Raw genomic sequence first — 52,490 nt, 5'->3', positions numbered from 1 at the left:
TCCGGGTACCGCAGTGACTGGATTCCCGCCGGGACTCGTGAGCGGGACTACTCATGCAGCCGATGGTGTGGCGGCGCAAGCCCAGGCCGACTTGATCACTGCGTTTAACGACGCTGCTGGACGGTCTGGTGCTTCCAGCGTCTCCGGAGACCTGGGTGGACTAACCCTCAGCCCGGGAGTTTATAAATCCACATCGGGAATTGGGATCACGGGAGACGTCACACTTGACGCTCACGGCAATCCGGATGCTGTGTTCATCTTCCAAATATCCTCGACGCTCATCACAGGCAGCGGCAGCCACGTTGTCCTCACTAACAGCGCCAAGGCTTGCAATGTGTTTTGGCAGGTGGGCAGTTCGGCCACTCTGGGAACGAATTCCGTCTTTGCAGGAAACATACTGGCACTAACATCGATCGCAGTCACAACCGGCGCAAAGTTTGACGGTAGAGCCCTGGCCCGGAATGGAGCGGTGACGTTAGACACCAACACCATTAACGGTTGCACTTGTCTACCTTGAAGCTATCGGCGTGGAGACAGAAGAGGAGCACGACCGGAACGCGGAATTACTCTGATGCTCAAGAAACGCAAACAAGAGCGAAGAATCACGCCCCAGCGGTCACCGGATACGGAACCACACTTACTGCGACCGCCCAGATTGGAACCGTTGAGCTCAGATAGTAGTTCAATGAAGAAAACATTAGCGCACCTCACGACGGAAGAAGAACGTGCGAGAGAGAGGGCGCTGGATTTCTATCGCTACGTCGGCAAGAGCGAAGTAGACGCAGACCGATTGGCGTGGGCGGACATCCAGAAAGGATTCCCCCGGCTCAACGGCTACGACGGCGCAGAGCAGTGATTGGAAGGAACGCCAAGGCCTGTTTACCGGTGCCGTATTTGGCGTTAAAGGTGAGTATCCGGCACTGTGGAAAGGTTTAAGTTCGCGCGGTTTTCAACGTAGTTTCGCAATGTAGTAAGGAGGTCTTATGTCCAACACTCCCAAAAGAAAGGTCCTGATCGTCGATGACGATCATAGTATTCGCGCCACAGTGACTATGTTACTGATCGCTAATGGATACGAAGCCTCGAGCGCAGAGAATGGATTCGATGCGCTCTTGCACATGAAGAGCACAGTGCCCGAACTCGTCATTTCAGACCTGAACATGCCGCAGATGTCGGGATTCGAGTTTCTCTCCGTGATTCGCCGCCGCTTCCCGCAGATGCTGGTTGTCGCCATGAGTGGCGCCTATGAGGCTGGCGATGCCGTGCCCGGAGGGGTAATTGCCGATGCGTTTTACGCCAAGGGTACCGACACCCCAGGCACTCTGCTGAAACTCGTCGCCGACTTATTTCGAACTTCCGCTTCGCGGACTATCGCCCACACACGGCAGTCCGCTCCGATATGGGTTCCTCGAAACGGCAAAGACTCCAGAGGAATACCCTATATCGTGCTGACATGCACGGAGTGTTTGCGATCCTTTCCGCTGACCGTTTCATCGGAAGTGAACGCTGCCGTGATGCAAACACCTTGCATCTTCTGCCTTAATGAAGTGCGCTACATCATCGATTTTTCTCTTTCAGTAGCATCTCCTAAAAAGGGAACGCGGGCCCTGGCTTCCCTTGCCGGGAAAGCGGGCGCCTAGTCGGTGGAGAAAGGCAATGCAGCTTTCGGGGAAAACGCCATCATTGCCCGAATTGCTGCAGGACGAATTGATGAAGGGCTCTGAAGATTGGGATACCGCGGTCACCCTTGCGTTTGCCGGCGAACAGTCAACTGCCGCGGCACAACTGCTTACTAGTGACAAGATCGCGCCGCTGGATGCGTTGCGGCTCGCTTACGACACGTACATATCCTCCTTGCTGGAAAATACGCACTTCCTGCCAATCGGGATTACCGCGAAGCTCCTCAGCGCTCAATCAAAGTATGTGCATGCTAAGGAAAGAGGGATCAGCACAGAACATGCACGTCGGCTGGCTTCAGAACTGATGGTCATACTGCGCCAAATGGCACCTCTATTTAGCGCAGAACCACACGGGGACATGCGTCGTATCGCTTGATGCGCCACGCTGCCCCAGAGCCCGTGCTCCACCAGTTTCCCTGAAGCACTTCCGCTGCTCAACAAACAGCTCTAGTCGAGAGTAGGTCAATTGTCACCAGTACATACTGGCACTAACATCAAGCGCAATCACAACCGGCGCAAAGTTTGATAGCGCTGGCCCGGAATGGAGCCGTGACTTTAGACACCAACACCATTAACGGTTGCACGTGTCTACTTTGAGCTATCGGCGTGGAAACAACTTAGCAGGAATCGGCACCGCTCGCCTGAGCAAGGCAAGGCCGATCCCTGCATAGTTTTAACGGCGACGGTAGGAAGCTCCGCCGTTATACCCCTCTTGATAACCCTGCTGGTATGCCTGGCGGTACATGTCCTTGTACTGCTGCCTGTCGCCGTAAGCGGGACTGTAGTTGTGATCGGCGTGTTTGTAAGCCTGCTGCTGCGTTGCCCGAGAACCGTGCCCTGCTCGGCGATCGGCGCTGCCGTCATTTACGCCATCCTGATAGCCGACCTGTTGCGCCTGATTGCCCTGGCGGTTGTAAGCTCCATTTTGGGAACCGTAAGTGTCGCGATTGTAGGTGTCACGTCCTTGTCCGTCGCGTCTGTACTGGTTGTTTCCAACGTAGCCCTGATCGTATCCCGCCTGATAATCCGCTCGATCATTGTTGTTATCGTATTGTCCTCGATAGTGACGGTCGCGGTTATCGTTCCGATCTTGTTGGCCGTGCTGCACACCTTGCTGGTAGGCAGGGCTGCCTGATCTGTCGTTATGAGCCCTGTTTTGATCCTGGCCTTGCTCCTGGTCGTGGCCTCTGTCCTGCGCAGTGGCCCGCATGACGCCGACTGTGGTGCTGCCTAGAGCAAGAGCAAAAGTCAGCAAATGCGTTTGAAGTGCTTTCATTAGGTCCTCCCTTGGGACGTGTTGCAGTGCTTTCCGTAGAGAACCCGAGAGAAGCAAGGTCATTGAGGTTAGCTTCGTCTGGGGGCTCTCAGCTAGAACTACTATGCGCTGTCGTGGTGTTGCGCACTGGTCAAGAGTGAACACCGGTCACTTCTGGCGCGAGGCAAGGCAAGATCCCACAGTGTGCACTCTTGCTCAGATTCCTGCCCTGACCGCGTGCGCGCCCCGCTTATTGTCGGATTGTTTTGACCTATTCGCTGCTGTCGATCCTTTCCCAGACAAAGAAACGGTTCTAGCCTGAGACTTGTCTGTTCAATATTGACCGTGGCAAGAATTAAATATTGTGAGACTCAGTTCGTGCCACCATGCACTCGCCCGGCATCAGAATAAAGGTAATGCATGAGAGTATTGTCGGCGATTACATCCCGCAACTAACGATCTGTGCCAGTGCCCTGGTACCGGCAAATGAATATCGCATCGTGGACTCTTCGATTGAGTTCCGAATTGGTACAGAAACCTGGCGTATTCTTACGGACGACGAACTACGCAAGCATTTTCGCCTCCACGCGGAGGTCGCTGCCTGGTTAGAACGTGAATGCAGAAACGCGTGGGTCTGGAGCTAATTTGTGACTCAATCGCCACATCACGCGGGATCTTGGGATTGGGATTGCAGTGTTGCACTGGAATATGCCGCAGAAGAATTGTCTAACATATCTCAACTCCTAACCTGTGACATTGCGCCGTCCAACGAAGTGCTGAGCATCTCCTATCTGAAGTGCGTTTCTTCCCTCCTGCCACACGAAGGTCTTCTTCCCAAGGGAGTGGCGATCCGTCTGCACGATGCGCAGCAGGAATGTCTGCAGATGCAACAACCGAATATCAGCAAACCTCAATGCGATTACCTGGCGTCACGGTTGCTGACGACGCTGCGGGATGTCTCAAATCTGTTGGCTGCCGCGAAACTCAGGATCGCGGCTTAGCCGGCATTCTGGAATCAACAGAGTTGCTCCATATTGCTCAGATTCCCAATCGTGAAAAGCCTACATTTAGAGCTGGCACGAAGGACGCCGCTGTGACACACTCAAAAATCACCGCCCCCCCAACTCAGAAGGCCGCTCCACCTAGAATCCTCCTCGTACAATCCGATTCGTCTGGTCCAAGTGCTCTGGACAGTGCATTCAAAAGGAGCAGTTTCGAAGTGGTTGCGACATCCACTGTCAAGCAAGCCGTAATTCTTCTCACCGCCCAAAACTTTTCCGCGCTGGTTTGTGATCTTCACATTCCCGCACCCGGCGATGGATTCACATTGGTAAACACAATGCGGCACTTTCATCCGGACGCTATCACCGTGATCATGAGCCAGTATCCAGCCTTGAGGGAGTCTATTTCCGCGCTTCTTCCGCAAGCCGACGAGATCCTCATGACTCCGGTCGCGCCTGAACACGTTGTCACATTGCTGAAGAACAGACTCCGCGAACCGAAACATCATGATGTGAGAGTTCCTGAACCGGTGGCGACCGTCTTAGAACGGTATTCATCGAACACCATCTCGGACTGGATGGCTCGCGTCAACGGCAGCAAAGACCTGGTGAGCATCCCACTCAGTAATGAAGGACGAACCGGCCATCTACCGACTTTACTCAGGGAACTCGTTCAAAGACTGCGAGCGCCTCACGTGGATGAAGGTAAGGCAAAGGTTTCCCTGGCCGCTCTTGCTCATGGAAGGGTGCGTAGTGAACAGGGCTACACTGCGACGATGCTCGTAGAGGAGTCGCGAATCCTTCAAGTCTGCATATTCAAAACCCTGCGCACTAATCTGAGCTCTCTGGATTTGTCCCTCGTGCTCACGGATGTGATGACCATCGCAGACGAAGTGGACTCGCAACTCAAGCAGACGATGGCCAGCTTTTCCGATCAATTAGCCCACGCACATGCCGTCAGGCCGATGAGCGCAGCTGGGTAGAGGCGGATGGCCCAGCCTGTTCTTGCCTGTTTCACTTTGGAACTTCAAGGGAATCGGGCGCCCCATCCTTGCGGTTTTCAAACGTCTCAATTTCGTGATTTTGTTTCCAAGAAACAGATTGATTCCTGGTTCGGGAATCGTTCTCTCCGACAGGCTCTCTGTCTGGGCCTTGAAGCTTTTGCCGCTGGTCGCGAACCGTGTCCGCGGTCAAGGGAAGTTTATTTTGTCGGTCCAGCACCGAAGAGGTTTGTTGTGCGCGCGCATCGAATCTGAGTCAAATCAAAGCTGCGCCTATCATGCGGATCGAAAGAGACCACGCCGATCACTCCCGAGATGGAGTCGAAACTAGAGCGGTTTTGACCAGACTACAACCACTGCTGCTGTTAGCGTTGTTGTCGTCGCGCTATGGTCACGCCTGAAACTCTACTCGAAGTTAAGCGCGTTATGGAGGCTGTAATCGTGAAGAAACTTTTGTTGCTCGCAGTAGTGTTGGGCTTTGCTAACTTATCGTGGGCTGGATCGGCGCGAAAAGATGCCGTCGATCGAATGGACAACGCAGCCCAGGTGCTGCATGAAATTCTTGCTGCTCCCGATCAGGGAATTCCCGAAGAAGTACTTGAAAGCGCCCGTTGCGTTGCGGTTGTCCCCCACATGATGAAGGGTGGTTTTATCGTCGGCGCCAAACAGGGCAAGGGAGTGGCTACTTGCCGTACTGCTAAGGGCTGGAGCGCGCCCGCATTCTTTACCGTGGGTGGTGGGAGCTTTGGCGCACAAATTGGAGTCGAGGCAGTGGATCTGGTCATGATCCTGAACGAAAAGGGCATGCAGCGCCTGATTGCGAGTAAGTTCGAGATCGGCGGCGATGCCTCGGCTGCTGCCGGACCTGTGGGACGGCATGCATCCGCCAATACAGACTGGAAGCTGGATACCGAGATCCTGACCTACTCCCGCGCAAAAGGTGCATTCGCTGGAGCTACCTTGGAAGGCGCATCGGTGCGGCGCGACGACGATTCCACACGCGCCATTTACGGGAGCAAAGCTAACACCGAGGCAGTACTGACAGGCCGAGTGCGTGTGCCCGCGTCAGCCCACATTTTCTTGACCGCAGTGGGCGGCGCCCAAGCTCAAGCCAAACGCAAGTCATAACCAATACCCGTCGGGTGCGCCTTGCGAGCACCCGACAGCATCCCAGGCTTTTCGACATACGCACTGGAGACACCACAATGCTTTGGACCATTTTCGTCATTCTTCTCATCCTCTGGCTCCTGGGCTTCAGCTTCCATGTAGCCGGGGGATTGATTCATTTGCTGCTGATTGTTGCGTTGGTAGTCCTGGTCGTCAACCTGCTGAGCGGTCGACGCGCATAAATTCGGACTCCCGAGAGCGAGTCTGTTTTACCGGGAATTGCCGGCATAGGACGACCCGATTGGGGAAAGTTCTGGTCTGGTCGATAAGGATTGGAGGGCTGATGCGCCCTGAAATTACAAGTACCGTGACAATTTATGAGATGAACGGCGTGAAGTACACGGGCGCGCGGAAGATTGAGATCAAGACGCATCCGAGGTTTTTGAGCTTTGTAAGACTGCGCATTGATAATCAGGAGTACTCGCTTGCATCCGACGATCTGATGCGCGCAGTCGACCGCGCCATAGGCCAGCTTCCGGCGCCGGAAGATGATGTGCTCATTGCAGGCCAGGCCAACTTGATAAATCAATTTGCTAATGAACTGGCAACCCAAAAGCAGGAACAGGGCGCGGAATTGCCGCCCAGGTGAGGCCCGCTCGCCATCCTGCCGCAGGGCGATCAGTTATCGCCGACTGCCACGACGAAGTGTGCGCAGGGGAACGTATCTAATTCCTACTAAACTACTCGCCCTCAGTGGATTGCTCCCAAAGAGTGTGCGTGGAGTACGCTCCGTCAGGAATACCGACTGCGCTCGCAGTTCTATGGTCATCTCTGGATCTTCCGTCTTAAGGGCCGAATCTTCCAAACTGCGGGGGATCTGTTGCATTGTCATGTCTGAAGACTACTAAGTACGAAGCAGCAGTTCTGGCCTGTTCTGCTCATTTTCGACAAAAACGTCGGAGTGCGCGGGCTATGGATGCGCACTACAGGCTGTGATCCAGGCTTCCACCTGCGGCAATAGGGCCGGTGGGCTCGCTCCTGAGCCGCGTGTCCTCTTCGCGGCCGGCCGACTCTTCACATCATTGTGTTCCCGCAGCGATGCGGCCGATCGTTTCCGAGAACTCTCCAACCCTCGTCGTTCCAGTGCTGCCGGCCGGGCAGCCACTCTGCTGCGTGTCTTCATTGATTTTGCCCCTTGCAACAAACTTCCCTACGGCTGCGCAAAATACCGCCCTCCACAAGGCAAAGATCTCGAGCAGTGTTTCTTTTATAAGGCGCGCCCGAACAGTTTGCTGAGCAGTTGTGAACAGTGCGCGCCTCCGAATCAGCGTGTGATGGATCCATAGGGAAATCGGGGGGTAGAATGACGGCAAGATATAAGAGCTCCACGAGTCAGAGAGCTCATGAGTCGCGATTCAGAGGTTCATTCAACAGTGCACGACAACACTTTCGAGTATCCCTCGAAACTCGCGTCCGTAGGACAGCACGAAACTGGAGCGTGCCTGACGCGCACTACCTGGACCTTGCTGACCAGATTCTCAATGAGCAGCAGAGCAGGAAACCTTGAGGAAGTAGTCGCCGGATGTAGGTGCACACTCTGCCTCAGCGACCAGATCGGGAACCATGAGCTTAGATAGGAATCCTAATGAATAAAAAGCTGGCACAACTCACCGTTGAGGAAGAGCGAGCGAAACAGAAGGCAATCGACTTCTACCGCTATGTCGGCAAGAGCGAAGCGGAGACGATCCGCCTAGCCTGGACAGATGTCCAGAAAGCATTCCCGCGGCTCAAGGAATACAAGATCACAGAAGTGGCTGAATAGGGGTTGAAAGTGCGAGGGTCGCGTAACCCTAATCCCTCAGGGCGAAATGCAAATGGGCTCTCCGGAGGATGCGAAAGTATTCCGCCGGCGGCATGCGCGCCGCTAGTCACAGTTAATTAATAACGTTCCAAACGTAGAGAAACTGCGCATCCGCAGCGGTCGCTACATGCCTATTCAGTTTGCGGGTTGCGCGGTTCAGCGCGGAACGGACATTCTCTTTGGTGTCGTCCAGTTCCAACAGCGCTACCTTGAGCGCGGCGCCATCTTCCAAACGGTCAAGCTCGGCAATAATCGCTGTGACAATCTCTTTGTGCTTACCGTTTCGTCCCTTAGGCACATCTGTCTGCGCCATCGTGGCGAAGCGACGTTTTGATTTCCTTGCGTTCACGGCAATTCCAATCGCGATGTTCGAATCGCTAACCTGACACTAACCTAACGAATCATACCAAAACCTAACCATAACCTGTAGAGCGTTTCGCAAACATACCGCTAAAGCGCCTCACCCCCTAGTTATCGTCAAGCTAAGTGCTATATAAATGACGCATTTGCAAACGCTGCCGAAACAACGCGCCAAGTTAAAGAGTCTCCCCGTATGCAGCAATCGCTGTTAACTTTTGAACAGAGGCAGAAAACAATGACCGATCCAAAGATCCGGTTTGAGAAGGTGAAGCTAGAAGAATTAAAGAAGATCCTTCCCGAGCAGGTAGTGGATGGAAATGAAAATCATAGAGGCCGTCAGAAAGACAAGAAGAAAACCAAACAACGAGTGGCAGAGACGAGCACGCCCAAATCAAAAGTCTGAACCCAATGATCCGCGAACGGTTGCGCGACTCTTCCAAAAACCCTTGCGTCTTCCGTTCGTAAAGGGCATTCGAAGAAAAGAGAACCAAATATGCAATCAGCTGGGCTAAAACGATTTCGCCCCGAGGTCTTTCTTTCCCATTCCGGGATGGGCCGGACGATCGTTGAAATCGCGAGAAAAAAGAGGATCTTTTCCCAGGGCGATGCAGGAGACGCGGTCTTTTACATACAGACGGGCAGGGCCAAGCTCTCGGTAGTTTCGCGAGAAGGCAAAGAAGCAACCATCTCACTGTTTGGTCCCGGAGACTTCATTGGCGAGGACTGCATTGCAGGCGTTCAATCGCTGCGTATGGCATCCGCCACGGCGATGACCAACTGTGCCGTGCTGCGGATCGAACGGAAAGAGATGATGCGCGTGATTCACGAGGAGCACGTCTTTTCTGACGTCTTTGTCGCTTACCTGCTTGCCCGGAACACCAGGATCCAGGAAGACCTGATCGACCAGCTCTTCAATTCCAGCGAAAAACGGTTAGCCCGGGCGCTTCTCCTGCTGGCCAACTTCGGCAAGGAAGGCAAGCCGGAGGCAGTGATCCCAAAGATCAGCCAGGAAATGTTAGCGGAGATGATTGGCGCCACCCGGTCCCGAGTCAGCTTCTTTATGAACCGCTTCCGCAAGCTGGGATTCATTGAGTACAACGGCTCTCTGCGAATTCACAGTTCCCTCTTGAATGTTGTTCTTCATGACTAGAGGTCAAGAGCGCTTGCAAGATGAACATTCCTGAATGTCAAAGTTGACAGATTGCAAGACTACAAAATATGAACATTCCTGAATGTCATATTTGACAGATCGCCAAGACTACACAAAATGACATTCCTGAATGTCATATTTGACAGATTTCCAAGACTACACAATATGAGACTCTCTTTTTGTTGCCACTGTCGCGCGCTTGTGTAGTGAGGATTGACTTATGTCTGACGCTTCAAAACGCCGCATCCTGGTCGTCGATGACGACCCGAGTATTCGCACGACCGTCGCGATGCTGCTGGCGGATAAAGGATACGAAGTTTCTACCGCGGAAGACGGTTTCGATGCGCTTTTAGAAATGAAAAGTAGGGTTCCTGCACTCATCGTTTCCGATCTGAACCTGCCGCAAATGTCGGGATTCGAGTTTCTCTCCGTGGTTCGCCGTCGCTTTCCCCAAGTGTTGGTTGTCGCCATGAGTGGCGCGTATCAGGCTGGGGATGCAGTGCCCGGAGGAGTGATCGCCGATGCTTTCTACGCTAAAGGCACCAACAGTCCGCACACACTGCCGCAACTGGTTGCCGGCTTACTTCGAACTTCGGCTGCGCGGGCCATCGCGCATAGCAGGGAGTCCGCTCCCGTGTGGGTTCCTCAAAACGGCAAGGACGCCAGAGGCATACCGTATATCGTGCTGACGTGCACCGAGTGTTTGCGCTCATTTCCGCTAAACGTGTCGTCAGAGGTTAACGGGACCGTGATGGAAACGCCCTGCATCTTCTGCCTCACTGGAGTGCGATACATCATTGATTTTTCGCTTTCAGTAGCTTCCCCTAAGAAAAAGACGGAGATACTGGTGGAAAAGGCGGCAGGATCGTCTACGCGTCGTGGGGAGGGCAGTGCGCTACATCATTGACTTTTCGCTTTCAGTAGCTTCCCCTAAGAATTAAAGACGGGGATACTGGTGGAAAAGGCGGCAGGATAGTCTACGCGTCGTGGGCAGGAATGCTCTCAGCACCGCTGCGGTAGCCGATGCTAGCTCCCCGAATGCCCATGTGTGAAATTCGTTTTGGAAAGCCGAGTGGTCTCCAATACCATCCAGGCGTCTTCTCCGACGCCTCTCCCATCGTAGCCAGGATTGCTCTCGCACCGGGGAAACTCCGACTTTCCTTTGTTTGATCCCTTTTAACCAGTGTTCAGATTTGACCAGTGTTAAGACGCCTGAAGCTTGATACTGGCCTGGGAGACGAGACAAGAGTTGCATCGCCTACTACTACACCCAGTGTTCTGAATCTCGCTAAAACCAGCAGTTATTAGCCCACCAGGGGTTTTCGCTCTGGCTGTTTCCAAATCGCTAGACCGGTATCTCTCGGCAGGACAAGATGAGGCCTGGCGTCGTGTCTGCAGCATTTAGGGGAATGGTTGAGAGGGCTCGGGCCTGAAAGGCTATGACGAGGTAAGCCATGCAGGAAGAGACGGAACTCAAGCACTCCGAAGAGGGGTTACGAGCTTCGGAGCTGAGATATCGTCGACTGTTCGAAGCCGCCCAAGATGGCATCCTGATTCTCGATGCGCAGACAGGACGGATAACAGACGTTAACCCATTCCTGATTAATTTGCTGGGCTACTCTTATGACGAGTTTGTTGGGATGCCGCTTTGGGAGATTGGGCCGTTCAAAGACACGAAGGAAAGCAAGCTGGCTTTTCTGGAGTTGCAAGAAAAAGAATATATCCGCTATGAGTCTCTCCCGCTTGAAACCAAAGACGGCCGCTCCGTTGCCGTGGAATTTGTCAGCAATGTCTATGGATCGAATGGCACGAGGGTTATCCAATGCAACATTCGTGACATCACCAAGCGCAAGCAAGCGGAGGATGCGCGGCGCCGAAGCGACGAGAAAACCCGGCGCTTTTTTGAGGCGAATCCGGCGGGCAGCTACGTCGCAAGCCCCGATGGAAAGTTGACCACATGCAATTCAGCCTTCGCGCGCATGCTCGGTTTTGCCTCGGTGGAAGAGGCGATGAAAGTTGATCTGGTCTCGCTCTATCCCGACCACGCGTCGCGAGAGGCATTCCTGGAGCTCCTCAGGGAGAAGGGGCGGCTCGAATACAACGAGGCTGAACTCCGGCGCCAGGACGGAACCTTGGTCCACGCGGTGGAGGGCGCCGCCGGAACCTTCGACGAACGCGGCGAGCTGGCCGAGATCTATGGCTGCCTCATGGACGCCAGCGAGCGGAGGCAGACAGAGGAGTTGCGCAAGGCTCAGAAGAAAAAACCGCTCTTTCACCTCAAGACTTATCTCTCCAAAGCCGGCCCGGGCAGGACGATTGTGTATGCCCCGGAAAAACAGGTGCTCTTTGAGCAAGGCAAACGGATTAATGCTGTCTTCTATATCCAGGCGGGCGCGGTGAAGCTCACCGTAGACTCTCAGGGCAAAGAAAGCACAATTGCCCTGCTCGGCCCGGGGAATTTTGCAGGCAAGGAATGCATAGCGGCAGATCGGCCCCGGAGCACTGCGTCAGCCAGGACGCTTACAGATTGCACAATACTCAAGATTGAGCGAAACGAGATGTTGCGTGCGATCCAAAATGAAAAGACTTTTGCGGGATTCTTTCTCGACTACTTACTGGCCCGCATCACGGGATACCAAGAAGTCATAATGGATCACCTTCTCAGTTCCACTGAAAAACGGCTGGCCCGAACCCTTCTGTTACTAGGTACTTTCGGCAACGGAGGCAAACCCGAGGCAGTGATCCCCAAGATCAGTCAGGAGATTTTGGCGGAAATGGTTGGCGCAACCCGATCCCGAATCAACTTTTTTATGAATCGCTTCCGGAAACTGGGCTTCGTTGCCTACAAAGGGCAAAGCTCTATCACCATCCGTACCGCAAAGTTGTCGAGGTTCGTAATGGCTTGATTCATCACGAGATCCAACATTCAGAGGGCAGCAAAAACGCTAACAACTTATAAGGAAGATTGCTCACGGATGCCTGGTGCCGTTAACTGGGCAGTGAACGCGAAGCAGTGCTTCTCGAAAAATTCGTTCAGGCGGAGAGCACTTCGTTCGCTGATTTCGTCTCATACGCGGCTTTGCGTAGGTGGCTGCCGTTGGTTACCCCGTGGGTGAACCAGGACGCAAACTGCTTCATCTTGTCGACACCTACGGGGCAGAAAGTCACGGACCCGAATTGAGAACTGGCCAAGGATCCAACGGCTGGGACGAGATGAATGAGTGCTACACTGCCTTTCCCATCTGAGGAGACATGGCAACGTCAGCGAGTCACGAACTTGCGGTGGTCCGCTTCGGTGTGTTCGAGGTGGATCTCCGTGCGGGGGAGCTGCGCCGCAACGGCTCGAAGGTGAGGCTGCAGGAGCAGCCTTTTCAGATTTTGGCCATGTTGTTGGAACGCCCCGGAAAGATCGTCACTCGGGAGGAACTGCGGGAGAGGCTCTGGCCGGCGGATACTTTTGTGGACTTCGACCACAGTATCAACGCTGCCACAAAGAGGTTGCGGGACGCGCTACAGGATTCCGCCGAGAACCCCCGTTTTGTGGAAACGCTGTCGCGGCGCGGCTACCGGTTTATTGCGCCGGTCAACAGTTGCGTCGCCACAAGCGAAATCGCAATCGCTGTCGTCCCACATCGAGACAAATCATTCTTCCTGCGGCCGCGGACCGCCATCGCGTTCGTCTCGTTGATCGCGATTGCTGTTCTTATCTGGATGCTATCGCCATTTCTTGCGCGGCCCGCCGAACTCATCGAACGCCAACTGACCGCAAACTCGTCGGAAAACAGCGTAAACAGTGCAGCCATCTCTCCCGATGGTAAGTATCTCGCTTACAGCGATAACACAGGCGTTTTCCTGAAAGTGATTCGCACCGGCGAGGTCCATCCTGTGCCATTACCACCCAGCTTTTCGGCACGCGTACATGACTGGTTTGCTGACGGAACGCATTTGCTCGTCTCTCGCGAGAACCAAAATGGGAAAGCCGGCCTCTGGAGTCTCTCGGTTTTCGAAGGCGCTCCTCGCCTTCTCGTCGACGACGCTACCGGAGGGTCCGTCTCGCCAGACGGGGCCCACATTGCATTCCGCCGTGGCGACCTCGCGTACTGGGGTATGTATGGTCGAGAAGTGTGGGTGATGCGTTCCGACGGAACCGAGCTGGTCAAGGTTGCGGGCGATAACGGCGATGGCTCCGACGTGGGAGCGCCAACGTGGTCCCCAGACGGTGAGCGCATCGCCTACATCAGGACCAAGTGGGCGTTCAACGCACGCACCAGTTCCGTCGAGATCAATGAATGGCAAAAGGCAAGGGCCGAGACCCTGTTTTCCGAATCGGCTTTAAGTCCTGCGCTGCATTGGTTGAAAGATGGCCGCTTGCTCTACGCGCGCGGATCCATTGACCGTCAACAAGGCTCAGACTTATGGGTGGTCTCGCTGAAGCAATCCAGGCGACTTGCCTCAAGCCCAAAGCGGGTCGCTGGGGCACACGGCTGGATTTCTCAAGTTACTGCGAGTGCCGATGGCAAAGCCGTGATCTTCCTGAGAGGCGATCAGCAGCCGAGCGTTTACATCGGCAAGCTGTCGGCAGATGGTACGCACCTGCTTGAGACCAGGCGCCTGACTCTCCACCAGAGCGAGAACCTTCCTTGGTCGTGGACACCGGATGGCAAGGCAGTCTTGTTTAGTTCGGACCGAAACGGAATGCGAGAGCTCTTCAAACAGGCGATCAATCGGTCTCTACCGGAAAGCCTGGCTGCCGGTTCAGGGCATCTCGTCGAAGCCAGATTGTCGCCCGACGGTACCGAGATCCTGTATCTCTCCACTCCTAAGCCGGCTAATCCTGAAGCTCCGTCGTCGATTTTTGCGATTCCCATAACCGGAGGAACGCCGCGCCTGGTACTGAAAGACCTGGGAATCTGGAACCTGCAGTGTGCGCAGTCTCCGTCGACGATCTGTTTGTACAGCGTGATGAAGGGACAAGCCTCGGCAACGTTTCGCTTCGATGCGAGGAGCGGGAGAACTGAAGACCCACCTCAAATCGATCCCGACTGTAATTGGAGCTTGTCTCCAGACGGTTCGCAACGAGCCATCGTTCTGTTTGGCCCCAACACAGAAACAATCCGATTCCGTTCCACAACCACAGGCGAAGCGCGTGACTTGACGATAAAAGGATGGAGCGGATTGATGGGGGCCGATTGGTTCCCAGACGGAAAGAGCCTGCTGGTCGGTTGGCACAAGTTTGATCGCGACAGCGCATTGTTGAGGATCACCCTGGATGGCAGAGCGACTGTTCTGCTCCGTTCCAGCAATCCCGAAATCTGGGGCGCGATTCCATCGCCCGATGGACAGATGCTGGCAATTGCACAGGCAGGCGGCACGAAAAATGTGTGGCAGCTAGAGAATTTCTGATTGTCCCTCGCCGGCTCAGACTGTCTAATTTGCGCTTCCCAATACGAAACTTACGGCGCCGCCACCAAACGGCTTTCAGTAGCAGCATCCGCCACTCAGCTTGGGCATTCTCCGCGCTTCTGCGGTTAAGAAACCAGGCGGGTGACCCAGCCTGTTCTTGTCTGTTTCACTTTGGAACTTCAAGGAAGTCGGGTGCCGCATCCTTGCGGTTTTCAAGGGCGGGGTCATGACGTCTCGATTTCGAGATTTCGTTTCCAAGAAACAGGACAGACAGAACTGTAGCACTCGTCGCCCGAATCAGCGTGTTCCCGACATAGGAAGCATCCTGTCTGTCCTGCAAATTGTCTTAAGCGCATACATACATCCGCTGTGGCCGGGAAATTCGATCAATACAGATTGGCCGAGCTCCGAGCCGGCCGCGGGGCAACAACGTGCATTTCCAGTCCCTTCGGAGGCACCAAGCTGTCCGCCAAACGAAGCCTGCGGCGACCCGGCTACGCCGATGCAAAAGGGGATCAGCGTACAGTTGCCGGTCACGAGTAATGCAGTATCGGTCCTGAAAGCGGATAAAGAGGATGCGCTCGTCGTGACGGTCAGGCATGACGGCAGCGTGCACCTCGGAGTAAATCCGATCAGTACGACTGAACTGCCGGCGAAGTTGAAGACGGCCCTGTCCAACCGGGCAGAGAAGACCGTCTACATCAAGGCAGACGCGCGCACTCCTTACGCGAGCGTGGTAAGAGTTCTAGATTTCCTGCACACAGCAGGCGTCGAAGGAGTGACGCTGCTGACAGCCCAGCAAGACGCGGAGGAACCGGACATGACCGCAACTCCGCGAAGCTTCTTCACGGACGAAAGTGGCGTAATCCGTTTCACACAGGAGAACCGGGCAGCGACGGCTCAGGATCCGCCATTGCAGTAGTTCGGCGGGCAAAAACGGGACAGCCCGAAAGCCTGTCGGAGAGATGGTATCCTTGCCTGCCTATCGAGGCTTAAATTGGGCAGAATAATATCTCCATATGTCGAAGCTCTCCGTCGATGTATCGTGCGGGGCGATGCAAAAATCCTCATTATTGCCGTTACTGCAGCCGAGTTAATCGTTCGCTTTGCCTTCGTGGCGACTACCCTGATCATCCTGCCAGGGTTGGCCGCATTATTTAACGGTCACTCCGAATCAGTCCTCTACCCTAGCTATCGATACCAGCGCGTTATTACCCTGGAAAACGTGAGTTACACATGCTTTCCATTGCTTGTCGGCTTCGTGTTGCTGTGTGCGTTTGCCTATTGGGTCGATCAAGAGCACTCAGCCCATAATCCAGATCAGCTGAGACTGGATTTTGAGGATGATGGAGATCCCCAGATTGAGCCCGCAAACGAGCTATCCAGGGCCCCCCTCGCGCTCGATGGACCAAAAGGGGAAGCCTGATAACTGAGCGATTTTAGGAAAATTACGCAGTTCAGGCCCTCCCTTCACCCACCGGCTACCTCCACCCCAACAGCCGCAACACCGGCGTCTGCTGGGGACCCCAGCCTCGGTCGTGTGTTTGTTCGTGCTTCCATTCTTGTCAGTTTTCTGATTGCTCGTCGCACGTAAGGAGTTCTGATCCAAGGCAGCAGAGCAGTTCGCGAGCAAAACACGGCCGGGGGAGTATTGACGATGGCGACATGTCTTTGCTTTCTCCGTGACTGGGTGTCTCAGTGGTTAAGAAACCGCCTCGGCCGCGAGATGCTTCTCGAAAAATTCGTCCACGCGGGAGAGCACTTCGTTCGCTGACTTCGCCTCATACACGGCTTTGCGCAGATGACTGCCGTTGGTTACTCCGTGCGTGAACCACGAGGCGAACTGCTTCATCTTGCCGACCGCCTCGGGTAGCTCTTCTTCGATCAGCATGGCGAAGTACGTGTGAATCATTTGATAGCGATCTTCTTCGGTCGGCTGCGTGTAAGTGCCTACTCCGGTGGCCTGCTTTGAGGCGGTGTACTCGGCGATCTGGCGGAAGATCCAGGGGTTCGAGGGCGCGGTGCGGCCGATCATTACTGCATCGCATCCGGTTTGGGCGATCATGGTGGCGGCGTCTTCGGGGCTGCGGATATCGCCATTGCCCATTACGGGAATACTCACCGCGTTCTTGACTGCGCCGATGTACTCCCAGCGGGCGTTGCCGCTGTAGCCTTGCTCGCGGGTGCGGGCGTGCAGGGCGACTCCGTTGAGTCCGCAGTTTTCGGCTAGCTTGGCTAGTTCGACGCAGACGATCTCGGCGTCGGACCATCCCATGCGGAACTTGACCGTGAAGGGAATCTTCACGGCGGCGCGGACAGCTTCGAAGATACGTTGAATATGCGGAAGATCGCGCAGCAGTCCTGATCCGCCGTTGCACTTCACGACGCGCTTGGCGGGGCATCCGAGGTTGAGATCGACCAGATCGAAGCCGAGGTCTTCGACCACGCGGGCGGCGTCAGCGACGACGTTTGGGTCGGAGCCGAAGAGCTGGGCGGAGATTGGATGCTCGTCCTCATAGAAGGTCAGGTAGCGCTTGCGGCGGGATTCGCGGCAGCGCGCTAGTCCGTCGGCGGAGGTGAACTCGGTCATGATGAGTCCGCAGCCGGATTGGAAGTTGGAGATTTCTGCGGCGACTTGCGCCTCAAAATCGCGTTCTGGAGCCTCGATTCTTGCTCCGGACTGGCGCTCTGGTGCCTCAAAATTGAGTTCCAGAGCCTCAATTTGTGCTCCCGAATGGTGCTGGGGCGCCCCAAAATTGTGCTGTTGTGCCTCAAAACTGCGCAATGGAGCCTCAAAGTTTGCCTGCAAAGCCTTTGATTGCTGCGCCGAAGGCGGATTTTGTGGGCTCTTAGGCCGTGAAAACACGCTGGCATTGCGGATAAAGCGGCGGAAGACCGTGTCGGTAACGCCCGCCATTGGCGCTAGAACCGTGGCTGGCGCGACGCGAACGTTGCCAATCTGCACCTCGGAAGGGACACAAACGTCCTCAGGCATGGTGTGCGAGTGCGGATTGTCCCAACCTTTGCGCATTTATTAATGATTGTAAGGCTGCATAACAAGCCCCGCAGGTGCCACCGAAGGCCCCGCCGACTGTCGCCGACTGTTCCGATCGCGCGTCGTTTGGCGCGGCTGATCGTGCTTAGCACAGCATTTAAGCACCAAAAAGCCCTCGCCGAAGCGAGGGCTGATGGCGCAAAACCGCGATTTCCGAGCCCTATTTGGTGCCCGTTTTGGCCGCTTCGCCGGCTTTTGCGTACTTGCGGCGGAACCGTTCGACGCGTCCAGCGGTGTCGACCAGCTTCTGTTTGCCGGTGAAAAACGGGTGGCAATTCGAGCAGATTTCCAGGTGGATATCGCCCTTATGCGTGGATCGGGTGGTAAATGAGTTCCCGCAAGCGCACATTACGCGGATTTCGTTGTATGCGGGATGAATCTTTTCCTTCACTTAAAGCCTTCCTTTGGATCACCGGGGCACACGGAGCCTCTCCGCGAGTTTACCGGGAACTTCTAGTGTAAGGGAATTTTGGCAGATTCGGCAAACCGGGAAGTGAGCACGGAGGTCACAAAGAGCACAAAGGTAGCTTCGAAGTGCCTCTTAAATGGCCCTAATTCAGCTAATTGGTTATCGCTAATCGCTTATCGCTGGCGCTTCCAAAAACTAAAAGGCGGCCTTTCGGCCGCCTTTGGTCGTTCGGTATTTCAGGATTAGAGCGGTTGGACGCTCTCTGCCTGCCAACCTTTGGGTCCCTTTACGACGGTAAACTGCACCGGCTGACCTTCTTTCAGGCTGCGGAAACCGTTGGCCTGAATTGCCGAAAAGTGCACGAAGACATCTTCACCGTTTTGGCGGCTGATGAATCCGTACCCCTTCGCGTCGTTGAACCACTTTACTGTGCCTTGTTCCATACGTTGCTCTAATCCTTTAATCTTGTGAATTACGCTGAGATGTCAATCGGAAGATACTGCAGGCAGGACCAGCTTTGAGGCGCGGACCGCTCACAACCAAGTGCATCTAACGCGCTTGGATTATACCAGAGAAGAGGCTTTTTGCCCTCTGGATGGCCTCTGGTAACGTGCCTCTGCCGGTTCACAGCTCCGACTTGATTGCCGTTGAGTGTTTCTCCTTAGTTTTCTAAGGCGTTTCCCCATGCGCAAAATGACCCGCCTCAGGTGCGCTCCGTAACCCTGTGGAAGCGTTCACCTGAGCCGGATTATCCCACTGCAAACACAAGAGATTTCGACGGTGGTCATTAACGATTGATTACTTGCACTTCGTTGCTTTTCTGCGCGCGGTACTCCTATAATGCGAGAATCCGTACCCCGCCAGGAAAACCTCGCAAGGGGCCGGCGAGCGTCAGCCGGAATGCTAGGAATACGGCAGTATTCGCCCGTCCACGGCATCAATAGGTGACACCCGGGGCCGATCCCGAACGGAATCAAGGAGTTTTTAAGCGCAACAATATGACACGCAAGATTGTTTCAACCCTCTCGGTCGCGGCCCTGCTTTCAGCCGGAGCTGTGGCGCAAACCGCGGCAGCCGCAACCAACGCAGCCCCTTCCACCAGCACGAATTCCGTGATTGCCGGCCCTAATAAGGTAGCGATCGTCAACATCCAGGCCGCAATTGCTAACACCAACGAAGGCCAGCGTGATCTGGATGCTCTGCAGAAGAAGTTCGAGCCCAAGCAGATCGAGCTCAAGAGCCTGAGCGACGAAGTCGACAACCTGAAGAAACAGCTCGCTGCGCAGACCGACAAGCTGAACGACGATGAGCGCAGCAAGCGTGTGCAAGCCATTGAATCCAAGCAGAAGATTCTGCAGCGCAACCTCGAAGACGCGCAGAATGAATACCAGACGCAATCGAATGAGATCGCGCAGCGTATCGGCGGCAAGCTTATGCAGTCGCTCGATAACTACGCCAAACAGAACGGCTATGCAGTTGTGATCGACGTCTCGTCGCAGCAGAGCCCGGTGCTGTGGGCGGCGCCGTCAGTGGATATCACCAAGCCAGTCATCGACGCCTATAACACTGTCTCCGGCGTTGCGGCTCCTGCGCCGAAGGCAGCGACATCAACGCCGCCTGCCAGTAACCCGGTTCCGCACCGCACGACTCCGCTCCCCGCTGCGCCTAAGCCGGCTTCGACCGGCACGACACCAAAATAGGAATTTTAGTTCCAGGTTTCCCGGAAAGCCGCTCCCACGAGCGGCTTTTATTTTTGCGTTGATCAGGCACCGAGAGTCTTTCCCGCGGTGTCAGTCTCCTTATCCCATATGGGAGGGAGAAGTCATGTTTGCTGATAGTTTGTTGGAATCGGCCCCCCACCCAGCTCACCGCGCCGCCTGGAGCAAATTCGCTTCTGTGCTTTTACAGAGCCTGGCCCTGGCCGTCGCTCTTGCCATTCCGTTGTTTCACCTGGAACGTCTGCAATTCGTTCCGCTACCACCAAGTATCCAGATGACGAGCGTGCAGCAGCCGCCCACTATGGAACGAACAACGACCAGTAGTCCAAGCATTGCTTCTCCGACTGAGACGGTTCGGCTCACGTTCACGAGTCATCCAACAACGACACATAATGACGAGCAAGTAGGACCGCCGAGCGGGTGGATCTCTACTGGTCCACCTTGCGAGTCTAACTGTGCCAACGCGATTCCGATCACGAATATCATCAGCAGCGGTCCGTCGATGATTACGGTGACGCAGCCACATCCGACCAAGCCGCCCCGCGTCTCCGAAATGCAGTTAGGCGGGCTCATCCACAAAGTAATTCCCGAGTATCCGATCATTGCAAAGCAGCTGCGAGTCGAAGGGGCGGTGGTGTTGCTCGCGACGGTTGGCAAAGACGGTCGAGTAGAGCATGTGCAAGCTGTTAGTGGTCCACCGCTGCTCGTGAGGCCAGCGATGGTTGCCGTGGAACAATGGCAGTATCGTCCGTTCTTGCTGAATCAGGAACCGATAGTCGTGCAGTCCACGATCACGGTGAACTTTGTGTTGAATCGATAAATTCCGAAGAGCAACCTTGTGGCACAGGCGCTCCCGCCTGTGTTCGCTTTCGGAGGAGCCACAGCCGAGGGCGACTGTGCCACAGTGGTGTGACGAATTTTGTGCCAACGCAGCATGCTGCGTTCTTGGATTCAGGCAGTTACTTCACCCGATCACCCGATGGCCCGATCACCCGATTCTTCCGATCACCCGATCTCTTGTTAAACTGCCACGATGGTTGTAGGCCACGCCTCTCACTCGGGCACTGCTCGATTCTCCGCACGATTTCCGAAACTCTCCGCCGCCGGACACTTCCGTCAGCCGGAACACGTGCCTCACCTGAGTCATCTCTTGCTGTCCTCCGTGGGCATAGGTACATATCTCGGTGAAGTCGACTCCGCTACCGATCACCGCTACACCGAGGCCGTATTGGCGGCGATTGCGAACGGCGTGAACGTCATCGATTCCGCAATCAACTATCGTTTTCAGAGGTCTGAACGCAGCATCGGCGCGGCCATCAAGCAGATGCACGCGCAACGCGACGAGTTACTGATTTGCACGAAGGCGGGCTATCTGACCTACGACGGCACTGTGCCTGCGGACCCTCGACGCTATTTCATCCAGGAATACATCGAAACTGGCATCGTTCCACGTGAGGAGCTCGTTGGGGGAATGCACTGCATGGCGCCGTCCTATCTGAAGAATCAACTCGAGCGTTCGCGGCAGAATCTGGGACTCGAAACCATCGATGTGTTCTACATTCACAATCCGGAGCAGCAGCTAGGGGAAGTATCGCGCGACACGTTTCATGACCGCCTGCGCCGCGCATTTGTATCACTGGAAGGGGAGGTGGTCGCGAACAAGATTCGTGTCTACGGTACCGCAACGTGGAACGGCTACCGCCAGGATCGTAGTGCGAAAGACTATCTCGACTTGGCGCAGATTGTGGCCATTGCGCGCGAAGTTGGCGGCGATGGACACCATTTCCGCGCGATCCAATTGCCTTTCAATCTGGGACTGCCGGAGGCCTTCACGAAAGACAATCAGAACATTGGAGCGAGGCAGGTTTCGTTGCTGACTACCGCCCGCGAACTGGGCATGGCCGTGTTCGCCAGTGCCTCCCTGCTACAGGGGAAACTTGCATCACGGCTGCCGGAGGTCGTTCGCGAACGTATGGATTGTGACACCGATCCAGAAGCCGCGATTCAATTCGCGCGCTCAGCGCCTGCCGTGACAAGCGCACTGGTGGGAATGCGTCGCAAGGAACACGTGGAAGCGAATCTGAAGATCGCAGCAAAGCCGCTGGCGAAGGCAGAAGAGTGGGAGAGTTTGTTTCAAAAGCAGCAATGAAAGTCAGCGATTAGCAATTAACTAAACCTGGTTCGCTAATTGCTAATCGCTTATTGCTGCCTTTGAGCTGCCTTATTGCTTTACCGCGCTCTGCCGCTGCTTTGCTAACTGAGCAACAGTCGGCGATTTATCCAAGGCAAGCTGATCGTAGATTCTCTTGGCTTGTGCCGGGTCCTTGTGTTCGTACAGGTCGGCCAGCGCAAACTGGGCGCGTTGCGCGGAAACCGATTGGGTAGGCTTCTTGATTAGCTCGTTGTAAATGTTGATCGCGTCCTGATCCCGATTCGTAGCCTCGTACACCGAAGCTAGTCCCAGTTTGGCTAACGCCGCCAAATCTTTGTTGCCGGTCTCTGCGACCTTCTTGAACTTGCTTTCAGCCTCGGCATATTGACCGCCGTCGAGCGCCGCCGCTGCCGCCATATAAAGGGCATTCTTTCCTGAATCGGTACGAGGGAACTTATCTGCAACCGCCTGGAACTGCTTGGCTGCCTCTGTGTCGCGCTCAGCCGTACTGCCGTAGGTGGGGAAATTTGGATCCGGCAATGCTCCGGCCGCGCGGATAGGAGTGGCATAGGTTGTCAGAGCCTTACCCAACTCTGCACTGGCCTGCTCGTCCTGATGGCTGCGCCAATAGCCATAGGCTCCGCCGGCAAGCACCAACACGAGCACGACTATGCCAAGCAATGTGAGTTGCTGCCGATGCGCCTGTGCCTGTGCGAGGGCTCCACGGGTTACTTCCTGAAATTTGTCTTCCTTTAGTTGATGACGGGTGTAACTCTGCACGAACGGTCCTTCATTGCTGGATTGTCGGCCAAGGAGGGAAAACCTTTGATGGCCAAGAAGTTAGTTTAGCAATCCTGCGGAAAGAGCGTCAATTTCATCGCCGAGATCGAACAGCTCGATGCAGGAAAGGCGGACACCCGTGGGAGGACCTACATCGCCGACTTGCTCCAAAACTGAGCGATTCTCGGCTGGCTGAGCCAGCCACACACGAAATAACCTCCTAGCTTTACTTTGCCTCGTCGATCGCGTGCTTCGTCTCCTGATTAGAAGCTTCTACCCGAGATTCTGGGGAGAGGAGCATGCCCATTTTCCATTTGTCCTTCACCCCGCCTATTTCTAGTTTCAAGGAGGCAATCCCTCTGGCGCGGCCTTTCAGATACACGCTTTCTGCATTTGCCGTAACGGGCGCTACATCGATCGTGAGATCCCAGCCGCTGATGCTCCATTTTTTGATTCGGTACACTTGCACGCCGTAGTCGTGGAGAATTGTGTCAACTGGAGATGTACGAGCACAGTAGCCCGTCGAGTCGGCCCGAAGGTCAAGGCCGGTGAACGTAAGGTCGTCATCATCAAAACCAACCCATATGCCAACCAATTCCTTGGCAGTTGCCGGACTGGCTTTCTTCGACGCTTGGGCTGTGCAAGGCTGTGAAAGCAGCACAAGGCTGAATGTCATGAGGATGCTGCACACGAGGGTCACAGGACGAATCATTTTTCCTCTGATGTCAAAGATGGTACTCGATCACTATCTCAGAATGGGACAATTCGCGGAAAGGGAACGACCGGATCGCGGGATAAGAGACGTACCAGGATGCCAGGGCTTAGTTCGCAAAGCCCTGGCAATTGGCCACGCACTTCACGGAAGTCAATTCGATCTGAGCCTTGGATTTTGCTGGAACATTAACGTTTGGTTCGGGAATCAGGATCAGCGATTGTGCCGCGCCGTTTGGATTCAGTTCGCATCCGAAGTTGACAGATTGGGCGGCGCGCTGCTGGCAAATTCCTCCGGCAACCGCAGACTGCAGCATTTCGGGCTTGCTGTAGAGCTGTTGCGCTATGTCCGATGGAACCACCGCTACCAGCATGGGCACGGACGACTTGAGCTTTACGTCTACCTGTTCACCATCGTGCTCGGGCAACGGCAGACTGAAGGCCTTGAGCACAGTGGTTAACTGGTATTTTTCTTTTGCCAGCCGGACGCCGCGGAATTGCGGGGGGTAACAGTTTTCCACGCAGCTCCAGCGGTAATACTGGAGTCGAACCTCGTTCGCGCTGCCGAAAGCGTCGGCAACGTGCGGAACACCTAGCGCGTTTCCAACGCCAGCGAGAACGGCGTGATCGAATGCGCGTTCGTCGCGAAGGATCAGCGCTACGGAATCATCCGAAGCCGGAAGGTAGCAGCTATAGATAGTGCTCAGCACGTGCTCCTGCACGCAGCGGTATTGCAGGTGATCCGTTACCGCCGGACGATAGATCGCCTGCGGATCCTGCGTGGCGTCGTCCCAATCGCGACGCTGAACTATCGCGACCGTAACAGGCTTCTGCGCCGTTACTTCGAGCTTAATATTGCCGCCCTGGCCGGGATTGTACAAATGCGTCTTTTGTCGAAGCCCCGGCGTCAGCCGCACCGATTCATCGTTGTCGCGCACCCAGTCGAATACCCTTTGCTGGGCGGCGGCAGGCAAGGCCATAAGGCCGACGAGCAATAGCGCTTGAATGGCGGGCTTCTTCATAGCTCGTCGGAGTGTAGGCATCAGGACCCGCCAATCACAAATCATTCGTAAAGAAATGTGTTACGCGCGTAACAACGATGCGCAGTCGTACATGTACGTTGGCGTTCCCACACGCTCGCAATCGAAAACAGCGAGGAGGGGCGAACACGAAGGCCACGGAAGGAGAAAAAGAAGGTCACGGAGAAACTCTTTGTGACCTTGCATTCTCCTTCGTGGCCTTCGTGTTCGCCCGTTTTCGGGCTCTTTGGATGAATTTGTCGCCGAATCGACTGCCCCCGGGTTGTTTTTCGCCTTGTATTTGTCATGCAACCGTCTCGCTCTCTAATAGTTCCAATTACCTAGGCCTTCGTTTAGAGTTACCGTGCAGCAGGTCTCGTTGTTCTTCCCACCCGATTGAGGAGTTCCGCACGGGGTTCTTAGAAAAGAGGATTCTTATGCGTAAGCTAATCGGCGTTCTAATTGCCATCGTCTTGCTCGTTGTCATCGTGATGTTTGCGTTACCTTCGCTGGTCAACGTGAATCAGTATCACGACAAAATCCAGGCTGAACTCCAGCAGAAGCTCCACCGGCAGGTGAAGCTGGGAGACATGAGCCTGAAACTGATTCCATTTTCAATTCGCGTCTCGAACGCGGAAATCGGTGAGGATCCAAGGTTCAATACGGGACATCCTTTTGCCTCCACGCAACAGTTGGCTGTGAGCGCCAAGCTTCTGCCTCTGTTACGCCATGAGGTCCAGGTGAACTCGGTCGAGCTGGTGGATCCCAAAATTGAACTCGTGCGCAATCCGCAGGGAGTGTGGAATTTCGCGAGTCTGCAACAGCCAAGCTCGAACAATGCACCAAGCCAGCCGAGCGCGAATCAACCAGCATCAAGTAAGCCCAGCCCGACACAGCCAGCGCCGAACCAATCTAAACCCAGCCAGCCGAGTTCCGGCCAGGCGTTCTCGCTGTCTGAGCTGAAGATCACAAACGGACAAGTTGCGATCACAGATGAGCAGAAGCACCAGAGTCGTGCGGTATACGATCACATTGACCTCGCGCTTTCCAACTACGCTCCGGGCAAGCCGTTTGATATAGCGCTGGCCGCGCATCTGCCTGGACAAGGCGATCAGTACGTCAAGTTCGATGGAACGGCGGGCCCAATGAACGACCAGAATTCGCTGGCGACGCCGGTCGATGGACGCCTGAAACTGAACCAGGTCTCCTTGGCAGGCGTGCAGAAGTTCCTGAATTCGCCGCAATTGAGCCAGTACGAAGCAGTCGCCAGTGGCGAGGCGAGCGTGCGCAACAACAACGGCAACATGAACTCCACCGGCAATCTGCAACTCAACAATGTTCGCATTCGCGGCGTCGACATTGGGTACCCAATAAAGGCGGACTATAACATCGCCGACAATCTGAACACCGACGTAATCAACATTTCCAAATTGAACCTCAATCTTGGACCAACTCCGATCAGTATGAGCGGAACTGTGAACACGCGGCCCACGCCAGCGCAGCTCAATGTGCAGGTAAAAGCGAGCAATGCTTCGATCAGCGAGTTAGCGAGACTCGCGGGAGCCTTCGGCGTGGCTTTCAATCCGGGAACACAAGTTGCCGGCAATCTCAACGCCGACATTCACGCACAGGGCGCCACGGACCAGCCGGCGTTGAACGGCAATCTCAACGCCCAGAATCTGGTGATTAGCGGCAAGGATATCCCGCAGCCGGTAAAGGTTCCCGCCATTAATCTCGAACTCACGCCGGACGTGGTGAAATCCAACAGCTTCACCGCACAGAGCGGCGGAACATCGCTCAACGGCAACTTTGCACTCTCTCACTACACCACGCCAAATGGAGTTATCGATGCCGCCATCCGTACCTCCGGGGCGAATCTCGGCGAACTCATCAATATCGCCAAAGCTTATGGTGTCTCAGCAGTCGAGGGTATGAGCGGAACCGGAACGCTTTCGCTCGATGCGCATGTACAGGGCCCGATCAAGCAGACTGATCGTCTCGTGTACAGCGGAACCGGATCATTGCAGAACGCGACCATCAACATGCCAACGTTGACGAAACCGCTGCTCGTGAAAACGGCGAACCTGCGCTTCGCGCAAAACTCTGCCGTACTCGAGAATATGCAGGCTTCGCTCGGTAGCACGACCGCCACTGGAACGGCTACGGTCCGCAATTTCTCTGCTCCACAGATTCAGTTCGCTCTTAACGCTGACAAACTCAACATCACGGAACTACAGCAGATTACCGGCGGGAACACCAAGCGGTCCTCCCTCGATAGTTTCTCGCTCGTGCCATCGGCGTATGCGCAGTCGCGTCCGAGCGGCGGTTCTATTTCACGTCTTGGTGGGACTGGAACCTTGAGTGTGGGTACGATCCTGTTCGATCAACTCGTGCTGAGCAATCTCAAGTCGAATCTCACGTTCTCGGGCGATCCAGCAGGGAACTTGATGCGCACGCTGAATGGCGACATCAACTTCAACACCGGCAATGGGAAATATCAGGGAACCGATCTCCTGCATGAGTTGAGTTCCATTGCCAAGTTCTCGCAATCGCAACCGTCGCAAGGCTTCACCAACATCGTGAAGCTGGGAGGCCTGGTCAACATTAAGAACGGAGTAGCCAACACCAACAACCTCCAAGCGGTGATCGATGGCGGAACGATCGGCGCCGAGGGAGCCGTAGATCTGGTGACGGAAGCGCTTAACATGCGTTTGAACGCGGTCCTCAACAAGGATCTGAGCCAGAGGGTTGGAGGCACCGGAATCGGCGGATACTTGAACACAGCTTTGGCCAATAGGAACGGCGAGTTGGTGATCCCGGTGATTGTTACTGGAAACGTCAACAGACCCATTATTGCCCCGGACGTGCAAAAGCTAGCTCAGATGAAGCTGAACAATCTGCTGCCGACCTCGACGAATCCTGGGGCGCTCACGAGCGGCCTGGCGGGACTGCTCGGAGGTAAAGGCGGACAACAACAGCAGGGCGGCGGAATTCAAGGAATCCTCGGCGCGCTGGGCGGACAGCAACAGCAGCAGCAATCACAACAGCAGCCTGCCCAAGGACAGCAGGGCAATGCCCAGCAGCAGCAACAACAACAGCAGCCCAACCCAGTGAATGACATCGTTGGACTGTTTGGAAAGAAGAAAAAGAAATAGGCATCCAGAGCAGCACTCGGCATTCAGCCAATTCGCTCTTGTGGACACAAATGCTCGGTTCACGCCTGGGATCCGTACCTTTTGCATCCCCGCCAGGAAACGAATGGCTGAATGCTGAGCGCCGTCGGCTTTCCGAAGTCCAATTTGAGTCAACGGATCCCATGCATCTTTAATTTGCAGGTCATGCGTGCGAGTCGTATCTTTTTGTGCAGGTGTCTATTTCAGCATGACCCTTTTCGAGGCGAAGGAATACGATCCGGATGTTGAGAAGCGGCGTCGCATGTATGCGATCGCTGGCTTGGTTCTACTCGTCTTCCTGGGATTTCTTGTTTATCACTGGTGGAACTGGCGCGAAGAGCACGCCGTCAACAAGTTCCTAACCGCAATCGAACACAAGGACTACGAGAAGGCATACTCGATCTGGAATGCCGATCCAGATTGGAAACAGCACCCTCAGAAGTATGCCGGATACAACTTCGGTACCTTCGAACTGGATTGGGGCCCGACTGGCGAATACGGAGAGATTCGGTCGCACTCGATCCGTACCTCACTCACTCCAAAGAACTCAAGCGGCGTGGTGGTGATCTCGATGATCAATGACCGCAAAGCACCGTTGGCTCTGTGGGTGGAAAAGAAAGATCGCAGCATCACGTTCCTGCCGCCAACGTTGAATATTCAGATTGAGCCGTAGCACTCAGCCAATCAACCCGTAGTTCAAACAGCAAAAACCACCAAACACTGTCATCCCCCGCTCCGCGGTTGAAGCCTTCGGGCCAGAAGCGATGTGGCTGCGGAAGCGAGGGATGACAGTGTTATGGAGATTTGTAGAGTAGCGATTTAGCGTACGTCTACGTAGGTCGCGCTGAAAAAGCAGCTAACGCCTTCTGCAGCGATTCCTCATTCTCCACATTCAGTCCCGTTTTAGAGCGATCGATCTGTCGTAACAGTCCAGTGAGCACCTTGCCCGGACCAACCTCAATGAAACTCTGAATTCCGGCACCGATGAGCGCTTGAATCGAGCGCACCCACTGCACGGCTCCGGTCACTTGCCGAATCAAAGCATCCCGCGCCTGTTCGGAATCCTGAATTGGTCTTGCATCTACGTTCGTGACCACGGGTACTCGTGGCGCTGAAAACCGCAGTGCGCGCAGATCGAGAGCCAGCCGGTCCTGCGCGGGCTGCATGAGCGAGCAATGGAATGGAGCGCTCACTGGCAGCATCACTGCGCGCTTGGCGCCTTTTTCTTTGGCCAGTGCTGCCGCGCGTTCGACGGCGTCCTTGCTGCCTGAGATCACAATCTGGTCGGGTGAGTTGATGTTTGCTGGTGACACTGTGCCACCGGTCTCTTGCGCAGCCTGGCGACAGGCCGCCTCAAGCGGCTCAAGAGCAAGCGCGAGAATCGCCGCCATAGCTCCTACACCCACGGGCACGGCTTCCTGCATGTATTTGCCTCGCTTGGCCACCGTGCGCACTGCGTCGGCAAAGCTCAAAGTGCCCACTGCGACGTGTGCGGAGTACTCACCCAGACTGTGTCCTGCAACATATTGTGGCTGGATCCCTTTTCCCGCCAGAACCCGCTGAGCGGCCACCGAAACAGTCAGGATTGCAGGCTGTGTGATCTCGGTCAGCTTGAGCTTGTCTTCCGGACCTTCAAAGCAAAGTTGAGAGAGTGAGTATCCAAGGGCCGAATCGGCTTCAGCAAACGTTTCCCGCGCAACCGAGTACTTCTCGGCGAGTTCTTTGCCCATACCGACCGACTGTGATCCTTGTCCAGGAAATAGAAAAGCGAGGGGAGATGTTCTCATGATCAGAGATTGACTCTAACCAGAATTATCGCTGTGTCACAAGTGATTTAAAACAGCCTGCCAGATCCGGCGCTTACCAGATTGGGAGCGGCGATCTCGAGTTGGCGCGAGAGCCAGGAATCGAGATCCGATTTTGCCAGCGGGTTGAGGGTGGTAAAGCGCACGCCAACCCGTCCTCTGTCGTTCGTCCAGACGAATTCGCCTTTGGCTTCCAGCACGCGATTCAGGCCCGGCAGCTCCAGGCGTAGCTGCACTGGCCCGGTCATTTCGCTGGTGCGATTTGTACCCAACGCGACCCCGCCTTCACTGATGTTGGTAAGGGGGACCGGTACATTGCGGACCGAGCCGTAACTCACGTGGACAGTCGCGTTAATTGCGTGACGATGATACCGGCGGCGCTCCCGCAGAATCAGGCCGTGGGCAGCGCGCAAACTTCGGGCGGCGCGATCGGGTGAAACTGGCTTATCGAGCACAAAATTGGCGCCCAGTTCAAAGGCGCCCTTTACGCTTGTCACCCGATTGGTGATGGCGAAGACAATCGACTTCGAATTCGACTTGCCCCTCCGCAACTCCTTGATGACTTCACAACCGCTTTGGACGTCGTCACAGTCGATAAGAATTGCGTCGAATTTCCGGCTTGAGATGGTCTGGCGGGCAGCATCGGTGGAGGTAACCGTTTCCATGTCAATGGTTACGGTTTCCAGCACCCGCCGAACGACGCGCAACATTTCCTGATCGCGTGTGAGGAGCAGGGCTTTCAGCATCACCTGTGAAATGTACCTTCCTTATAACCTGAAGGACAAATAACGGACGTAACTGAACTCCTGCGTATGGCAGCTTAAATCGTTGATTCAGCTTGGAAGTGGCTGATATTAAAGCGTACGGCCGGCGTGGCAAAACCCTTCGTAATGGGAAATTAACGCAGTTGCTTCTTAGTAAGCCGGGAAGTCTTTGCGGCTTTGGCTGGTTTCTCGGCTGAGGTTGTGGCAGGTCCAGCCTGCGCCTTCATCTCGTCGATGATGGAATACAGCTTGGAGCGGTCGACGACTTCCACAAAAGGCTTGCCATAGGCCTTGTTCGAGACCACATAAATGGTGGGCGTGTGCTCGATCCCGACACGCTGTCCGAGGGCAAAATCCGCCTTCACCTGCCCGGCAAACTTCCCGTCCGGATCCACCACAAACGGCAGCGAAACCTTGTTTTGCGAGGCGAACTTCTCGGCATTGCTCCGCAGGTTCTCGGGCGAAATCGCCGGCTGATTCTCGAAGCAGTAGTCCCGCCATGCTGCGCCCAGCGCCTTTGATTTGCTGTCAAAGTACTTGGCGATTACCGCGGCATCATAGGACCAGTTGTGCTTGGGCAGCGGAAAATCATAGCGAACAATAGGGATGTTGTACGTCTTAGCCGCCTCTTTCAGCAGAGGATTGGCATTGGCGCAATCCGGACACTGCAGGTCAATGAACTCGACGATGGCGACGCTCTGTCCTGGAGGAGGCTTCAGGGCTGACGTGTCGGCCGAGTAGCTGAAGGTGCCAAGCATAAGTAGGGTGGCAACTACAAGGAATAGGCGTAAAAGCATAGTTAATTAGACCCGATCCGGCGGTGAATGCTGTAGGTATTTTATCGCGGAAGCGTGGCCTGCCGCAGCTTTTGCAGGGACGCAGCGCCAGGCCAGCTCCTCGCCTGGAAGATGTCCTCCTGCAGCTCTCCAACCCTCACTATGGCAGCTCCGCTTTAACCCTCCTTTTAGGCTCGCGTCGCATCTAGGCACCTAAAGATCTAGGCACCTAAAGACTGTTCCCCCAAACCCAAATGCCCCCGCAACAGCAGCAACCAACGATTCCACGGTAAACAGAGCTAGATGATTAAGCAGCATGCTGCGTCTCTAACAAATCGTGCGCCGGGGATGTTCCTGTAAAATCGTGCGTTTATGCTTCGCTTCTGCACTGCCGGAGAGTCTCATGGAGAGGCGCTGATCGCCGTTATCTCCGGCGTTCCTGCCGGTGTCGAAGTCGATCAGGAGTTCATCAACCACGAACTCTGGCGTCGCCAGCAGGGCTACGGCCGCGGTGGGCGGATGCGCATCGAGCGAGACACCGCGCATTTCATCTGCGGTGTGCGCCACGGCAAGACCATTGGCTCACCGATTTCCCTAAGCATTGAAAATAGAGATTGGAAAAACTGGGAGGAGGCCCTGCCGGTTGGCGCAGGCGATCCGGCAAAGCACAAGCGGGTGGCCTCTCCGCGTCCTGGACATGCCGATCTGGCTGGAGCCCTGAAGTACAACCTGCCGGAAGCGCGCTATGTCTTGGAACGAGCATCAGCTCGCGAGTCAGCGGCCCGTGTAGCGATCGGCGCTGTGGCCAAGCTGCTGCTGAAGACGATCGAAGTAGAGGTCCTCAGCCATGTAATCGCTGTGGGCAAAGCCTCGTTCGAGGGTACGCCGGAATGGTCGCAGATGCTCGCCCTGGCGCAGAAAGAGGAGGTTCTGCTGAGCTGTGTCGATCCCGAAGTGGAACAGCGAATGAAAGCGGAGGTAGATCAGGCGCTGCGCACCGGTGATTCGGTCGGAGGCATCTTCGAGGTAATCGGACACCACGTGCCCCCCGGCCTCGGCACCTATGCTAATTGGGACGAGCGTCTCGACGCGCAGCTCGCCGCCGCTGTGATGTCGTTGCAGGCAGTGAAGGCAGTCGAAATCGGGCGAGGAGTGCACGCGGCGGTTTCCTTCGGATCGCAGGTCCACGATCCCATTGGATATTCGCCTGAGCAGAACGCGAAAAATGGAGACGAGCACTTCACCCGCTTTACTCGCGCGCAGAACAATGCTGGGGGCATCGAAGGCGGCATCTCCAACGGGGAAGACGTTGTCGTGCGTGGATATCTGAAGCCGATCTCCACCTTGCGTCGCCCGCTGGAATCGGTCGACTTCGCCACCCGCGAGCCCGTAAAGGCCGCGTACGAACGCTCCGATGTCTGCGTAGTTCCCGCCGCGGGTGTCGCCGCTGAAGCGATGGTAGCGCTAACCCTGGCGCGCTGCGCGCTGGAAAAGTTCGGCGGTGATTCCGTGATGGAAATGGAGAGGAATTACAAATCGTATTGCAAGCAGATCGCGGAGTACTGAGCAAGCACGCAGAATGATCTATCCCATCGTGAACTATGGCGATCCCGTTTTGGAGAAACCCGCCGCCCCAGTCAGCGTTTTTGATGACGAGCTGAAAAAGCTCATCGATGACATGTTCGAATCCATGTACGCCGCGCACGGAGTGGGGCTCGCCGCCCCGCAGATCGGGATTCCCAAACGAGTCGCGGTGATCGATTGTTCCTTCAAAGAGGATCCGAGCGCCAAGATGGTGATCATCAATCCCGAGATCGTGAAGAAAGAGGGACGCCAGACCCACAGTGAAGGATGTTTGAGCCTTCCTGACTTCCGAGAGAACGTTACACGCGCCATGAAGTGTACGGTTCGCGCGCAGGACGCGGAAGGTAAGTGGTTCGAGGCCGAAGGAGAAGAGCTGCTGGCTCGTGCCATGCAGCACGAAACTGATCACCTGAATGGGAAACTATTCATCTCGCATATCAGCGGGCTGAAGCGAGATCTGATCAAACGCAAGATCAAGAAACTCCAGAAACTCGGCGACTGGTAATTGCAATCTGCTGATTTCTTGTTAGAGGGCGCGCAACTTTTTGCGAGCTAGTACTCTCCGCGTCGGCGCCAAGTAAATCCTTCCCTCGCGCAACTCGGGCCAGCAGCCAACCTTTTCTTGTGCCTGCAACTGACTGAAAGCAATCGAACTATCCCGAGCTGCTGCCACATTCTTTGGTAAGCCACTTGCCCTTTCTGTGCTACGTGCATACGAGAATCGAAATGAACCCAGCCAGAAAGCTTGGAGCTGAGCAGCCACGGAAACCAGGAGATGTTGTTCCCGAATCAGGCATTTACAACGTCCTGCATGTCCGTTGCACGTCCGACGTGAGGGAAGCCACGTTCGTTGTTGGTCAGCAGCTCCCGCCTTGTCGCGTTTGCGGATCGAGGGTCCGCTTCCAACTGAAGCAGGCGATTCCCCACATCAGCGAAGACCGTGATTTCAAGAGGTAACTTAAGCGCCCATCTTGGTGCAGAGTTCCCGGACCGCACTACGATCGTTAGGCGAGAGGCGGAGAAACTCGAATCCATGGCGCATCCCATTTCGGTAGCGCAGGCGTGCATTCACATTAATTTCTTCCCGCGAACGTGCACCTGGAAAACGCAGCGTGACGCTCTTTCGCGGGTATCTGAGGCCTTTTTCGATCATGATGCCCAGGCCGCCTTCACTCAAAGTGGTGGCGTGCCCACGCAGTAATATCGGATTTCTGGAGTGACGAGCCTCGACAAGAATGATGGGGAGATTGACCTCCACGCGGCGGAAGGCTCGTACGCTGTCGTACTCTTTTGATTTTGGTACGGGACCGAGATCGAGTGGCCCAGCCAGATCCCAGTCATGATGGACGTGCTCAGTTTCGCGCGCTAGCTCATATTGGACCGCGCCTCGACACGAGCGACAAATGGGAAATTCTTCTCCGCGCACAACGATAGCCTCGTGCGGCGGACGATGACGGGCCAAGTGCTTGACCAGGTAAACACCGCTCGCAGGCGCGAGCTCACCCGGACGGCAGATTACCTTCTGCGAAAAATCGGCAGCCACAACACCTCGATCTACGAAACTCGCCATCGTCAAGGAGAAACCGGGAGAACCTCGGCCAGAGGAGACTTCCAAGCATCATCTTGCGTGCTGCCTTCTCACCATAATTATCACGAACTGTGCATAACGGTAGTGTTAGTGTGTTCTGCTGATTATTTGCGTTTTATCGGTACCTTGCCGATTTCCTGAACTGCCGTACCACCAGCTCGAGGAAGTTTTCGAGGTCCCGTTTCTGATCTTCCGGCACCTCCAGTTTTGTGGAGACATGATCCGCAATTCGTTTTGCGGACTGCTGTCGCACACTGGGGGGAAGATCCAGGCGGCGGAGCAGGAATGCTTCAATCATTTGGACCTCTTCAGGGGTGATCTTCTCGATGCCCACGAACGTGGTTTGATCATCGGCGCGCGTGTTCCAGAACGGCTGCGACTCCTCCGGCGGCCGATCATGGACCACGACGGTCCCCGAAACATAATCGCCCAGGCGCTTGTTCTGTGCGCTTAGGAAAACGCTAATCATTCCGACAGCATAGAAGCCTGGCAGCAGGTCCACGGAGCGCAACAGGTTTCGTCCAATGGCTTCTTTCGCTGTGATCTCGCGCCCCGAATCGCGGATTACTCGAATTCCGGCCTGGCGCTTGCCCGGAGTTTGTCCCTTCCAGAGCGCCTCGAAGATCGCGAAATATCCCCAGTAAAGAAGGAAGAAAACAAAGATATAAAGCGCGACGGCCCACTTACCCAGCTCCGGCGAGAGGCTGATGCCAGCCCCAAGAATGGCCAGCAGAATAAACAACACAGACAGCGCAACGAATTGAATCAGGCTATCGACGAACAGCGCCATGAAGCGGCTTCCGATGCCGGCGAGTGGAAACTCGAGCTGCACCTGCTCTGGAGTGTCGATGATAAGCTTGTCGAGATTCTCGCTCATGATTTCTACATACTGGCTCGAAAAGCGAAGACCGTATTGGGAAGAGCTGGAAAAGCTTCTCGCTCAGTCCAGAACTTCAGGCATTGGAGCTCTGAACCGTCGCGAGCTGCGCAGCCTCAGTCTGTTATATCGTCAAGTCGCCGCCGATCTGTCGATTCTGCGCCAGGACCAAAGTGCTCAGCATTACGCTCGACACCTGAACCAAGTGCTCGCCCGCGTTCACAATACCATTTACATCGGCCAACGTGGCAGCGCGCTCGATGTCTTGCGTTTCTTTACGCGAACGTTCCCTGAAGTCTTCCAGCGCAACCTCCTCTATGTGCTGGTCGCTTTCATAATTTTCTTTGCCGGTAGTGTCGCTGGCTTGCTGACGACGCTCTACAACCCGAATTTCCAGCTTCAGGTACTCGGGCCCGAGATGGTGGATACGATTGAGCACCACAAAATGTGGACACATTCGGTGGTCGCTATAAAGCCTGTCGCGAGCAGCGCGATCATGACCAACAATCTCTCGGTTACGTTCATGACCTTTGCCATGGGCATCACGGCAGGACTGGGAACGTTGTACATGATCTTCTTCAATGGCCTGCTGATTGGCGTGGTTGGCACGGCCTGCTGGCTCAATCAGATGAGCCTCCCGCTGTGGAGCTTCGTAGCGCCTCACGGGGTCCTGGAGCTGCCCTCGATTTTTATCGCCGGTGGGGCCGGATTGCGCATTGCCCACGGGCTGCTCTTTCCGGGCTTTCTATCGCGGAAGGATTCGTTGCAAGCTGCCGGCAGCGATGCCATTCAATTGATTATCGGAACCATTCCCATGCTCGTGATTGCAGGTATTCTTGAGGCTTTCCTCTCACCCACTTCAGAATCTGTCTTGCTGAAATTCAGCATTGCTGCTGGGTTGTTCCTGTTGCTGGTGTTGTACTTGAGTAGTGCGCGTTTGACTGCTAACAGCCAACGACTCTCGTCCTTGACGACCACCCCTGAACGACTGTCATCCTGAGCCCTCTTTTGGCGAAGGACTTCCCGAGATGATTGAGACTAATGTGCCGCGTCGTGGCTTTTTGGCGAGATTTTCGGCCCAAAAGCCCGGACACGGCAATCAACCGTGACACATCGCGGAAGGTCGTTCGCCAAAAGAGTGCTCCAGGACAGACCGGGGTGACGGGGCGAGTGAAGAACATGTGCCCAATTCAGAACTGCCCTCTCTCTTTCAGCTCCAGGTATTTATTCATGACGACAGCCGAAATCTCATGCGCGTCCACTTCCATAGCTAACGCGCCGCGTTCACGCATGCGGGCCAGCAGCAGCTCGCGCCGGTGCAGAGTCTCGATGGCGGCGGTATAACGATACAGTTCTTCAGGAGTGTTGGGAGATTCCGCAGCAACGCTCTTCAGGTCAGGCTGGCCGATTACGGCGAACAGAATGATGTGCCGACCGGACATCTGCATCGCCGCCTGCACCACTTCAGGAGTCATTGCCGTCTCAGCCAGGTCTGTGATCCACAGGATCAGACAGCGCCGCGTCTGCATTCCCATGAGGGAACTCGCAGCGCGAAGGTGGTCGGCTTCGGAAGGCTCACCATGGATGCGTGCGAGCTGATCGAGCAGCAAGCGCATGTGGGAGTGCCCGCGGCCAGGAGTGAGGCGCTCCTGAATTCGCGCTCCATAGGCCAGGAGGGCAACACGGTCGCCGCCAAACGCAGCTACTTGCGCGAGGTTGAGTGCGGCATCGACGGCGAAATCCAGTTTGCTCAGGCTTCCAATTCGCGCGCGCATGAGCCGTCCACAATCCATAACCATCCATACTGCCTGGTTGCGCTCTGCCCGATGAACGCGAGTAACGTGCTTGCCGCGGCGCGCGGTTGCCGTCCAGCAAATGTCGCGGAATTCATCTCCTTCGCGAAAGTCGCGCAGGTACTCGAATTCTTTCCCCTGTCCTTGCTGGCGCAGCAAACGGCGTTCAAGTTCGATGCGCCGGCTGCGGAGCAAGAAGAGCTGGTTGCGTTTCGCCGATTGGAGGCTGGGATACACCCGCACCTGCTGACGCAGGTCGACCTCTTCCCAGCGCTGGGCAAGTGCGATGGGGCTCTGGCATCGCAGATAGAGCGGGCCAAGCCAATAGTCTCCGCGTTCCTTCGGTACGACCATGTATTCGGCGGTTCGTTCTTGTCCTGCTGGAACGGAGAATGACAGCTCTACCGGCGCCGATATCAATTCGGGAGGCAGATCGTCCACAGCCTGCACGTGCAGGCGCGACCTGCCACTGTTTGTGATGGTCAGGCGAAGGTTCGTCGGCTCTTCGAGGGCTAATGCCCGAGTGAATGTCCGATCAATAAGAAGCTGCGCGGGTGAACCGAGGCTCCGCAAGTCAACAAACCAGGCAATGAGCAGCGCCACATCCCAAGCGACAAGGCCGTAGATGAACTGGCGGCTCCAGAATATGGGTCCGATCCACAGCAAGCCTGCGAGAAGCAACACGAAAAAGCGATCGCCAAAAGCGAGGCCAAATCTTCCCCGGGCGACAGCTCTCTCGCTGCGCGCGACTGGCGCCAGCGGTTGGAGCTGACTCACCTCGGAACCTCAATAGTCTTTATCAGATCGTTAATCACCTGGTCCGGAAATACGCCCTCCAGCTCAGCTTCAGGCTTCAGAAGCAGACGGTGACGCAACACTGGAAGCGCCGCCCGCTTGATGTCGTCAGGAATAAGGTAGTCGCGCCCATCCATGGCAGCTAGCCCTTTTGCGGCTTGCATCAACGTGACCGCAGCCCGCGGACTGGCGCCCAGAGAGATGCTTGGCCAGTCGCGTGTTCGACGCACGATCTGCACTAAATACCGGAACAACGCCTCTTCGATGCGCACTTTCTTCACTTCTTCACGCGCCGTGAGCAAGTGTTGCTCCTCGACACTCTGGAATTCCATGCGATCGAGCTGGTGCGGATCGAAGCCGTTGTGATGGCTGCCGAGCACGGCGACTTCTTCCTCAGCGGAAAGGTATCCAACGTTGATCTTCAGCAGGAAGCGGTCAAGCTGCGCCTCCGGCAACGGATACGTGCCCTCGAACTCGATTGGGTTCTCGGTGCCGATCACGGTAAATACTTGCGAGAGCGGATGGCGCGTTCCATCGATCGTTACCTGGCGTTCCTCCATGCACTCCAACAGCGCAGCCTGCGTGCGCGGGGGCATGCGATTGATTTCATCGACCAAGAGGAGGTCGGTAAACACCGGGCCGTGGTGAAGGATAAAGGTTGAGGTGGCAGCATTCAGAACGTTGGTCCCAAGGATGTCCGACGGCATCAGGTCAGACGTGCATTGCACGCGCTGATATTCAATGCGCAGGATGCGGGCAAGCGTTTTGGCCAGCAACGTCTTGGCCATGCCAGGAACACCCTCCAGCAGTGCGTGACCACCGCAAAGAAGGGTTAGGACGACATGATCGATGACGTCTTGCTGGCCAACGACGACTTTTCTGAGTTGTGTGCGACAGTGCTGGATCAACTCCGCGGTAGCGCTCATTTCGACGATTCGTCCTTCGACAGGATTTTTAATTCGTGGGAAAGGTTCTCCAGCCACTTCACCAGGCGCAGGGCTTCCTCCTCACCGATCTCGGGCTGATAGCGCGCAGATTCGCACGCGGCCAGATTCTGTTCCAAATCGGCCACTCGCTCTCCTATTCGTGATCTCAGACGATCCGCAACCTGTTGGGGCGATGCTGAGGTACTGATGCCCAACTTGCGATGAAGCAGATGCCGGAAGCGCTCGTAAGCGACCTGCACCGGCAGTTCGGTTGCGCCCACACGTTGATACAGAGCGCCCAAGGTTTCGACAAACTCGAGTGTCGCCAGTCGCGATTTCTGCGGCAGGGGTCGAACAGGACCGTGCCGCCGGGAATAGGTGAGCACCACGAACAATGCCAGCAATCCTAACTGAAGCAGCGACCATTTCAGCGGGCTGGACAAGAGAGAGTCAGCCAGCGTGACCTCGCCCTCGTGGAAGTAATCGTCCCAGAGCACGGTCCTGTCGCCTGCCGGACCGACACTGTTCAGAAACAATTGCAAATTGTTTTTCTGAAGAATGCCGCTGTTCGTGAGCGGATCGGCGGCCGCCCACCAGATAACCTCGCCCTTGCCATATTTGTAGGAGATCACCACGGCTTCTCTGGATTCACCGTATTGGATATGCGACGCCTCGTCATTCCTTTGCCAATATACGGCTGGCGCCATTGCTATCTCAGGAGCATTGCTGGTCAGGCCGCTGGGAATCAACGCACGATACGTCCGCCACGCGAAATGTGGCAGGCCCGGAAAGAAAGCGCTGCGCGGAAGCAGCGCCGCCGTACTGCTCCCGATCGCAATGAGCTTGCCACCACGCTCGACATAACGACGCAACTCCTGATGATCCTCAGGAGTCGGATTTTGCGTCGGAACAGCGACCAACAAGACCGTATTGATACCGTGTTCCATCAACTTGGAGGGAGGCTTTCTCCAGTGTTCCGTCCGATACCCAATTTGGGAGAGCAGCGTGTAAGCGGCTTTTGCCCCTCCTGAAGACGCGGAGTACGGCGAGGGATAAGGCAACGAATCCTCAGCAGACGGGTTCACTGTTGCGGAGATAACAAGACATACCAGCAGAATCGAAAACGCTACCAGCAGGATTTTGCGGTCGGCGGAGTCGAGCTTCATCGGCAACCGAGCTTTTCCAGTTGCGCCACAGCGAAATCAAAATCGGCCGACGACGCTGCCTGAGATGCGTACCAGGTAAGCTCGAAGCGTCGTGTTAGTCCGTCGAGTGGCACACGCCGATCGCTCACATCCGGCAGCAGGCGCAGGTACTCTCGCGGCGTGCGCGCCCGATCGGGCTTCCACGCTCCTGCGGACTCAAGATAAGAAACTCCACCCCAATATCCGAGGTGGACAGCCTCGCGCCAGTCACTTCGCTCGGCAGCCGCACGGGCTTCTCGCATCCATTGCTGCCAATGCTTTGATGATGGGATGAATTCGCCGCCATCGCGCGGGTGCGAATATTCATCGCGTATAGTGCGCCGAAGCAGGAAATAAAGCCAGGTCGCAAATCCGAGAATCACCAACCCGATAATGCTCCACAACAGAACCTGCGATGCGCGGGGATGCGCGACGGCCGCGCGGAAAAGTTTGCGAAGCTGCCGAATGAACCAGCCTAGAAGCGCGTCCTTGAACCTTTCCAGCGGTGACTGCGATTTCGAGACACTGTGATATTCACGCCCTTTCAGAATACCTTCGAGTTTATTTCTGGCATTCGCGTCAGCAGGACGATCGTAATTCTTCGCGTCTTCAAGTTGGCCTTCAACCGTGAATTCGAGTTCCGGCAAAATCTCTCCACGCCTTCTTACGTTGCTGTCATATTGCTGCAACTTTTCGCGTAGATCCTCGTTATCGATTTCGAAAGTACCCGATTGAGTCTTGAGTTCCCACTCGTCAGGTATGGAGGAACGTACCGAGCCAGCCTCCTCGGGATGCTCCGGCAGCATCTTCAACTGGGCATCGATGCGTGCAAGCTCCTGCGTGTACTGCGCCAGGGAAACTTGTCTTGTGTCGGAATCGTCGGGGGCTGCGTCGTCCGCAGCCCCGCAGGGAAGGCTCAAGGTGAGGAGGGAGAGTGCTACGCCCGCTAGCCGGGTCGCGCAGCGCATTTGTTAGGCGGTGACTCCGGCGGCCGCAGCGGATGCGGGTGTTCCCGCCGATTGCAATGTGCTGATCATGTGCTCAATGTCGAACGCCTCTTTGCGCACACGTTGATCGTAATAGAGCAGGGAAAAGGCAATCGTCATAACTGGACCGACTGCAGCTCCTACTAAGAAGCTGGAGAATTGCTGCACCATCTGAGCAGCGAAGGACTGACGCAGAGTTTGTGGAGTGAAGATCAATCCAAGAACCCAGGCTGTACCCAGGCTGACGGCCCAGATGAGCGCCAACATCAGGACATAAACTAAAAGGATCCTTCCTCCGCTTCCTTCGCTAAGTTGCCGGCTCCGTTTGAGAGCAGCACGAGTTTTCAGATTTTCCAAGACTGCCACGGGCACCGACAAGGAATATCGCCGAAGCATGATGATTCCCGGAATAATAAAGAGGAGCAGGCCGCCGACTATGCGAATGCCAACGCTCAGTACCACGTTGACTGAGCGCCACACCAGGCCTTTCACCCTTGCATAGGCGCTCTTGATGCTGACCGGCTCTTCCAGGTACAGCGACGAGACGGCAAAAGTAGTCGCCGCCTGAATCAAGCCGGCAGCAATCATGGTGGCGGCGAGGTACGCAAACAGCGTTACTAACCCGGTAATTGCGACTGTGACTGCGGTGCTTGCGGTGTGCTGAGTGTTGGCTGAGCGGAAGATACCCGTCATCGCTATCAGGACGATGAAGGGCCCCAATTGTGCCAGGGCAGCAATGCCAAAGAACAGCGGAAAATTTCGCCGGTAGAGAGTGAAAGTCTTGTCAAGCAGCTCACCGGTGCTGAGTGGGCGCAAAGATGCGGACATGGGGGAATTCTCCTGAGTTCCTCAAGCTGGCGCATAATAGCACGGTTCGGCCACGGGTCTGCAAGGGATTAAGAGTAGTTATGGTTCCCGATAGGGGAATACCGGCAATCAATAGAACAGGTACTTTCGCCACTTGGAATCCGAGCGGCCTATCATCCTCATGATGTGGCGGCTGGTGTGAAGACTGAAGGCGCGGGGCTCGCGCATTAACCGCATATTGATCTCGACCAACAAGTGATTGCCCTTGCGATGGTTGCAGGGATGGCAGCATGCGACCAGGTTTTCCCAGGTAGAAACCCCGCCACGGGAGCGGGGAATCACGTGATCCAGCGTCAGCTCTGCGGATGACAGCACGACTCCGCAGTATTGGCAGGTATTGCGGTCGCGCAGCAGGATGTTCTTGCGGGACAGTGCGCGGGTCTGGTGCGGGATACGGCGGTATTCAAGCAGGCGGATCACCGAAGGCAGGCGGATCGCAAGCCTCGCCGAATGCAGATAGTGTCCATTCTCTTCTTCGGTAATGGCGACGCCCTTGAGTACCAGCACAAGCGCGCGGCGGGCGGCGCAGATGTTGATCGGTTCATACGACGCGTTGAGCACAAGTACCGGAGAATGCATGGGCAGACGTGCCGGTTCGTTCGGAGCCACCATCGTAGCCGGCGTCACCGTGACGCGCGGTGCGTGATGTGAGCCTGAATGACGATGCGATAGATTGTGTCTCGACATGCCCTTATCTGTACCCAGCAGCCGCCTCTACCAGGGCAGCCGCGCATCTCTCCTGATTTGAAACTCCATGCGGAGCAATCTCCGCAACCTCGCGATAAACTCTGGCTACCGTTGCCACTGCGATCTGCCCCGCGCCAGCGGCGCGCAGCACGCGCGCACACTCATTCAACGTCGTGCCAGTGGTGTACACGTCATCGACGATCACAACGTCTCTGTCCACCACGCTCGCGGGCGCAGTCACGATAAATGCTCCGCGCACATTTTCGCGTCGCTGATGACTGGTCAATCCCGTCTGAGAAGTTGTCGCGCGCCTGCGACGAAGATTGCCAGTATGCAGCTCGAAACGAGAGCCACCCAAATTCTGTACCGCGGAACGTGCAATCAACTCCGATTGGTTGAATCCTCGTTGCCGGCGTTTGCTCGGGTGCAGTGGCACTGGAATCATCAGCACCGGACTATCAGCGGCAAACTCGCTGCGTCTCAACGACTGGGCCAACTTCGCGCCAAGCACATTTGCAGCCGGCCGGAATTGCTCGTACTTGAGTAGATGCACCAGACGCCGCAGTGCGCCGTCATAGCTGCCGTATGACATTGCAAAATCGAAACGCGGATGCGCGCGGCGGCATACGCCACATAGGGTCTCGCTCCCAGGAGAACGAAATCCCAGCGCCTCGCCGCAGACAGAACAAGCGGTTACGTCTGCAGGAGCTAGTGAATCCAGACAGTCAGCGCAGACAGGAATTCTTGAGAGTTGAACAAGTGCGCGATTGCAAATGCGACAGTCGGAAGGAAGAACAACAGCGGCGATACTATCGAGTGCGATACGCAGCGGGTGCCACGCCGCCTCAATCCACAAGCGACCTCGCAGTCCGCTGCCGCGGACTGCCGCGCGCTCCGGAGCTAGGTCACCGCTACTGCTGAAGACGACCTCCAGGTCCCCGGTACGATCCGCGGAGGCGGATGTTACCGGCCTCGCAAATTCAACCTAATCCCATTGACGGGACGTCACAGGCTGAGTACATGAACAGTATAACCGCACTCGCAAGAGGGCAGGTATGAACATCCTGTCATGAACTAGTGGGTTTAGGGGATCGTGCGATCTGGTGATCGGGCCATCGGGTGGAGTGAAGGCAACGCCATGGGTGATTCTTATGCTTGCCGGACTTGACCTGTCCTTGTCACACCATTACATTGACGCAACTTCAGCCTGACCATGTCTGCCGCCGACGAATACGCGATTAGTGTTGCCAAGACCGAGTACCGTGAAGGGCACAACACTGGCGACGTGGAGCGAGTGCTCAACGTGTTTGCTGACAGTTTTACCAACATGCCGGAAGGGGAGCCCAGCTTCTACGGAGAAGAAGCGAAAGAGGCGCTTCGTGTGGAGCTCTCAAAATTGTTCGGGCTGTATCAAGTCAGAATGGAGGTCGTCATCATCGACATTGCCATCTTCGGAAATACGGCTATCGACCGCGGCTGGCATAAGCTGATTCTCAAACCCAAGGCGGGCGGCGACCCAGAGCTCCGAAGGTATCGCTATTGCGAGACCTGGCAGAAACAAGTGGACGGTTCGTGGCGAATCGGATTCTTCATCAGCAACAAGGATTACGAGCCAACGATGCTTAGCCCAGGTTCTCGCTCAGACGCTTCTGCAGTCGCTCGCTAAAGCCTCGCGGGAGCTCGAAGCTCTTATCGTCACCTACGAGGCGAACGACATTGCGCGTGCCATCGACCACGGCGGAACAATGCTCGCACGCTTTCAAGTGCTCTGCGATACGCTCACGCAATACTGGATCGATCTCGCCATCGACGTAGTTCGAGATCTCTCTCCAGACCTCAACGCAACTAATCTCGATAATTGGCACAGTCAGAACGGCCTCACCTTCTTATATGTTTGACTGCCGGCACACCAGCTTCCGTCGTAACCCGGAGCCAGCGCATCGCGCATCTGCAGGCGGGCGCGCAGCAGGCGCGTGCGCACCAGCGGTTCATTCAAGCCCAGCGCCTCGGCGGTCTCCCGTACGTTGAGACCCTGCACATCGCGGAGAATGAAGACCTCGCGATAGATCGGCCTCAGCGAAGCGATCGCACGCGCGAGCGCTTCCTTAAGCTGGTTTTGCGCCAGAGCCTCAGAAGGAATCTCGCGCCAATCGGCGAAGTCGCGGGGGAAGTAATCGCCCCCATCGTCTTCATAGCCTTCGTCGATGGATTCGTACAAAGCTTTGCGCTCTTTCCGTCGCCGCATGCGCGCTTCGTTGACGGCGATTTGAATCAGCCAAGTACTGAACTTGCACTCGGCGCGGAATTGATCGAGCTTGGCATAAGCTTTGAGGAATGCCTGCTGCGCCGTGTCCTCGGCGTCAGCCTCGTTCCCGAGAACTGAAAACGCCGCCGCATACACAGCTCGCTGATACGGCTCGATGAGTGTGTAAAAGAGCTCAGATTCTCCTGCTTTCACCCGTTCAATCAGGTCAGTTTCAGCAACGGATTGGACGGGCGAAGCCATCTGGGCAGATGAGAGTCGAGATGTTAGCAAAAGTGACAGAAAAACAGGGGACAGGTTACAGGGGATAGGGAACAGTGCCGCCTGCGTAGCGGGTGGGTCATGGAGAGACTGGCGCCGGCCAACTTGTCATCCTGAGCCTTCCTTTGGCGAAGGATCTCCCGGAGTGTTTCGGATTTGAATGCTGTCTCGTGGCTCTCCGGCTAGAGATCCTCGTGAAAGAGCCGAGAAAGCGAAATTTTTGCTGACACATCACGGGAGATCCTTCGCCAAAGGAAGGCTCAGGAGGACAGGCTTGAGGCGTGATGAAACCGACACAGAAGTGTTGCGTCGGAAAAAGAAAAAGGCGCGACCATCGGTCGCGCCTCAATGCTTGGCAGCTTAGAAGCTTAGCAGCTCAGAAGCTGACTTACTCCCTCACCCCATCCATAAACGCTCGCAACTTCCTCGAGCGGGATGGATGGCGCAGTTTCCGCAGCGCCTTGGCTTCAATCTGCCGAATGCGTTCGCGCGTGACTGCGAACGATTGGCCGACTTCTTCGAGCGTGTGCTCCGAGCCGTCTTCGAGTCCGAAGCGCATCTTGATCACCTTCTCCTCGCGGGGAGTCAGGGTGCGCAGCACATGCGCCGTCTGCTCCTTGAGGTTCACGTTGATCACGGCTTCTGCCGGTGAAACTACGCCGCGATCTTCGATGAAGTCGCCCAGATGAGAATCTTCTTCCTCGCCGATCGGAGTTTCCAGCGAGATCGGTTCCTGCGCGATCTTCAGCACCTTGCGGACTTTCGCCACGGGGATGTCCATCCGCTTGGCGATCTCTTCCGACGTAGGTTCGCGACCGAGCTCCTGCACAAGCTGACGCGAAGTTCGAATCAACTTGTTGATGGTCTCGATCATGTGCACCGGAATACGAATGGTGCGAGCCTGATCGGCGATAGCGCGTGTGATCGCCTGGCGAATCCACCACGTCGCGTACGTCGAGAATTTGTATCCGCGACGGTACTCGAACTTGTCCACCGCCTTCATCAGGCCGATGTTGCCTTCCTGAATCAGGTCGAGGAACTGCAGTCCGCGGTTGGTGTACTTCTTGGCGATTGAAACCACGAGTCGCAGGTTGGCTTCGATGAGTTCGCGCTTGGCGTACTCGGCGTCGATGTCTCCCTGCGTGATCTCGCGCTGCGTGCGCTTCAACTCGATGAAGGTGAGCCCGGTTTCCCGCTCCATCTTCTCGAGATCGGCTTTGCAGTTGCGCTGCTGCCTGCGGTATTCCTTCTTGAGTTCCTCGGAGCGCGTCGAATCGACCTTCTTTTCCAGGTTGTGGAACTGGCGATCGAGCGAACGCATCTGCTCGGCCACATGTCCCACACGATCGATCAGCTTCTTGCGCTGCGAGTTGGTGTAACGCAGTTCGCGAATGATCCGCGAAACCATCACCCTCTCGCGGCCTAGTGACCAGCGCGTCCTGCGATACTCGCCGGGACGCTTCTTCTTGTCCACATTGGCGAGCTTCTCTTCGAGCTGCTCGGCCTTCTTAGAGTGCTTGTGCATCTCGTCGATGCGGTGCGTGGTCGCCTTGATGCGCGCCTCGACGATCTCGTCGGTGATCTCCTCCTCGTCGAAGATCACAACTTCCTTGATCGAACGAACGCCGCGCTTCAGGTCTTCGCCGATAGCGAGCACTTCATTAATAACGATGGGAGAGCGCGAAATCGCCTTCAGAACGCGGAGCTGTCCGCGCTCGATGCGTTTCGCGATCTCAACCTCACCTTCGCGGGTAAGTAGTGGAACGGTTCCCATCTCGCGCAGATACATGCGGACGGGATCGTTGGTTTTTTCCAGAGTGCCGGGAGTAAGGTCGAGTTCTACGTCCTCGCCGGCCTCCATATCTTCGAATTTGTCTTTGAGATCGGAGCCCGGCATCTTCGATCCGTCGAGGACGTCGATGCCTTGCGTTCCAATCGTAGTAAGCAGATCATCCAGATCATCAGGCGAATGGACGTCGTGGGGAATGAGATCGTTGACCTCCCCGTAGGTGAGGTACCCCTTCTCCTTGCCTGCGTCGATCAGTTTTTGAATGTCGTCGAATTTGTCGTTAAGCGCCAAATGCACTCATCTCCAGTTCAGCAAAAAACTTGCGTGGCCTTTGGGACCAAACGAGCCTGGGCACACGAAACACATGGCTCGCTTTTTGTTCGGGAGAGCGCCTTAAGTTCTTCAGAATGAATAGCTGGTAGGCACACCTATCCGGGAGAATTTAGGATATCACAGCCCGTTGACAGGCGCGAACCTTGCCCAGTTGTCGTTTTATGGGCGCTTTTTGCGCCTCGCAGACACTCCGCCCTAGAAGCTTAGATGCCGTAAACGGCTACAGGGTTCAGAGGAATGCTGCGGAAATCCAGTGCTATTTGGGGTTCCTGCAGGTCTCGAGGGAACCTGATGGCGTGGCTTCGCGTGTTGTGGAGAAGCTGAAGGCTGGGAATTGAAGCGCGCAGGGGAATCGAAGAAGGAAACCAGGGCAAGTCAACCCATTCTCCCCCGAGATTTCGGGTCAGACCTGCCCTTCGTTTTCTCCCGCTAAGGAGAGCTCGATGCGGACGCCGAAAATCACGTCCGCAAGACGAAATGGCGAATTACTGTTTGGTACTACGACAGCAAGCGTTGGGCTCAAAACGCCAGCATCACACTGCAGCAAGTTTGGCCTGGAGGCAATGGAAATCGGACCACTCGAACTCACGACAGCATTAACTCTTCGGGTGCAGACATTCAAGCTGGCCCTTACTTCAGTCGTTTCCCCTCCGATATCTGAGAGCTTCACCACGGACCCAACTCCGCCCATACTCCCGGTCGTAACCGGGTATATACTGCTGGCACATAGCTGGCGGTGCGGGGGACTTTCTCCTATTCGCTAGTCTCCCAGGTCGGTTCACTTTTCTTAGCAAGTTCATAGCTGCTCGTCGATAAATGGTTTCTACCGGGAGCGTGCCGGGAAGAGTCCCACGCTTATTTGGGGAGGTCCAGTTGGACCTTTTATTCATACGTTTTGTCTTCATTCTTGTGGTAGCGATCGCATGCTTCGTGCTGCGACCGTTCTCGCTTGAGAGCTGGGAGGCCGCCGGAGCTGGGGCAGTGATTGGCTTTGGCGTGGTGCTCTTCGAGGCTCGCCTGCGGATCGTCAGCCTCAAGCGCCTGATCGGCGCGGTCATCGGTAGCATTCTGGGAATCTTCGGCGCCTACCTGTTCAGCCTGGTTTTGCGCGATGCCATCGAACCCGGACGTACACAGCACTTCCTTCAGCTCTTCGTCATGCTGCTGATGTCTTACGTTGGCCTGATTGTTGGCGCCAACAAGGGCGACCTGCTCAACCTTGCCGCCCTGGGCGGAATCTTCGGTTCGGAGAAGACCGGCAAGCGTAGCTGCAAGATCCTCGACACGAGCGTCATCATCGACGGCCGCATCGCCGACATCGCCGAGACCGGCTTCCTCGACGGCGTCGTCGTCATTCCGCAGTTCGTACTCCGCGAGCTCCAGCTCGTAGCCGATTCCGCAGACTCGCTTAAGCGCAACCGCGGACGTCGCGGCCTCGACGTCCTGCAGCGTATTCAGAAGATGGCCACGATGAACGTGCAGATCGTCGAAGACGATTTCCCCTCCGTCCGCGAAGTTGACCTGAAGCTCATCGAGCTGGCCAAGCTGTACGAAGCGAAGATCATCACCAACGACTTCAACCTTAATAAGGTGGCTCAACTTCAGGGTGTCGAGGTGCTGAATATTAATGAGCTGGCAAACTCGCTCAAGCCCATTGTGCTGCCGGGCGAGGCTATGCGCGTCTTCATCCTGAAAGAGGGCAAGGAATACAACCAGGGCGTCGCCTACCTGGACGACGGAACGATGGTAGTGGTCGATAACGCGCGCAAGATGATCGGCAAGAACGTGGACATCGCCGTCACGTCAGTACTTCAGACAACCGCCGGAAAGATGATCTTCGGCAAGTTCGACGAGCGCGCCGCCTACCATCCGCGCCACGAGAACGGTCCACCAGTCCAACAAGCTGCCAATGGCCCGCGAGTAGACGTGCGCCCCCCGAGCCGTCCTCAGCCAATCGTTCCCAGTGGGGCGACAGTCGATCCGCAGGAGTAGTGAATTGCGGTAGAGACGCCACGTGCTGCGTCTCTTCATCCCAAATTCGATTTATCCCAGCTTCGATATGACCGCTAGTGCTGCTATGCACGATTCCTTGACCAACATCAGACCCGCAACATTGGACGATTTGCCCGCCCTTACCGAAATTCAGAATCACTACATCCAAAACACGCACATCACTTTCGACGTGGCCGCGTTCACGCCTGAGGAGCGAATCGGATGGTTCAATGAGCACTCCGATGGCAAGCGTTACCGCATACTCGTGGCCGAAGATGAACGCTCACGGTTCCTCGGTTACGTGGCGACCGGACGATTTCGTCCTAAGCAGGCATATGAGACCACTGTCGAAATTAGCGTAGCCTGCAGTCCCGATATGGTAGGCAAAGGAGTTGGTACAAAGCTATATGCCCAGATCCTTCATCTGTTGAACAACGAGGACGTTCATCGGGTAGTGGCAGGAATCGCACAACCCAACCCTGCTTCCAATGCTCTGCACCTGCGCTTCGGATTCCGTCCAGTCGGAACCTTCACAGAAGTAGGCCGGAAGTTCGGTCGCTACTGGGATGTCACTTGGATGGAGAAGTGCCTGCAATGATCGAGGGTCTGGATCGGACAGGTGAGCTTGGACCGGCTGGCGCCTGAATTAGCTGTCCTTCTTGAGATGGGCTTTGGCGGCCTACGGTTCGATAGCAAACCGCTTCAGGACCAAAGCCCCGAACTAGTGGATACAACAAGATTGTGGGGTCACGAGGCGCTTAGTTGTGAGTTGGCTCAGCGGCCGCGTTCGAAGCAGTCTCCCGTGCACTCCCGACTTCTTCTATCGAGACCCGGGTTTTGTCTACTACCTTGCTCGCGTCCAAGGGCTTGAGCTTCTTGGATTTCAACTCATAGCTACCCTGTTCCGGCGACATGAGAATGAGGCGACCATGCCCCTTCGCAAATCCGGTGGCGATCTCTACGCGAACGAAATATTCCTGCCCAGCCTTGGCATCCAATTCGATTCCTGATTGCGTGTCGTTAGACCGGAAGGTGTGTTTGCCAGGATCAACTTTGATTGCAAAGTAGCGGCCATTGTCCATGCGCGCCAGTTGTGCTTCGTCGCAGTAGACAGAAGGCTCCAGGGCACCACCCACAAACTGCTTGTAGCGATATACATGAACCGTGGCCTTGGACTGGCTGGCATCGTTTGTGTTGGGAGTGGTAGCTGCCTCTTGTGCCAGGGCGATCACGCCGGTGAGCGAAATGAACAACGATAAGACTTTCAGTGCTTTCATCGTGCTAGTCCTCGTGCAGAATGTTCGGATTTTGGGGACCGACAACAGCACCCAACATTAGCGACTGCCAGATTGACCTTCAAGTTACAGGGGTGCTATCGCAAAACATGAACGACTGCGAAGGATGAACATTTTGCGAGCGGCGTGCGATGAAAAGTTACAGATTTGTGACGATTCGTCGAGTGCTCAGTACAAACCAAAGCGATACAAGGAGATAACGCGTTCCATTATGGAAATTGTTGTCTGTAACTGCCGACTTGGTTACAACTCACGGCTGTATCTTTGCATTTACGAGAAAGGGGTTATCGAACTCAGTCATGTCGCCGGATTTCTTTCCCGGCGCCGGCAGCAGACGCGCGGTGAGCGGCTTGTTCCACTTAACTGCCAGTGCAGCTACGTCTCCCAGGATGCGCGTGAGCTGTTCCTCGCTGATGTCTCCCGGAAGCGGAACGGTGTCAAGCCCGGTGGCGCAGACCGAGGAATAGGAAAGCAACGCGTCCAGCGTTACGCGGCCTTCGCTCCAGCGCTGGGCGATGCGACCATCCTCGAGCACCGGCAGCATCAAGCCGGAGTAACCAATGTGCTTCACCGGCAAGGAGCGCACGGCTTCCGTGATGAGCCACGCGGCGGTTAGCGTACCGCTCGAACCGAGCGGATTCCGAGTGAAGCTTTCGATGGCCGCGCCGATCGACACATCTTTGAGTGGCGCAGGCGTCGGATCGATGCCGAGGTACTCCCAACCGACTTGCTTTGCTGCTCGCTGCGCGACTGTTTCGGCATCCTGTGCGTGGCGCCCCAGTTCACGTCGCAGCGCGGCGGAAGCGCCAGCATGATCGCCAGCATTGGCCTGCATCACCTCCTGCACGACATTGGCGGACTCCAGTCCTACAGCAAACTTCACACCCGCCCCGCCGGCAGATCGATCATTCAGATCACTCCCGAGGTGATAGGAGCCGTTGTAGAACGGTGTGTAGGGCGCCAGCATCGCGGTGGCGTTGAAGTTGAAGTTGCCAACGCCGTTCGGAGAGTGAGCGGAGACGTGCTTGAGCATTCGTGACGTTGCCGCGATCACCTTCCACTGGATCCCCTGTTGATTTGCGATGTGTGCGCTGGCAACCAGGTTTTTGGTTGAGGATAAAGTCTCAGCCAGCAATTCCATCATCGCCGGATCCTGAGCGTCACTCATCATCGCTGGACCGATGTTGAAGGCATAGTTTCCCTGAATGGAAAGCGCATCTAACTCTTGCAGGAATTTCAGCGCGTCCGGTCGCGACATACCCTTCACGTAGGCCGGAAAGGGCTGAGTCGTGATGCGCACAGACTGCACCTGATACCCGGCGCTTTCATAGTCTTTCTGAATCTCGGCCAGCGAGTCGCGTACCTTCTTTAGCTCGGCACGGTAACCGCTTGGCGTGATGTTCACGAAAGCAGTAATCGCCCGCACCTTCGGCTTCGACGTCGTCTGCGCGCATACGAACAGACTTGACAGCAACACGAAAATTGCCAGCAATCGTTTCGGCATCGTCTTTGCTCTCTCCTTATGCGCACTAAGAGTAAATGCTATCGGCTCTGTTTCTAAATTCTCCGATTCGTAGCTGGCTATGTCGTCGTTCGACGAGAGAAGTGCTCCCACCCTTGAGGCGTCAGGATTTCCCTCTTCCCATCTTGAACTAAATACACTCGCTTTTCGCGGAGGACTTGGCCTATACGGGTGATCTTCACCCCTCCGATTCTTTCAGGAATCCGTTTTGATTTTGGTGCCGTGAACAGCAACTCATAGTCTTCGCCCCCATGGAGCGCCAATTTTAGAGAAAGGCCGCCGGGTGAGGGCCCCCGGCGCTCTGCTCTTTGTAGTTTGTGTGCCGCAGGGGGAGTGGGGATTACCTCAGCGTCGATGGCTGCGCCTACGCAGCTCTCTTCGCAAATATGCGAAAGGTCGGTTGAGAGGCCATCGCTGATGTCGATGGCCGAGGTTGCAATGCGTTGTTGAACCAGCCACTCGCCCACGGCGATTCGTGGCTGGGGGAAGACATTGCGTCTTTTGACTTTGCCGGACGTCAGCAGGTGGAGCGCGGCGGCGGACTCGCCCAGTTCTCCGGTCACATATAT

56 protein-coding genes are annotated in these 52,490 nt (G+C 55.8%); 30 read left to right on the top strand and 26 right to left on the bottom strand.

Translation table 11 applies throughout. From position 1 onward, the window contains the following. The 4 genes from VNX88_09690 to VNX88_09675 form a co-directional block, all read left to right on the top strand. On the top strand, positions 1-517 hold a 517-nt coding region (locus VNX88_09690; protein ID HWY68926.1), incomplete at its 5' end, for an ice-binding family protein. Positions 518-685: 168 nt separating this feature from the next. Then, positions 686-856, top strand: a complete 171-nt coding sequence (locus VNX88_09685; GenBank protein HWY68925.1) for a hypothetical protein — start codon at positions 686-688, stop codon at positions 854-856. A 127-nt stretch (positions 857-983) separates the two neighbouring features. Continuing rightward, positions 984-1,640 (top strand): response regulator, encoded by a 657-nt coding sequence (locus VNX88_09680; protein HWY68924.1) that lies wholly within the window; start codon positions 984-986, stop codon positions 1,638-1,640. 16 nt (positions 1,641-1,656) lie between these two features. Next, a complete protein-coding gene (locus VNX88_09675) occupies positions 1,657-2,055 on the top strand; it encodes a hypothetical protein (GenBank protein HWY68923.1) in 399 nt (132 codons plus the stop codon). 297 nt (positions 2,056-2,352) lie between these two features. Here the strand turns inward: VNX88_09675 and VNX88_09670 are convergent, their stop codons facing one another. Then, a complete protein-coding gene (locus VNX88_09670) occupies positions 2,353-2,955 on the bottom strand; it encodes a hypothetical protein (protein ID HWY68922.1) in 603 nt (200 codons plus the stop codon). Between the two features lie 395 nt (positions 2,956-3,350). Between VNX88_09670 and VNX88_09665 the strand changes: the two genes are divergently transcribed. The 7 genes from VNX88_09665 (at position 3,351) to VNX88_09635 (ending at position 7,865) form a co-directional block, all read left to right on the top strand. Next, on the top strand, positions 3,351-3,578 hold the full coding sequence (locus VNX88_09665) for a hypothetical protein (protein ID HWY68921.1): 228 nt from the start codon (positions 3,351-3,353) through the stop codon (positions 3,576-3,578). A gap of 78 nt (positions 3,579-3,656) precedes the next feature. Continuing rightward, a complete protein-coding gene (locus VNX88_09660) occupies positions 3,657-3,935 on the top strand; it encodes a hypothetical protein (protein HWY68920.1) in 279 nt (92 codons plus the stop codon). Then, positions 3,848-4,918 (top strand): response regulator, encoded by a 1,071-nt coding sequence (locus VNX88_09655; GenBank protein HWY68919.1) that lies wholly within the window; start codon positions 3,848-3,850, stop codon positions 4,916-4,918. Before VNX88_09660 ends, VNX88_09655 begins: the two co-directional genes overlap by 88 nt. A 459-nt stretch (positions 4,919-5,377) precedes the next feature. Continuing rightward, complete coding sequence (locus VNX88_09650) at positions 5,378-6,064, top strand: lipid-binding SYLF domain-containing protein (protein HWY68918.1); 687 nt, start codon at positions 5,378-5,380, stop codon at positions 6,062-6,064. A 77-nt stretch (positions 6,065-6,141) separates the two neighbouring features. After that, on the top strand, positions 6,142-6,285 hold the full coding sequence (locus tag VNX88_09645; protein ID HWY68917.1) for a lmo0937 family membrane protein: 144 nt from the start codon (positions 6,142-6,144) through the stop codon (positions 6,283-6,285). 101 nt (positions 6,286-6,386) lie between these two features. Continuing rightward, positions 6,387-6,692 carry a hypothetical protein gene (locus VNX88_09640; GenBank protein ID HWY68916.1) on the top strand — a complete coding sequence of 102 codons (306 nt, stop codon included), beginning with the start codon at positions 6,387-6,389 and terminating at the stop codon, positions 6,690-6,692. A gap of 996 nt (positions 6,693-7,688) precedes the next feature. After that, complete coding sequence (locus tag VNX88_09635) at positions 7,689-7,865, top strand: hypothetical protein (protein HWY68915.1); 177 nt, start codon at positions 7,689-7,691, stop codon at positions 7,863-7,865. Between the two features lie 112 nt (positions 7,866-7,977). Here the strand turns inward: VNX88_09635 and VNX88_09630 are convergent, their stop codons facing one another. After that, the gene (locus VNX88_09630; GenBank protein HWY68914.1) at positions 7,978-8,253 is read right to left on the bottom strand and encodes a hypothetical protein; all 276 of its coding nucleotides are present in this window, start codon (positions 8,251-8,253) and stop codon (positions 7,978-7,980) included. A 246-nt stretch (positions 8,254-8,499) separates the two neighbouring features. Between VNX88_09630 and VNX88_09625 the strand changes: the two genes are divergently transcribed. The 7 genes from VNX88_09625 to VNX88_09595 all read left to right on the top strand — a co-directional run bounded on the left by VNX88_09625 (position 8,500) and on the right by VNX88_09595 (position 16,243). Then, positions 8,500-8,667 (top strand): hypothetical protein, encoded by a 168-nt coding sequence (locus tag VNX88_09625; GenBank protein ID HWY68913.1) that lies wholly within the window; start codon positions 8,500-8,502, stop codon positions 8,665-8,667. A 90-nt stretch (positions 8,668-8,757) separates the two neighbouring features. Beyond that, positions 8,758-9,414 carry a Crp/Fnr family transcriptional regulator gene (locus VNX88_09620; protein ID HWY68912.1) on the top strand — a complete coding sequence of 219 codons (657 nt, stop codon included), beginning with the start codon at positions 8,758-8,760 and terminating at the stop codon, positions 9,412-9,414. Positions 9,415-9,634: 220 nt separating this feature from the next. Next, positions 9,635-10,321 carry a response regulator gene (locus VNX88_09615; GenBank protein ID HWY68911.1) on the top strand — a complete coding sequence of 229 codons (687 nt, stop codon included), beginning with the start codon at positions 9,635-9,637 and terminating at the stop codon, positions 10,319-10,321. A 547-nt stretch (positions 10,322-10,868) separates the two neighbouring features. Next, a complete protein-coding gene (locus VNX88_09610) occupies positions 10,869-12,320 on the top strand; it encodes a PAS domain S-box protein (protein ID HWY68910.1) in 1,452 nt (483 codons plus the stop codon). Between the two features lie 346 nt (positions 12,321-12,666). Further along, positions 12,667-14,817 (top strand): winged helix-turn-helix domain-containing protein, encoded by a 2,151-nt coding sequence (locus VNX88_09605; GenBank protein ID HWY68909.1) that lies wholly within the window; start codon positions 12,667-12,669, stop codon positions 14,815-14,817. Between the two features lie 502 nt (positions 14,818-15,319). Beyond that, positions 15,320-15,739, top strand: a complete 420-nt coding sequence (locus VNX88_09600; GenBank protein HWY68908.1) for a biopolymer transporter ExbD — start codon at positions 15,320-15,322, stop codon at positions 15,737-15,739. A gap of 75 nt (positions 15,740-15,814) precedes the next feature. After that, on the top strand, positions 15,815-16,243 hold the full coding sequence (locus tag VNX88_09595; protein HWY68907.1) for a hypothetical protein: 429 nt from the start codon (positions 15,815-15,817) through the stop codon (positions 16,241-16,243). A gap of 276 nt (positions 16,244-16,519) precedes the next feature. Here the strand turns inward: VNX88_09595 and VNX88_09590 are convergent, their stop codons facing one another. The 3 genes from VNX88_09590 to VNX88_09580 all read right to left on the bottom strand — a co-directional run bounded on the left by VNX88_09590 (position 16,520) and on the right by VNX88_09580 (position 18,724). Then, positions 16,520-17,848, bottom strand: a complete 1,329-nt coding sequence (locus VNX88_09590) for a tRNA-dihydrouridine synthase (GenBank protein ID HWY68906.1) — start codon at positions 17,846-17,848, stop codon at positions 16,520-16,522. Between the two features lie 184 nt (positions 17,849-18,032). Further along, positions 18,033-18,263, bottom strand: a complete 231-nt coding sequence (gene rpmE / locus VNX88_09585) for a 50S ribosomal protein L31 (GenBank protein HWY68905.1) — start codon at positions 18,261-18,263, stop codon at positions 18,033-18,035. Positions 18,264-18,523: 260 nt separating this feature from the next. Beyond that, the gene (locus VNX88_09580) at positions 18,524-18,724 is read right to left on the bottom strand and encodes a cold-shock protein (GenBank protein ID HWY68904.1); all 201 of its coding nucleotides are present in this window, start codon (positions 18,722-18,724) and stop codon (positions 18,524-18,526) included. Positions 18,725-19,279: 555 nt separating this feature from the next. Between VNX88_09580 and VNX88_09575 the strand changes: the two genes are divergently transcribed. The 3 genes from VNX88_09575 (at position 19,280) to VNX88_09565 (ending at position 22,148) form a co-directional block, all read left to right on the top strand. Then, on the top strand, positions 19,280-19,981 hold the full coding sequence (locus VNX88_09575) for an OmpH family outer membrane protein (protein ID HWY68903.1): 702 nt from the start codon (positions 19,280-19,282) through the stop codon (positions 19,979-19,981). Positions 19,982-20,105: 124 nt separating this feature from the next. Next, positions 20,106-20,819, top strand: coding sequence for an energy transducer TonB (locus VNX88_09570; GenBank protein ID HWY68902.1), 714 nt, complete (start codon positions 20,106-20,108; stop codon positions 20,817-20,819). A 330-nt stretch (positions 20,820-21,149) separates the two neighbouring features. Continuing rightward, positions 21,150-22,148, top strand: a complete 999-nt coding sequence (locus VNX88_09565; GenBank protein HWY68901.1) for an aldo/keto reductase — start codon at positions 21,150-21,152, stop codon at positions 22,146-22,148. 72 nt (positions 22,149-22,220) lie between these two features. Here VNX88_09565 and VNX88_09560 read toward each other — a convergent pair whose 3' ends face one another. The 3 genes from VNX88_09560 to VNX88_09550 all read right to left on the bottom strand — a co-directional run bounded on the left by VNX88_09560 (position 22,221) and on the right by VNX88_09550 (position 24,685). Continuing rightward, positions 22,221-22,931: a tetratricopeptide repeat protein gene (locus VNX88_09560; protein HWY68900.1), complete on the bottom strand. Its 711-nt coding sequence runs from the start codon at positions 22,929-22,931 to the stop codon at positions 22,221-22,223. A 226-nt stretch (positions 22,932-23,157) separates the two neighbouring features. Beyond that, positions 23,158-23,643: a hypothetical protein gene (locus tag VNX88_09555; protein ID HWY68899.1), complete on the bottom strand. Its 486-nt coding sequence runs from the start codon at positions 23,641-23,643 to the stop codon at positions 23,158-23,160. Positions 23,644-23,752: 109 nt separating this feature from the next. After that, positions 23,753-24,685 carry a hypothetical protein gene (locus VNX88_09550; protein ID HWY68898.1) on the bottom strand — a complete coding sequence of 311 codons (933 nt, stop codon included), beginning with the start codon at positions 24,683-24,685 and terminating at the stop codon, positions 23,753-23,755. A gap of 413 nt (positions 24,686-25,098) precedes the next feature. Here VNX88_09550 and VNX88_09545 point away from each other — a divergent pair, with 413 nt between their 5' ends. Both VNX88_09545 and VNX88_09540 read left to right on the top strand, forming a co-directional pair. After that, on the top strand, positions 25,099-27,816 hold the full coding sequence (locus tag VNX88_09545; protein HWY68897.1) for an AsmA family protein: 2,718 nt from the start codon (positions 25,099-25,101) through the stop codon (positions 27,814-27,816). A 226-nt stretch (positions 27,817-28,042) separates the two neighbouring features. Beyond that, a complete protein-coding gene (locus VNX88_09540; GenBank protein ID HWY68896.1) occupies positions 28,043-28,507 on the top strand; it encodes a hypothetical protein in 465 nt (154 codons plus the stop codon). Positions 28,508-28,664: 157 nt separating this feature from the next. Here the strand turns inward: VNX88_09540 and fabD are convergent, their stop codons facing one another. The 3 genes from fabD to VNX88_09525 form a co-directional block, all read right to left on the bottom strand. After that, positions 28,665-29,621 carry an ACP S-malonyltransferase gene (gene fabD / locus VNX88_09535; GenBank protein ID HWY68895.1) on the bottom strand — a complete coding sequence of 319 codons (957 nt, stop codon included), beginning with the start codon at positions 29,619-29,621 and terminating at the stop codon, positions 28,665-28,667. A gap of 47 nt (positions 29,622-29,668) precedes the next feature. Beyond that, a complete protein-coding gene (locus VNX88_09530; protein HWY68894.1) occupies positions 29,669-30,385 on the bottom strand; it encodes a response regulator in 717 nt (238 codons plus the stop codon). A gap of 152 nt (positions 30,386-30,537) precedes the next feature. Further along, positions 30,538-31,200 (bottom strand): thioredoxin domain-containing protein, encoded by a 663-nt coding sequence (locus tag VNX88_09525; GenBank protein HWY68893.1) that lies wholly within the window; start codon positions 31,198-31,200, stop codon positions 30,538-30,540. 351 nt (positions 31,201-31,551) lie between these two features. Between VNX88_09525 and aroC the strand changes: the two genes are divergently transcribed. The 3 genes from aroC (at position 31,552) to VNX88_09510 (ending at position 33,720) form a co-directional block, all read left to right on the top strand. After that, positions 31,552-32,745: a chorismate synthase gene (gene aroC / locus VNX88_09520; protein HWY68892.1), complete on the top strand. Its 1,194-nt coding sequence runs from the start codon at positions 31,552-31,554 to the stop codon at positions 32,743-32,745. 13 nt (positions 32,746-32,758) lie between these two features. Further along, a complete protein-coding gene (gene def, locus VNX88_09515) occupies positions 32,759-33,268 on the top strand; it encodes a peptide deformylase (protein HWY68891.1) in 510 nt (169 codons plus the stop codon). A 221-nt stretch (positions 33,269-33,489) separates the two neighbouring features. Then, entirely contained in the window at positions 33,490-33,720 is a 231-nt protein-coding gene (locus tag VNX88_09510; protein ID HWY68890.1) for a hypothetical protein, read from the top strand. 1 nt (position 33,721) lies between these two features. Here VNX88_09510 and VNX88_09505 read toward each other — a convergent pair whose 3' ends face one another. Both VNX88_09505 and VNX88_09500 read right to left on the bottom strand, forming a co-directional pair. Next, the gene (locus VNX88_09505; GenBank protein HWY68889.1) at positions 33,722-34,306 is read right to left on the bottom strand and encodes a PilZ domain-containing protein; all 585 of its coding nucleotides are present in this window, start codon (positions 34,304-34,306) and stop codon (positions 33,722-33,724) included. A gap of 160 nt (positions 34,307-34,466) precedes the next feature. After that, positions 34,467-35,228, bottom strand: coding sequence for an RDD family protein (locus tag VNX88_09500; protein ID HWY68888.1), 762 nt, complete (start codon positions 35,226-35,228; stop codon positions 34,467-34,469). Between VNX88_09500 and VNX88_09495 the strand changes: the two genes are divergently transcribed. Next, positions 35,227-36,228: a stage II sporulation protein M gene (locus tag VNX88_09495; GenBank protein HWY68887.1), complete on the top strand. Its 1,002-nt coding sequence runs from the start codon at positions 35,227-35,229 to the stop codon at positions 36,226-36,228. The two genes, VNX88_09500 and VNX88_09495, sit on opposite strands and share 2 nt — an antisense overlap. Before the next feature lie 190 nt (positions 36,229-36,418). Here VNX88_09495 and VNX88_09490 read toward each other — a convergent pair whose 3' ends face one another. The 7 genes from VNX88_09490 to VNX88_09460 form a co-directional block, all read right to left on the bottom strand. Continuing rightward, positions 36,419-37,798, bottom strand: a complete 1,380-nt coding sequence (locus VNX88_09490; GenBank protein HWY68886.1) for a DUF58 domain-containing protein — start codon at positions 37,796-37,798, stop codon at positions 36,419-36,421. Then, positions 37,795-38,742: a MoxR family ATPase gene (locus tag VNX88_09485; GenBank protein ID HWY68885.1), complete on the bottom strand. Its 948-nt coding sequence runs from the start codon at positions 38,740-38,742 to the stop codon at positions 37,795-37,797. Before VNX88_09485 ends, VNX88_09490 begins: the two co-directional genes overlap by 4 nt. Beyond that, complete coding sequence (locus VNX88_09480) at positions 38,739-39,908, bottom strand: DUF4350 domain-containing protein (GenBank protein HWY68884.1); 1,170 nt, start codon at positions 39,906-39,908, stop codon at positions 38,739-38,741. The genes VNX88_09485 and VNX88_09480 overlap by 4 nt, the downstream gene beginning before the upstream one ends. Then, positions 39,905-40,894, bottom strand: coding sequence for a DUF4129 domain-containing protein (locus tag VNX88_09475; GenBank protein HWY68883.1), 990 nt, complete (start codon positions 40,892-40,894; stop codon positions 39,905-39,907). Before VNX88_09475 ends, VNX88_09480 begins: the two co-directional genes overlap by 4 nt. A gap of 3 nt (positions 40,895-40,897) precedes the next feature. After that, entirely contained in the window at positions 40,898-41,740 is an 843-nt protein-coding gene (locus VNX88_09470; GenBank protein ID HWY68882.1) for a hypothetical protein, read from the bottom strand. A 108-nt stretch (positions 41,741-41,848) separates the two neighbouring features. Then, the gene (locus VNX88_09465; GenBank protein ID HWY68881.1) at positions 41,849-42,466 is read right to left on the bottom strand and encodes an HNH endonuclease; all 618 of its coding nucleotides are present in this window, start codon (positions 42,464-42,466) and stop codon (positions 41,849-41,851) included. A 4-nt stretch (positions 42,467-42,470) separates the two neighbouring features. Then, complete coding sequence (locus VNX88_09460; protein ID HWY68880.1) at positions 42,471-43,058, bottom strand: phosphoribosyltransferase family protein; 588 nt, start codon at positions 43,056-43,058, stop codon at positions 42,471-42,473. A 621-nt stretch (positions 43,059-43,679) separates the two neighbouring features. Here VNX88_09460 and VNX88_09455 point away from each other — a divergent pair. Further along, positions 43,680-44,132, top strand: a complete 453-nt coding sequence (locus VNX88_09455; protein ID HWY68879.1) for a nuclear transport factor 2 family protein — start codon at positions 43,680-43,682, stop codon at positions 44,130-44,132. Here VNX88_09455 and VNX88_09450 read toward each other — a convergent pair. The 3 genes from VNX88_09450 to rpoD form a co-directional block, all read right to left on the bottom strand. Further along, positions 44,089-44,331, bottom strand: coding sequence for an anti-sigma factor (locus VNX88_09450; GenBank protein HWY68878.1), 243 nt, complete (start codon positions 44,329-44,331; stop codon positions 44,089-44,091). The genes VNX88_09455 and VNX88_09450 overlap by 44 nt on opposite strands. 2 nt (positions 44,332-44,333) lie before the next feature. Beyond that, entirely contained in the window at positions 44,334-44,972 is a 639-nt protein-coding gene (locus tag VNX88_09445) for a sigma-70 family RNA polymerase sigma factor (GenBank protein ID HWY68877.1), read from the bottom strand. A gap of 406 nt (positions 44,973-45,378) precedes the next feature. Then, positions 45,379-47,076, bottom strand: a complete 1,698-nt coding sequence (rpoD, locus tag VNX88_09440; protein HWY68876.1) for an RNA polymerase sigma factor RpoD — start codon at positions 47,074-47,076, stop codon at positions 45,379-45,381. 909 nt (positions 47,077-47,985) lie between these two features. Between rpoD and VNX88_09435 the strand changes: the two genes are divergently transcribed. Then, positions 47,986-49,104: a PIN domain-containing protein gene (locus VNX88_09435; GenBank protein HWY68875.1), complete on the top strand. Its 1,119-nt coding sequence runs from the start codon at positions 47,986-47,988 to the stop codon at positions 49,102-49,104. A 22-nt stretch (positions 49,105-49,126) separates the two neighbouring features. Continuing rightward, positions 49,127-49,702 carry a GNAT family N-acetyltransferase gene (locus tag VNX88_09430; GenBank protein HWY68874.1) on the top strand — a complete coding sequence of 192 codons (576 nt, stop codon included), beginning with the start codon at positions 49,127-49,129 and terminating at the stop codon, positions 49,700-49,702. Between the two features lie 160 nt (positions 49,703-49,862). Here VNX88_09430 and VNX88_09425 read toward each other — a convergent pair whose 3' ends face one another. The 3 genes from VNX88_09425 to VNX88_09415 form a co-directional block, all read right to left on the bottom strand. Further along, entirely contained in the window at positions 49,863-50,381 is a 519-nt protein-coding gene (locus tag VNX88_09425; protein ID HWY68873.1) for a DUF2846 domain-containing protein, read from the bottom strand. Between the two features lie 268 nt (positions 50,382-50,649). Further along, positions 50,650-51,903 (bottom strand): DUF711 family protein, encoded by a 1,254-nt coding sequence (locus VNX88_09420; GenBank protein ID HWY68872.1) that lies wholly within the window; start codon positions 51,901-51,903, stop codon positions 50,650-50,652. Between the two features lie 77 nt (positions 51,904-51,980). Then, on the bottom strand, positions 51,981-52,490 hold a 510-nt coding region (locus VNX88_09415), incomplete at its 5' end, for an AIR synthase-related protein (protein ID HWY68871.1).

Source organism: Terriglobales bacterium, assembly GCA_035567895.1.
Classification (GTDB): domain Bacteria; phylum Acidobacteriota; class Terriglobia; order Terriglobales; family Acidobacteriaceae; genus Gp1-AA112.
This window is presented reverse-complemented; position numbering and strand designations above follow the sequence as displayed.

Coding starts and splice junctions, on each gene's coding strand:
- VNX88_09685 (HWY68925.1), top strand. CDS start 686: ATGAAGAAAACATTAGCGCACCTCACGACGGAAGAAGAACGTGCGAGA.
- VNX88_09680 (HWY68924.1), top strand. CDS start 984: ATGTCCAACACTCCCAAAAGAAAGGTCCTGATCGTCGATGACGATCAT.
- VNX88_09675 (HWY68923.1), top strand. CDS start 1,657: ATGCAGCTTTCGGGGAAAACGCCATCATTGCCCGAATTGCTGCAGGAC.
- VNX88_09670 (HWY68922.1), bottom strand. CDS start 2,955: ATGAAAGCACTTCAAACGCATTTGCTGACTTTTGCTCTTGCTCTAGGC.
- VNX88_09665 (HWY68921.1), top strand. CDS start 3,351: ATGCATGAGAGTATTGTCGGCGATTACATCCCGCAACTAACGATCTGT.
- VNX88_09655 (HWY68919.1), top strand. CDS start 3,848: ATGCGATTACCTGGCGTCACGGTTGCTGACGACGCTGCGGGATGTCTC.
- VNX88_09645 (HWY68917.1), top strand. CDS start 6,142: ATGCTTTGGACCATTTTCGTCATTCTTCTCATCCTCTGGCTCCTGGGC.
- VNX88_09640 (HWY68916.1), top strand. CDS start 6,387: ATGCGCCCTGAAATTACAAGTACCGTGACAATTTATGAGATGAACGGC.
- VNX88_09635 (HWY68915.1), top strand. CDS start 7,689: ATGAATAAAAAGCTGGCACAACTCACCGTTGAGGAAGAGCGAGCGAAA.
- VNX88_09625 (HWY68913.1), top strand. CDS start 8,500: ATGACCGATCCAAAGATCCGGTTTGAGAAGGTGAAGCTAGAAGAATTA.
- VNX88_09620 (HWY68912.1), top strand. CDS start 8,758: ATGCAATCAGCTGGGCTAAAACGATTTCGCCCCGAGGTCTTTCTTTCC.
- VNX88_09615 (HWY68911.1), top strand. CDS start 9,635: ATGTCTGACGCTTCAAAACGCCGCATCCTGGTCGTCGATGACGACCCG.
- VNX88_09610 (HWY68910.1), top strand. CDS start 10,869: ATGCAGGAAGAGACGGAACTCAAGCACTCCGAAGAGGGGTTACGAGCT.
- VNX88_09605 (HWY68909.1), top strand. CDS start 12,667: ATGGCAACGTCAGCGAGTCACGAACTTGCGGTGGTCCGCTTCGGTGTG.
- VNX88_09600 (HWY68908.1), top strand. CDS start 15,320: ATGCAAAAGGGGATCAGCGTACAGTTGCCGGTCACGAGTAATGCAGTA.
- VNX88_09590 (HWY68906.1), bottom strand. CDS start 17,848: ATGCGCAAAGGTTGGGACAATCCGCACTCGCACACCATGCCTGAGGAC.
- VNX88_09580 (HWY68904.1), bottom strand. CDS start 18,724: ATGGAACAAGGCACAGTAAAGTGGTTCAACGACGCGAAGGGGTACGGA.
- VNX88_09575 (HWY68903.1), top strand. CDS start 19,280: ATGACACGCAAGATTGTTTCAACCCTCTCGGTCGCGGCCCTGCTTTCA.
- VNX88_09570 (HWY68902.1), top strand. CDS start 20,106: ATGTTTGCTGATAGTTTGTTGGAATCGGCCCCCCACCCAGCTCACCGC.
- VNX88_09555 (HWY68899.1), bottom strand. CDS start 23,643: ATGATTCGTCCTGTGACCCTCGTGTGCAGCATCCTCATGACATTCAGC.
- VNX88_09550 (HWY68898.1), bottom strand. CDS start 24,685: ATGCCTACACTCCGACGAGCTATGAAGAAGCCCGCCATTCAAGCGCTA.
- VNX88_09545 (HWY68897.1), top strand. CDS start 25,099: ATGCGTAAGCTAATCGGCGTTCTAATTGCCATCGTCTTGCTCGTTGTC.
- VNX88_09540 (HWY68896.1), top strand. CDS start 28,043: ATGACCCTTTTCGAGGCGAAGGAATACGATCCGGATGTTGAGAAGCGG.
- fabD (HWY68895.1), bottom strand. CDS start 29,621: ATGAGAACATCTCCCCTCGCTTTTCTATTTCCTGGACAAGGATCACAG.
- VNX88_09530 (HWY68894.1), bottom strand. CDS start 30,385: ATGCTGAAAGCCCTGCTCCTCACACGCGATCAGGAAATGTTGCGCGTC.
- VNX88_09525 (HWY68893.1), bottom strand. CDS start 31,200: ATGCTTTTACGCCTATTCCTTGTAGTTGCCACCCTACTTATGCTTGGC.
- aroC (HWY68892.1), top strand. CDS start 31,552: ATGCTTCGCTTCTGCACTGCCGGAGAGTCTCATGGAGAGGCGCTGATC.
- def (HWY68891.1), top strand. CDS start 32,759: ATGATCTATCCCATCGTGAACTATGGCGATCCCGTTTTGGAGAAACCC.
- VNX88_09510 (HWY68890.1), top strand. CDS start 33,490: ATGAACCCAGCCAGAAAGCTTGGAGCTGAGCAGCCACGGAAACCAGGA.
- VNX88_09495 (HWY68887.1), top strand. CDS start 35,227: ATGATTTCTACATACTGGCTCGAAAAGCGAAGACCGTATTGGGAAGAG.
- VNX88_09500 (HWY68888.1), bottom strand. CDS start 35,228: ATGAGCGAGAATCTCGACAAGCTTATCATCGACACTCCAGAGCAGGTG.
- VNX88_09485 (HWY68885.1), bottom strand. CDS start 38,742: ATGAGCGCTACCGCGGAGTTGATCCAGCACTGTCGCACACAACTCAGA.
- VNX88_09480 (HWY68884.1), bottom strand. CDS start 39,908: ATGAAGCTCGACTCCGCCGACCGCAAAATCCTGCTGGTAGCGTTTTCG.
- VNX88_09475 (HWY68883.1), bottom strand. CDS start 40,894: ATGCGCTGCGCGACCCGGCTAGCGGGCGTAGCACTCTCCCTCCTCACC.
- VNX88_09470 (HWY68882.1), bottom strand. CDS start 41,740: ATGTCCGCATCTTTGCGCCCACTCAGCACCGGTGAGCTGCTTGACAAG.
- VNX88_09465 (HWY68881.1), bottom strand. CDS start 42,466: ATGTCGAGACACAATCTATCGCATCGTCATTCAGGCTCACATCACGCA.
- VNX88_09460 (HWY68880.1), bottom strand. CDS start 43,058: ATGTCATACGGCAGCTATGACGGCGCACTGCGGCGTCTGGTGCATCTA.
- VNX88_09455 (HWY68879.1), top strand. CDS start 43,680: ATGTCTGCCGCCGACGAATACGCGATTAGTGTTGCCAAGACCGAGTAC.
- VNX88_09445 (HWY68877.1), bottom strand. CDS start 44,972: ATGGCTTCGCCCGTCCAATCCGTTGCTGAAACTGACCTGATTGAACGG.
- VNX88_09425 (HWY68873.1), bottom strand. CDS start 50,381: ATGAAAGCACTGAAAGTCTTATCGTTGTTCATTTCGCTCACCGGCGTG.
- VNX88_09420 (HWY68872.1), bottom strand. CDS start 51,903: ATGCCGAAACGATTGCTGGCAATTTTCGTGTTGCTGTCAAGTCTGTTC.